This is a genomic window from Gluconobacter sp. ESL1110 (assembly GCF_058107395.1).
The window spans coordinates 507,490-565,160 of record NZ_JBYLUK010000008.1; the positions used below are offsets into that span (position 1 = coordinate 507,490).

Sequence of the window (57,671 nt, forward strand, 5' to 3'; positions counted from 1 at the left end):
AAAAGCGTCCGAGCTTCTTGTCCATTCCGAGCTTCATCGTCCCAAGCTGTTCCAGTGTCGGGTTTGTTTCGTACCAATAATGAACATTCGTTCTGGTAATGGATGGCGCATAGGAGCCGTCCGCCTGTTCCACATAGGAAATCATGCCTTTACCGGCGGCCCCTCCGTCATTGCCATGAACCGCGACCTGATAAATGTCCTGCTGCGTGTCCGAATACGATTCCGTACCCTGGATATAAACGCGCGTCGTACTGTCCGGACGCCATTCGAAACCCGCCGTGCCACCATAACGTTTACTTACACCAATACTGGCCTGAGGATCGACACCGAAAAGCTGAAGGCTTTTGACCGGATCCTGCCCCGGATAAAGTTCGCCCTGGGCGTTCATCGCACGCGACACACCCCATTCACCCCCGGAATAGGTCTGCTCCCCAGCGGCAAAATAACGCTGATTGTAGTATCCACTCATGTAAAAGCCGAATTCATCCGACTTCCCGAAAACGGACGAAATCTCCGCCGCACCGTTCCCGCCAATGGCGTTCGCACCATAATCGGCGGCTTTTTCGTTATACTGTCCACCAAGTTGAAGAGAACCGTGCGTTCCATGACCGTAATCGAACGCATTCGGCATCTCGAAATTGACGATACCGCCAATGGCGTCTCCATCCATGCCGGACGTCAGCGTCTTGTTGGCATCAATCCGGAAAAACCCGGTCGGCGGAAGCAGATCCAGCGAGACCGTACGGCTGAAAGGAGCCGCTTCCGCAACATCGATCCCGTTGATCTGGTTGATATTGTACTGTCCGTTCATGCCGCGCAAAGATACAGTGGCCCCCGTTCCACGGGCTGCCGTGTCAATACCGCCGAAATTACCCTGCATACTGGTCGGCATGACGGTCACACCCGGCAATCTGGCCAGCGCCTCCGTCACATTTTGGGCTGGTAGTCGTGCAAGATCTTTCGCACTCAGGCTCATCATTTCATTCTGCGCCTTGAGCTGCCTCCCCGAAGACGTCCCGAACCCCGTGACATGCACCTGTTCCTGATCACGGCTCACCAGATCTCTGGGCGGAACATGAGCAGCCGTGGCAGGAGGAGGAACGACAGCAGGTTTTGCCTGCGCAGCGACAGGCGCCTGATGCGTTTTCACTGCCTTGCGGGTATGGATTTTCTTGAGCGACTTCGTTTCGGCGCCGGCCGGCTGCCCAAGCTGGGCTCCCACGATCACCACAGGAATAAGACAACCGAACGCCTTCCAAGGCGACTGCTGCCGGTATGATTTGAACATCAGGACTTCTCCATGGAGCGCGCGAACAGCTTCCCCATCCGGAGATCCTGTTCACACATTGATTTCTGCTAGGGTTAAGCGCCCTCAGACGGGCGACATGCTGGCTTTTGCGACTTCGATGATCTGCCGGCACAGGCTCAGATCAGCGAGGGCATTGGAAAAGGGATCTGCAAGCGGCGCCCCCGTCACGACCGCGTCGTGAAAAGCGACCAGCTCTGCATTGAACGGATCCTGATAATAAGGACCATATTCCGTAACGCGGTTCTCGAAACCGACGGTTTCCTGAAAGATGACACACGCCGGAAGATTACGGATGTAAGGGGTGTCGTAACGGACCTTAAGGCGCTGCGTATTCGAAAGCACCTCGATGGATGATTCAAACCGCGCAACATCGTCGATCAGGCATTCATAGGAGGCAATGAAGCTTCCATAATCAAACCAGATACTAATTTCCGTTCCCGTAGCGCCAAAATGCGCCGCGAGAACACGTTCCGGGCTGCCCAGCAGGACACGCATGGCCGAAAACGCATGAATTCCCAGCCCGGTCAGGACCTCGTACCCCCGCAGAAGCGAGGGAGGAGCATCGGCCCCACAGATAGAAAGAATTGCCTCTCTTCGCGCCTGCCGCCCAGCGGTCAGCAGATCGTCCCGAATGTCACCATCCGGCACGACAACCGGCGTCACCTGCCCGAAAAACCACGGTCCCTCACAGATGACATCCCGGATACGGACATGACGGACTGGTCCGAGTTCAGGCAGAATCGCACGCGCCTTCTGGAACGCCGGAGCGTAACAGCGCATGTAACCCACCATCCCTACGCGATCCGTGCGTTCGAAATCCTCGTTCAGAGGCCTGAATTCTGCTTCTGTCAGACATGCCGGCTTTTCGAGAAAAACATGCAGCCCTGCAGCAAAGGCCGTTCGTGCATGTTCCGCATGATACTGGTCCGGACTGAGGATCATGACGGCATCGAACACCCGGTCCGCAAAAAAATTCTCAATATCCGTATGGATATGCGGCACCCCCCAGTGGCGCCCCACAGCCTGCGCCACTGAAGGGGATGGATCATAAATCGAAACGACATCAAACCGATCTGACAGCTGACGAAGAATCGGGAGGTGAATGAGTTGAGCCACTTCGCCAGCACCAATCAGCCCGAGGGTAAGCCGTCTCACCATGATGAATGATCCTTGCCGCTAATTAATTTCGTGAAATTGATTTATTTGAGAGGGCACTCGTTTAGCAATGGTAACTTGATGAAACTATCATGACACCCCAAACCCCTATTCGGGCATGCTGGGAAAATATCTTCCCTTAGAATGCAAAGAAGTAGAAAACCGTTTATCTTCAATAGATTACCATAGAATACCATATAAAATGGCAGCTTTTTCGCGAAAGTTTCACTTTACTTTTGTCCAGACAACATCAAAGCCTGATTGCGAACGGTACGTCCGCTCCAAAAACGAAAACCGCACCAGAAAACACATAAAAGGTGTCAAATTTCGGGAATAACCTTCAATTTTAACGATTAAATCTCTTTGTATGATTAAATATTTTTCAAGAATAATACTGTTTTTATCCACACATCCTCACCATTTCGGAGACAGTTTCAGCCTTCTTGTATCGTAAAAAACTTTTCCCGGATTTATTCCACTCTGAATGTCAGTTTTCACGATGAAACTACGGATGCGTCATGTCAGCCCGTTCCTCACCACGCTCTGCTCCCATAAGCTCAAGGCCTGCCCCCCCGATGGCACGCCCATGGTCTGTAATGCGTTCCTATAAACAGGCCATCAGGACCATGACTGCCCTCACAGTCTTTGTCTTGGGCTCATTTCTTCCTGCCTCCAGGGCCTACGCGCAAAATCTGGAAAAACAGCACACCGCCATTGTGTCTCTGCAAGGCCAGGCTGCCCTGACACTCCAGACCCTCATGGACCGCTATGAAGCTCCCAGCCGTTCAGACTGGCGGGATCTGCACGCATGGCAGCGTTTCGTGACGGTCAGTACGCTGTCGGATTACGAAATCATGTCGGGGAATACCCGCTTTCACGACAGCGCCCTCCATGCGCTCCAGAACCGCCAGGGTCTGGACGGAAACGACGATGACTTGTGGGTAGCGCAGGCGGATCTCGATATGGCACGCTTTACACACAGTCCGACCCAAATCCAGGATGCACGCAATATTTTCGATACCATCGCCTCAAAATACTGGGATGGGCATTGCGGTGGCGGCGTATGGTGGGACCATGCACGAACCTACAAGAATGCCATTACAAACGAACTATTCCTGAGCACGGCAGCCCGACTTTATCGCTTCACGCATGAGGCAGTCTACAGAAACTGGGCCCTGAAAAGCTGGGCATGGTTCCGCAGCAGTGGAATGATTACCCCCGACAACCTGATCAATGACGGACTGGACAACCAGTGCCGCAATAATGGTGGCCCGGCATACAGCTACAATCAGGGCGTAATCCTTGACGGATTGCTGGAAATATCGACCCTGACAGAGGCCGGCGCACCACAACAGACGGCATCGCGAATTGCATTGGCCGCCATCAGAACCTTCACGTCTTCTACCGGAACATTCCAAGAGCTCGGCGGCCTCATGAACACGGATGCAAGAATTTTCCGCGGCCTTTTTGTCCGGGCACTCGGCCACGTTGCAGTTTCAGAAATCGACAATACGACGCGTATCGTAATTGCGGACTGGCTGTCACAGCAGGCCCGGTCCGCGTGGAACACCAGAAAACCTGACGCCCTCATAAGCGACACCTGGAACAACCATCCCTTTCACGCCTCAGCGCAGGGACAGATCACCGCAGCGGCTCTCTTCATGGCCGCCGCCCTTTCCCGGGGAACAGAAACGCCATGAGCAGGAGAGGACATGTTGGACACCGCGTACGTCGGAAAAGTACACATGCATGGGCTCTCTGCGGGCTCCTTCTTGCCGGAACAGCCGCTGCATGCCCTGCCACGGCCGCCACGCTGACCGTTTTCTGCTCATCCAGCGGAACCGAACTGTCCCTGTGCCATCACGCTGTCCAAAGCTGGATGGAAAAAACGGGCCATGAAGTCCGGGTCATAGCCCTCCCCTCTGACTGGGGAACAGTCCTCCCACTCTACCGTCAACTGCTCTCAGCACATCATCCTGTCGCCGATGTCCTGATCCTTGACAGCACCTGGGTTGGAACTCTGGCCCCGCTCCTTATGGACATTCCTCCGACCGACGATGACGCAGCCACCCTGCCACCCCCGTTTCAGGTTGAGGGTCGACACGTCGCATTGCCGTGGTACCGTGACATCGGACTGCTGTTCTACCGTCGCGATCTGCTTGAGCGATACCATTTGCCCGTCCCCACACACTGGAACGATCTCGAACGAACCGCCACACTGATCCAGAATGCCGAATATCAGAGAGGGCATCCGGTCTGGGGCTATGTCTGGCAGGGCCGGACCTCGGAAAGTCTCGTCTGCAACGCCCTGGAATGGGACGGTGCGGAAAATCCCGTCGGAACCGACGGTACGGTCCGAACCAGCCTGCCCGGCCTACAGCGCGCCCTGGAGCGTGCCGCCCACTGGATCGGCACAGTCTCGCCCCCCGGAGTTCTCAACTACGACGAGGAAAATGCCCGAGGCATTTTCCAGTCCGGTCATGCAGTGTTCATGCGCAACTGGGTTTATGCCTGGACACTGGCCAACAGCCCCGACAGCCCCGTTTCCGGAAAGATCGGCGTCGCCCTCCTGCCCCACGACGCGCAGAATGCTCCGAGCGGCATAGACGGCACAGTCTATCTGGGGATCCCCCGCAATACGGCACACCCTGCCGAAGCCCTCTCCTTGCTGCATTATCTGACCAGCGAGACCGCTGAACGCAATCAGGCCCTTGCAGGAGGCTATATCCCTGCCCGGACATCCCTTCTTGATGATCCTGAAATCCGCAGCGCTATTCCCATCCTGAACACCATTCGCCCGGCCCTCGCATCCCTCGGACTCCGGCCGGTCGCACAGACGGGAATCGACTACCCCCGCGTCTCGTGGATCATGGCGAACCAATTCAAGGACGCCCTGCGCAGCACACACCCGGCGTGGCAGACGCTCACTTCTCTCGTCTCCTCACTGAAGCAGCTTGCAATGCTTGGTCAGTGGACGCTTTCCAACTCAACGATCGAGAGACACGCACCATGACCATCCGAACCGCCACGGCCCCTGATGCGTGGGGTGTCTGGTACGCCAGTGACCCGAAACAGACCCCGTGGGAGCGTTACCTCGATGAGGTCGCAGCCTCCGATTACAGCTGGACCGAACTTGGTCCGTGGGGCTACCTCCCGACTGATCCCGCACAGCTTCAGGACGCGCTTTCCAGCCGTGGCCTCGGCCTCTGCGGCTCAGCGGTCGTTCATCCCCTGACCGCACCGGATGCCCTGGAAACCCTGCGGGACAGACTGCACCCCCTGTGCCGGACCCTGGTCGCCACCAACACGCCCTGGCTTCTGCTGATGGATGATTCAGACGCCTATCTCACCCCTGAAGCCCGGATCGCCACTCCGGAGGTTTGGAGGCGCATGATTCATGTCATTACGACGATTGCCCGGGAAATTCGACATGAGCATGGTCTGCACCTCCTGTTCCATCCTCATGTCGGCACCGCTGTCGAAACCGAAACGGAAATCCTGCGGCTGCTGAACGACACCCCTGCCGATCAGGTCGAGCTCTGCTTCGACTTTGGCCACCACGCTTATACCGGAGGGGACGCACTCGCTTTCATGCGCCAGCAGGCATCACGCATCCCGTATTATCATTTCAAGAATCTGGATGGAGCCATCCATGCTCGGGCCATGGCTGCCGGAACACCTTTCATGGACGTCTTCCAGAATGGTGTGATGTGTGAACTGGACAAAGGGATTCTGGACTTTACCAAGGTCGTGGATTTCCTGAAAAAACAGGACTTCGATGGCTTCGTTGTCGTCGAGCAGGATATGTATCCCTGCCCCCCTGACAAACCCCTTCCCATCGCACGCCACAACAGAAACGTACTGAAACGGCTCGGCCTGTGACCCCTTCCCTGTCCCGATCTCCCATTCTCGGAATTGACGTTGGCGCCACCAAAATCGCTGCGGGCATGGTCAATCCGTGTACGGGAGAAATATGTTTCCTCACCCGCATTCCCACACGACGTCACGTCGCACCCGAAGAAATCGTCTCGGACATCACCGCTATCGTGGCACAGGTCATGAACGCGGCCCGGCGGGATGCCCACCGCCCCGATGCCATGCCCCAGGTCGCGGGCATTGCCGTTCCGGAACTGGTGGACATCACAGGACAAATCCGGAGCGCCTGGAACTTCCCGCTCCCCGATCTCACCCGCACCATCCACGAACAGACCGGCCTCTCCGTCCGGCTGGAAAGCGATGTCCGTGCGGGGGCTTTTGCGGAAGCACGTTTCGGGTCTGGCCAGTCCTGCGACAGCTTCGCCTATTTCTCCCTCGGCTCCGGGATCAGCTATACGCTATGCCTGAACGGGCGCCCCTACAGGGGCACACATGGTTTCGCCATTCATTTCGCCAGTTCCAGCCTTGCGGTCCCCACGGAAGACCGCTCCCGTCTCAGCATCGCCATCCCCGAGGATTTTGCATCCGGGCTGGGGATGGAGCGTCTGTGGGCCGCGCGGGGCGGCGGAAAACTGAAAGAGGGAGTCCACACGCTCGAAATCCTTGCCGCCGCCGGAGACAGCCGGGCAAAAGGCGTCATCGAGGACGCCGCCGGCATTACCGGCCGCCTCATCGCACAGGCCGTCAATATGCTTGACCCTGAGAAGATCGTGCTGGGCGGGGGTCTTGGATGCTCCGAAGGATTTTACCGCCAAAAGCTGGAGGAGCATGTCCGCGCCAATATCTGGGAACGATCCTGTGCAGATATTCCCATCCTTATCGCCGGATTAGGAGAACAGTCCGGCATCATCGGTGCGGCATTGAGCGCGCTGGCGGCGGACTGACAATCTCCCATGCTGACTGTCCCGGTTCCAAAACGGTTTAACTGGCGGCCCTGGGTTCTTGTCGCGCCGGCAATGCTCGTGCTGATGGCGGTCACCGCAATTCCCTTCGCACGAACGATCTGGCTTGCCTTCCATGATGACCCACACGGTTTCATGCCGGCACAGCAGGGATGGAGCCTGACCAATTTCCGGGTTCTGCTTCAGGACAGGGCCTGGTGGACCGCCGTCAGCACGACGCTGCTTTTCGCAGCCGGAGCGGTCATCAGCGAAACCTGCGCCGGTCTGGCGATTGCCATGCTTCTTCAGGGCTACAGTCTGAAGCTCCGGGGGATCCTGCTGGCCATTATTCTTCTACCCTGGGCCGTTCCCTCTGTCGTGGCCGCCCGTTTGTGGAACTGGATGCTCAACGACCAGTACGGCATCATTAACGCATTGCTCGTCCGGCTAGGCCTGCTGCATCAGGGTGTCGCATGGACCACCCATCCGCACAGCATGGTCGCCGTCATGATCGCCATAGATTTCTGGCAGGCGACCCCTTTCATGGCGTTGCTTTCACTTGCCGGTTTACAGTCCATCCCCACGGATGTTTTCGAAGCTGCAGAACTTGATGGCGCCTCACCCTGGCAGCGCTTCATCTCCATCACCCTGCCGCTCATTGCGCCCGTCCTGTCCGTGGCCGTGCTGTTCCGTCTGCTGGATGCCCTGCGGATGTTCGATCTGGCCAGTGTGCTGTACGGAACGGATATGAGCGGCATGACCCTCTCTGCATTCGTGCAGAGCCAGGTCGTCCAGTTCGGAGCACCGGGCTACGGCGCAGCGTCGGCGCTTGGAACCCTGGGCATCATCGCTCTTGCGACGGTGCTCTATGGTGTGTGCCTGAAGACCATGGGATGGATACGTTCATCGTGAGACTCACAACAGAGATGCTGGTCACAGGACGTCTGGTCGCGATGGCCTTCATCATCCTGCACACGCTGTTTCCACTCTACTGGGCGCTGGTTACGTCATTCCGCCACGGAACCACACTGTTTTCCACAGCCCTCTTCACGTTGCCTGACCTTGAAAACTACAGGAAAGTCCTCGGCGGCCCCGAACTGTGGCGGGAGACGCTCAACTCGCTCCTGTGCGCGGGTTCCGTTACGCTCATCTCGCTCATCCTCGGCATTCCGGCAGCCTATGCCCTCGGCCAGATGAGTTTTCCCGGGGGCCGCCTGGTGCTTGGTCTCCTGCTGCTCTGCTCGATGCTGCCTCAGATCGCCATCCTGTCCGGCCTGTTCGAACTGATATCGGCGCTGGGGCTGTATAATCATGTCGAAAGCATCATTTTCGCCGACCTGTTCTTTACCCTTCCCTTCACGATCTGGTTATTGACGGGGTTTTTCCGAGACCTCCCCCCCGAACTGGACGACGCAGCAAAACTGGACGGCTGCAGCCTGATGCGCCGGATCTTCAGCATTCACCTACCCCTGGTCTGGCCTGGAATTGCCGCCACAGGGCTGCTGAATATCATGACGTGCTGGAACGAGTTTCTTTTTGCCCTGACCTTCACACTCAACGACTCAGCCCGTACCCTTCCGGTCGGTATCGGACTGATTTCCGCTCCAGGCCGGTTTGAACTTCCTTTCGGGACCATCATGACCGCATCCCTTCTCGCAACCCTTCTCCCGATCCTGCTCGTCCTGTTCTTTCAGAACCGTATTGCCTCCGGCCTGACTGCAGGGGCTGTCAAATGAACGAAAACACCCGATCCGACGGCGCCGGACAGGCCTATTCCCGGATCTACAACCGTCGCCTGATCTTCGAACTCCTCCATCAGGCCGGACCGCTAAGCCGGGTGGATATCGCGGACCGTATCGGCCTCAAGCCGCAGACAATTTCCGGCATCACCCGCGAGCTCCTGACACAGGGCCTTATTCATGAAGTCGGCAAATCCGTTGGCCAACGCGGACAGCCCCAGACCTATCTCGCCCCCAATCCCGACGCCGGATATTCGCTGGGCATGCATGTCGATCAGGGACGGATCTCGATTGTCCTCGGCGATCTTCTGCTAAACATCCGGCAACGGATCGAATGGGTAGGAGAGACGACCGATCCCGCAACCACAACGAACGTCATGGCGCAGCTTGCAGAAGCCATGATTCTCGAAAGCAGGATCGAAAAACAGAAGATCTGGGGGATCGGCCTCGTCCTCCCAACACTCAACGCGGATACCTACGAAGCCGAGATGACCATGCCCGGATGGGATCTGTGGCGCGGTTTTGACGTGGCCGGAAAGCTCGGAGCCCTTCTGGACCTGCCCGTCCTAATGGAAAACGACGCCACCGCAGCCGCCATGGCCGAACTGTTCTCCCATTCCGGAACCCCGCCCCGCAATGCCGTTCTGGTTTATATCGGATATGGCACCGGAGCAGGCATCGTCGTGGACGGAATGCCCATGAAAGGCGCCCGCGGGAACGCAGGCGAACTCGGCCTTCTCCCTCTGCCTCTCTGCCTCCCCGACAGTGCCGGCGGCGTGATCGATGACCAGCTTTCGCTCCATGCCATTGCCCGCATGCTGCACTGTCCGGTGGCGGAACTGACCCGTGAGACGATCGGCAACATGCATGCCAGCCGTGACAGCATCCTTATGCACTGGATGGAAACAGCAACACAGACCCTTCGTTTCCTCGTGGCAATCATAGAAACCGCGTTCGATCCCGAAACGATCTTTTTGAGTGGCGGATTTCCTGAATCGGTTCTTTCGGCCCTGGTTGAACGGGCCTACCCCCTTCTGCCATCGCTGAGTGCAACCAGAGATCGCGAATTACCGCGTCTCATCACAGCGACCCTCCTCACGGACGGTCCCGTAATCGGCGGGATGACATTGCCGGTCTTCGTCAACACGAAACCGGATTTCCGCCATCTCTACATCCGCCAGGTCGGCAGCGACGAACGCCCATTCGACCATCGATAAGGATTTAGTCCCGCGTTTCGAGTTGAAGTGTTCGCGTCCGTTCGGACAGTTTTGAGTGCTTGATAAGCTATACCCGATTGTCGTTATGCCGCCATTCTGACGGAATTGCTGTTGGCCATCTGGTCCGGGGCTAACCCCAGACCAGATGGCGTCGCCCCATCATGATACGCCTCATCGGGCGTGCGTCCAGCCAGGGCCGAGTGCGGACGCTGCCCGTTATAATGGGCGATCCATCCGGCAAGCCCGGCCCGTAGCTCGAATCCGGTCTCGAACGTGTGCAGAGAGACGCATTCGTATTTCAACGACCGCCAACGATACAGCATACTGGATGTCAGACCGTTCATTTTGACATAGCGATCCAACGACATGCCTGATTGCCGGGCATCGACCAGAAGCGCCAAACTCTCCTCAGATGTCCATGTCTTACGCACTCGAAACGCCGGAAGATTATTCAACTCCCCAACGGGGATCGCAAGATCCATCTTCGACGAACCAGAGAATGCCTTAACCCGTTCTCCTGATGTCCTGTCCGGGGTCAACACCTTGATCGGGGGCGGCCAGACAAAATCGAGCAGCCGCGCCCAGAGCCGAAGAGCTTTGGCGCTGAGACCATGGCGGCTGCAAAAAGCAGTTTGCGTCAGTCAGCTCTCAGCAAACAGGACAAGCCGGTCTGGCCAAACATTCCGTGAGCGGCAAAGAAGGGCCGATAGCTGTCATGAGCGTGAAAGCCGTGAGTGGCAGCATTCAATCATTTCTTCCCGGTAACCGACATTCCGCTTCCCCCTGACCTGTGGCTTAATAAATAGTAGCGAACAGGCCTTCGTTGCCCACTTGTCGGATAAACCGGCGCTCGGAGAAAGTTCAAGCTGTGACTAGTTGTTTAGTCCCGTGGTTTGATGGGTTGGATTGATGATGAATCTTTCTGGCTCTGAAGTCCAGATTTTGCAGACGTATTCGTAAGGTGTGAGGCCGTTCAGGGTCTTGAGCCTTCGCCCGAAATTATAGGCTGCCATGAAGTCGTTGAGGTGTGTCCTCAACTGCTCATGACTGTCGTAATGGAAGCGTTTGACGGTTGCTTCCTTGATTGTCCGGTTCATCCGCTCAACCTGACCGTTCGTCCAGGGATGATTGGGTTTCGTCAGACGATGTTCGATCCCGTGGGCTTCGCAAATCATGTCAAAACGCATTGGACGCGACCACGCCGTATTGCGATTACGAGGCTGCTCGGCGAACTGGATGCCGTTATCGGTCAGAATGGTATGAACCCGATAAGGGATGATGCTCAGGAGATGTTCGAGGAATTCCCAGGCTGTCTTCCGATCGACTTTCCCGACGAGTTGTGTGACAGCGAATTTGCTTGTCCGATCGATGGCCACGAAGAGGTACAGCTTGCCTTCAGCGGTCTGGACCTCTGCGATATCGAGATGAAAGAACCCAATCGGGTAGCGTTTGAAGCGCTGGCGTTTGGGCTTGTCTCCCTCGATGTCCGGCAACCGGGATATCCCGTGACGCTGAAGGCAGCGGTGCAGGGCCGAGCGTGTCAGATGGGGAATGCTGGCCTGCAGGGCATAAAGGCAGTCATCCAGCGGCAGCAACGTATGCCGGCGAAATGCCACGATCATCGCTTCGTCCGTCTCGGACAGGACCGTTGAGCGCGGCTCTTTAGGGCCTGGCTTCTGATCTTCGACAGTCTGACGCTTGCGCCATTTCGCAACTGTTTTCGGGTTGATCCCGAATTCCTCGCTCAGCAACGCGAGCGAAGCCTGCGATCGCTGTAGTGCTGCTCGCACGGCGTGCGTGGTCGTGGCGCTCCCATGACGTATCTGTCCCATAAGGCTTCCTTCCACTCGCGTGAAAATACCACACCATCAAATCCCGGGACTAAACATCTAGTATCTTGCGCTTTGCCAGCCAATCGCGACGTATCGCTATGCCTGACGCAAGCCACACCGCTCCTGCGGCCATAAGGCCAGAGACCTCGCCGCCCATAGGTGCTCCCATCACGAAGCCGACGGTCGCGGCAACAATCAAAGCCGCTCCCAGAACATAGAACGGACGGAAGCCAGCAGCGACAGCAATGGGAAAGAAGTGACACCCGACAACCAGAGCCATCGAAGACAGGAGAAGGCCTGGCCGATGCCTTCGCCGATGCTACTCCACATAATGGCACGTTCTTCTTTCGGATTAGGTTTGATCCCCGGGTAAACGGATAACGTACATCGCCGCGAGGCCGATCAAGAGGGAGCTCAGAAAAGGAAAGGCCAACGCGATCCCGGAAAAATTCAGATGCCAATACAACGTCAATGAGGCGAAGACAGCCCCGCAGAAACTCATGATGAGCGCGCCCCAAGCCCCCACTGATATTCCCCTTATAGTTCGGTAACGGCAGAGTAGGTCTGGCACGTGAAATAGTCGAGATAGATTAGGTTCAGGCCTCATAGCCAGAACATGATTTCGATACGATTACGACGCCGGTATTGGTGCTTGTCGTAAGTGACTGGCGTCGTGCAGGATTTTTTGCTTGGAATGCAGGGGCTGATCCCTTTCTCCACCAGTCCGTCCCTGAACCAATAGGCGTCATAGCAGCGATCGGCCACGAACCACTTTGCCGCGGGAAAACTGTCCAGCAGATCATCAAACCTGCCCTCTCTCAGGTCGGATTATAGCTTACGCCCCTGTTCAAAAATCGGGGATGACCTCTTTTTCCATCAGACCATGAAATTTGTTAGAACTCCTCATTGAGAATGAATGACGCTTTGTCGAGATTTTTCTGGTATCTTAGTTTGCGCTAAAAGTTTTTATCTATGGGCCTTCTGTCTCTTCAAGCTTCTTTTGCTCGAAACGGTCTGCCGTTGTCATGAAAAAGTCTTTCTCTTTGGCCCCTGTCAGCCTTCTTGCCGTTGCTCGCGAAGCTGGCGTGTCCAGAGCGACAGCCTCGTTGGTCCTGCGCGAAAGTCCTCTGGTTGCGACCGAAACGCGCGAGCGTGTTCAGGAGGTCATGAAACGTCTTGGATATATTTACAATCGGGGTGCAGCAAACCTCAGACAGAACCGGACCCATACCATTGGCCTTGTCCTTCCCAATATTGCGAATCCCTTTTTCAGTAAGCTGACAGCGGGAGTTGATGAGATCAATGATACCAATGACGTTGTCTGTTTCATCGCCAATAGCAGTGAATCGGTCGACCGTCAGGCTCGCCAGCTACAACGGCTGCGAGAACACAACGTTGATGGGGTCATCATCTGTCCTGCTGTGGGAAGTTGCCAGACGCTTCTTGATGATCTTAAGCGCTTAAAACTGCCTTTCGTGCAGGCTCTCCGGCAAGTTTCTTCAGATGAGAGTGATTATGTGACCGCTGATTACGCTACTGGTATTGAAAAAGCCGTAACGCATCTCGTTCGGACTGGTCGCAGACGAATCATGTTCGTCGGCAATATGAACGTTCATTCTGCCGCACAGGCTCGTTGTGAAGGATTCATGCGAGCGGTGGCAATGCATCACCTCCCCCAAACACTGATTGTTTCGGGTGGAGCAGAAAATACCTATGACGAGGCGGTGTTTGATACGCTGCTAAATTCCTCCGATCCGCCTGATTCAGCTATCTGTTACAATGACATCATGGCCTTAAATGTCATGAATCGTCTTCAGGCGCATGGTATTGCCGTGGGTAAAGAATTTGCAGTTATCGGGATGGATGATTTGCCCCAAGCATCGGCGTCTTATCCCGCTTTAACGACCATCGGCACCGGTCCCCGCGATATCGGTCGAGCCGCTGCGAATCTTCTTCAGGCTCGACTTGAAAACCCCGAGCGTTCAAGGGAACATATTATTCTCTCTCCTCAGCTAATCATCCGTGCCAGTTGTGGCGAAAATGCTTACCTCGGCTGACGTCTTTACTCACCTAAACGACGATACGATCACAGAAAACGTGATGAAAAATCATATAATCACACAAGAGTGACGTTTATCTAACGTTATTTATGTGACTTTTTTTCAAAATTAGCATCCTCTGTACGAACCGCGGTCTTTTGGATCGATCTAATTGCAGTTCTGTTTCGTCATCAGCGATGAAACTCGAGGAGGGCTTATGACAACACCCGCGAAATGGGCTCTGATTGGGGCTAGTAACGTGGCGCAAGAGTGGATGATCGACGCCATTCGCTCGCAGCAGGAAGGTATAATTTGCACAGTATTCAGTCAAAATTCTGAAAGAGGAAAAGCTTACGCTCAAGTCAATGGTATTCCCCGCAATACAACGCTGCTTGATGATATTCTGCAAGATTCGGAAATTCAGGCAGTATATATCAGTTCTCGAAACGAGTTTCATAAAGAACAGGCTCTTGCTGCCGCGCGTGCCGGGAAGCACGTTCTGTGCGAAAAGCCACTCGCTTTATCGCTGGACGACGCTGAAGACATTGTTCGTGTCTGCCATGAGAGAGGTGTGGTTCTCGGCACCAACCATCATTTACGCTGTTCCGCCGTGCATATTGCTCTCAGAGAACAATTGCGTGCAGGTGCAATCGGGAACCTGAATACCGTCCGGGTTTTCCACGCCAATTGTCTTGCCAAGTCAGTGGATGGATGGCGCCTGAACGATGCCGGGGGTGGGCTCATCCTCGATAGTACTATTCACGACATTGATACTTTACGCTTTTTACTGGGGACTGAACCGCTTTCTGTGTTTGCCATGACGCAGAGCGGTCGCAAAAGTATCTCGGGCATTGAAGATGGTCTGATGGCGGTTATGCGCTTCCCTGGAGACGTTCTCGTACAAATTCACGGGTCTTACGCTGTTCCATATGCACCTGGAGGCATAGAGATTTACGGAGACAAAGCGGCTTTGATCGCGCGGGATTGCATGTCCCAGAAGCCAGTAGGAAGTGTTGCTTTACGAAATACAGAGGGAGAACAACCAATATCCCTCACTCATCATAATCTTTACCGCTACAGTGTCGCCCGTTTCCTCGGTGCCATCAATGGCAAAGGAACACCTGCCGCAACAGGCGAGGATGGGGTGGCTTCTCTCAGGATTGCACTGGCCCTCAAGGAATCCGTCCGTACAGGACAGGAGATAAAGGTCATCCCATCATGAGCGCAACGACGATGACGACGTCCCTTCCCCTTGATCAGGAGCGGTCTCTGACTATGACTGAAGCATTGTCACAGCGTCCTGAAATGACGCCCGAAGAACTACGTCGTGCTGCATGGACATGCTCTGTTGGGAGCGCCATGGAGTATTACGACTTTGCGCTCTACAGTCTCGCGTCAGCGCTGGTATTTGGGCCGCTTTTCTTCCCAAGCACCATTCCTGGCATGGGGTTGGTTGCAAGCTTCGCGACCTATTTCATCGGATTTGCAGTTCGGCCGATTGGCGGTATTTTCTTTGGTCGGCTGGGAGACCGTCATGGCCGCAAAAAAGTCCTGCTTCTGACCGTAACACTCATGGGACTGGCGAGTGCAGCCATTGGACTTATTCCATCTTATGCCACAATCGGCATTGCAGCCCCTCTTCTGCTAGTTTTCATGCGTATTCTGCAGGGGTTTGGTGCGGGTGCCGAGCAGGCTGGCGCAGCGGTCATGATGACGGAGTCTGCACCGAAAGAACGTCGCGGATACTTTGCCGCCCTCCCCTTCCTCGGGATTCAGATGGGAACGGTTGCAGCGGGACTGATCTATTTTGGCATGCTCACGGGTGTACCGAATATTGCAGAGACTTGGATATGGCGCGTACCATTTCTAGGGAGTGCGTTTCTTCTCGTCATCGCCCTCTACATGCGGCTGAGACTGAAGGAATCTCCAGCTTTTGCAAAGTTGAAGGAAGAGGAAGAGCATGAAGAAGTCATGCCAATCCGCGAAGTTCTGACCACTTCATGGCGCCCCATCACGGCTGGACTTGGTTTGCGCATGGCCGAAAATGGTGGTTCATCCATCTATCAGGTGCTGTCAATCAGTTACCTCGTGCATACCGTTGGGATGAGCAGCCAATGGGGAACCCTCGCCCTGATTGGAGCCGCGTTCGTCGGTGCTGTTACAATTCCGGGAGCCGGATGGTTGAGTGACCGCTACGGCCGCGTCCGGGTGTATCGTGCATTTGCCATCCTGCAGGCTGTGACCGCTATTCCTGTCTGGTACATTTTCAGCCAGGGAAATCCAGTTCTCTCAATGATTGCATTGTCTCTGGCTCTTGGCGTCGCAACCTGGGGAATGTTCGGTACACAAGGGGCTTTCCTGCCTGAAATGTTCGGGGTCCGACACCGTTATACAGCCGTATCGTTCACGCGTGAATTTTCCTCCGTGATTGCAGGAGGTGTATCTCCCATGGTCGGACAGTTTCTGATCACGATGTTTGCCCGGTTCAACATCGGAGGCGTCTCGAGTGGCAAGTTCGCATGGGTACCATTGGCAACCTACGTGATTTTTCTGGCCGGGCTTGCGGTTCTGGCAACTTTTTTTATCCCTGAGACCAAGGGAAGAGATCTGATGTCTCAGAACGACGTGTTCTAAAAAGTCTGCTTCCTCCCTCTAGAATTTTTCAGGGCACTTCTGACTACCGCCTGACATGCACACGCATCCTCAGACGGATCATGATCAATTCATGCCTGAGGTTTAACATGACATCTGATGTATATTCGCCGTTATCGGACGCTTTGAAACAGTATGCAGACCTCCTTCTGGACGCGCGCAAAACGGGTCATTGCCTGCAACAGATCCCAGCATCTTCTGTTCCCCAAAATACAGAAGAGGCTTACGCAATACAGGATCGGGTAGCGCATGCCTTAATGTCATCTTTTGGATCGATCCAAGGGTGGAAGGTTGGCGCTCCAACCCCAGACAGCGAACCTTTTTGTGCTCCACTACATCAGAAGACAATTTTTTCGGGAGATACCAAACTTCCAGTGGATTTCTGTCGCCTCTACGGTGTTGAAGCAGAAATCGTCTATGTTTTTGGCTCATCTCTGCCAATGCGCTCCAAGCCGTGGACAGAGGAGGATATTCGCAAATCCATTGTAAGTGTACACGCCGCAATCGAGATTTTCGACACGCGCTTTTGCACACCCGGATCCCAGTCCGGTTTGGTTCATCTGGCGGATCAGGGAAACCATGGCGCCCTTATTTACGGAGCGCCCCTGGATGACTGGCAACGCCTTGTGCCGGTTGATGAACGGGTCCGTCTCACTTTGAACGGTAAAACACTCATTGATCATACTGGAGGAAATTCCGCCGGTGATCCGATGCGACTTCTTGTCTGGCTTGCCAACCATGCTGCCAGAAGGGGTTTCCCCATACAGACAGGGACGATCGTCACGACCGGGTCCATGACGGGAACTGAATTTGTTTCCGCAGACACGATCGCTGAAGTCCAGATTGGCCCATTAGCGCCTGTTACCGTCACACTTCCTTGAAATAGAATGATGAAAAGGGTTTTTGCGGTCATGAAGACGGAAATACTTCTTGTTGAACCCATGATGCCTGAAATCGAAGCTATTCTTGATGCCACATATATTGTGCATCGTTACGATGGTTCGATTATTCCGCCAGATGTTGCCGCGCGTATTCGCGGGATTGCAACAGGCGGCGGAACTGGAGTGCCAAACCAGCTAATGCAGAGCCTTTCGAACCTTGAAGTCATTGCTATCAATGGTGTCGGAACGGATGCCGTTGACCTGAAAGAAGCAGCACGACGTAATATTGGCGTAACTACAACCTTGAATGTTCTGACGGATGATGTCGCGGATCTCGCCATGGCACTGATGCTGGCGGCAATGCGTGATCTGGTTCCGGGAGATCAGTTTGTTCGAGATCATCAATGGGGTGTCAATCAACTTCCGTTGGCTCGTAAAGTGACGGGACAGAAACTCGGAATTGTCGGCATGGGACAGGTCGGGCAGGCTATTGCCAGGCGTGCACGTGGCTTTGATATGCCTGTTTCCTATTACTCCCGCCGTGATCTGTCATTGCCAGAAGCGCCTTTTGTTCCTGACCTGCGAGCACTCGCTGACCAGAGCGATATTCTGGTTGTCTCAGCTTCTGGCGGTGTACAGTCCCGGCATCTCATCAGCCGTGATGTCATGGAAGCCCTTGGTCCGTACGGTTTGCTCGTAAATATTTCCAGAGGCAGCGTTGTGGATGAACACGCCTTGATAGAATTGCTCGAGCAAGGAAAGCTCGGGAAGGCTGCTCTGGACGTTTTCGAAAGTGAGCCGACGGTTCCAGAGGCCCTTCTCACGATGAAAAACGTTGTTCTCCAGCCTCATCGCGCCAGCGCTACTGTGGAAACACGCCTCCAGATGGGGCGTTTGGTTATTGCCAATCTGGCCGCACATTTTGCTGGCGCACCTCTCCTAACGCCAGTGCAATAACTCTGCGTGGGTCAAGCAGAGGCGTTGTTTCGTCCAGAACAATGTTTCGCTCCGAGGTAATACCATGATGTATTCCCTATTTTTTCGCCGAAGGCTCATTGCCCTTGGTGTTCTCTCGGCTGGGTGGCTATGCACCCAATCCGCCCACGCTCAGTATCGTGGGCCGATCTCCGAAACTGCCCCTCTTTTCGCTCTGGATACTCCAACGTCTTACGCCAATACGCCTTTTACGCCACCAGTGGAAAACATGGTCAACCCGTGGGGCAGACTGGTTAAACGCCTCAATAAAAAGGGAATTGGGATCGTTGTGGACTACACGAGCGAAAGTGCCATCGCCCTGAATGCTGGGCATGGCGGTGATGCAGGGTATGCCCACCAGATTGGGGTTGAACTCGATCTGGACTGGGAGAGGCTAATCGGATGGAAAGGCTTCAAGACACATGCCGTCTTCGTTAACCGTGCGGGCCATAATTTGGCATCTGATATGGGGGAACGATCCCTGAATGGCTTTCAGGAAATTTACGGTGGGGGCGGTAATGTTGGCGTGCATCTAGTGTATGTTTACGGAACGCAGGACCTTTACAAAAACCGGGTTCAGATTGCTCTAGGCAAAATGCCTGTCAATATCGATTTTGCCAACTCTCCTTTATTCTGCACTTTTATGAACAAATCGAACTGCGGTATTCCAAAATCCCTCACCCGTGGTGCGGCAGGCTATGCGACGTATCCAGGATCCACATGGGGAACGAGAGTACGATACTGGCCATTACATGGAGTTTACGCTCAGGCCGGCTTGTATGGTGTCAATCCATATCTGAATACAAACAGATACGACCGTACCGGATTCAGAATGGATACCAAGCTTTATACCGGCGTCTATATTCCGGTTGAAATTGGCCTTATTCCATCTTTCGGAAAAAATAATCTGGTGGGCCATTACAAATTTGGCGTTGCTTATGATTCTTCGAATTACAGAGACGTCTACTATGACACGTCATTACAACCTGCTGCCAGAACCGGCATGCCCTATCGCTGGACTAACGGAAAAACGCAAATTTGGCTTCAGGCAGACCAGATGCTGATCCGCAATGGGAATGGGCCCCTTCACGGCCTTTATGCAATCGCGGGTTTCACGAAAAGTCAGGGGAACAACAGCCCTTATACATATCAGGTCTATGCCGGATTTGTGGACAGAGGCGTCATTCCTAGCCGCCCACAAGATACAATGGGTGTGGAATGGTCTGAAACATTTGCCAGCCCGCAACTGGTCACATCGCAATGGATCAGGTATCGGCAAGGCCTTTCTCTGCCAGGAAATGCAGATTATCCGCAGAGTCACATCATGACGTTTGAAGCGACTTACAATATTCACGTTTTCCGTGGCCTTTCGATCCAGCCGGACTATCAACATATTTGGAGAACCAATCTTCAGAAAAACAAGCCAGAGGTTGATGCACTTGGCCTCAAAATCCATGCTGTTCTTTAGGTGTTTGGTCCCGGAATTTGATGGTGTGATATTTTCACGTGAATGGAAGGAAGCATTATGGAACAGAAACGCCATGGCGTGTCCCGGTTTAGTTCCGGACCATAGGTTATCTGTTAAGCGGCGCTGCGCTCATGATCCAGAGTGCTTTTCCATTGAATTGCGGAGCGCAGCCTCTGCGGATTATAGAAATCATTGATGTAGGATGTGAGAGCCTACTCAACTTCGGACCTGTGCTTAAGGCCTGTCGCCACAAGAGTTCTGCTTTCAAGGTCTTGAAAAAGCTTTCCACCACTGCATTATCCCAGCAGAAAGGAGGTGAAGGTAAGCCTCTGAACAATACTGACTGCCACGATCAGCATGATGGATGCAGCATGGTGATGGCTGACGCAGGGCAATAGCGTGTTGTAACGCTGTGGTGGCAAGATCTGCGGTCATACGGACATCAAGGTTCCGGCCGATGACTCTGCGCGAGAGGAGGTCCAGAATCACAGCCAGGTAAACCCAGCCTTCCCGCGTCCAGATGTATGTGATGTCCGCTGTCCATTCTGGTTAAGCGCTGTTGCGGAGAAGTCCTGTCGCAGAAGGTTGGATTCAATGGCATAACTGTGAGCGCTCTTCATGGTCACTTTAAAGCGCTGCGTTCGGACAACCCGGATGTCATTCTCCCGCATCAGCCGTCCCACACGGCGATGTCCGGCAGAAAAGCCACGAGCTCTGAGTTCCTCTGTCATGCGGGGACGTCCGTAGCTTCGCCTGCTCTGCGCGTGAATGGTGCGGATATGGACCATCAGAGCATCATACTGCCTTCTGCGGGACAGACCGGACGACGTCGCCAGGCCCTCAAACCTCGGTCGCTGATACCAAATAGCCGACAGACCCGTTCACGGGAAAGCGGACCGTGATATCGCGCAATGAACGCAAACCTCACGATCTTTGGTTCGCGAAGAACTGTGTCGCCTTTTTTAGCAGTTCCCTCTCCTCCTTCAGCAGAAGGTTCTCACGGAAGATATCTGAAACCGGAAATCTCGTCCTGTCATCCTGTCAAAGAAGAATGATCCAGGGTCCGTCTGCCTCAAATGAGCTTACAGACACCGGTATCTGGTCTAAAACTGTGGGCGAGGCTCAAGGAATGGCAGGCTGTCGCAATCCGACATGATAAGATAGCCGCATTCTGCCTCTTCGCCATCCTCATTGCTGCTACAGCAGACTATATCAAGACTTAAGAGGTCTTAGAACTCTCGAAATCGTCTCATCATTAGAGTATGAAAAACACACTTATATTTTTAGTATCCGAAAGATCTGTCAATCTCTCCGATCATATTCAGTGCATTTTCATACTGCATAATATTTTTTATAATCATTTCTCCACCCGCTGCTGCACGAGACGAACTGGCGATATGGGGTGTGAGAACAATTGACGGATGATCCCAGAGTGGGTGACCCTCAGGGAGGGGTTCGGGATCGGTCACGTCAAGAACCGCCTGACTCAATTGGCCATTATCCAGTGCCCAGAGCAGATCATCCTGTACGAGATGCCCTCCCCTGCCACAATTGATAAGACAGGCCCCTTTTGGAAGCTTTTCAAACAGTTTCCGGCTTAAGATGCCTTTTGTGGCTTCAGTCAGGGGCATCAAGCATACAAGGATATCTGTGGCCGCCAGAAAAGCATCCAGTTCTTCAGGCCCTGCATAGCTTTTGATTCCGGGAATGTCATGTCGGCTTCTGCTCCAGCCATGACAGACGTATCCAAACTGCGACAGCTTTTTTAGAACAGGCGTACCAAGCGCTCCCATGCCCATCACCCCAACCCGAAACAGGCTTGAAGATACATTTGGCGCACCTTTCCAGACATGCGCCCCTTGCTGACGCGCGTATTGGAACATATTCCGATGATAAGAAAGAACAGCCCAGAGGACGTATTCTATCATTCCCTCCGTCAAGCCTGGCTCCATCATACGGACGACCCGGACATTTTCGGGGATTGAGGCAAGGTTCAGTTGATCCACACCTGCACCAACAGAAAAAAGCACTTCAAGATTAGGAAAGTTTTCTGCCAGATTTTCCGGTGGCTGCCACGCAGCGAGATAGCGAACCTTCTGCGGATTGCCGGTCTCAGGCCAGACATGAAACGCAAGCTCAGGCAGTTCGCTGGCGAACATTGGCTTCCACAGACGTGCGCGCTCTTCAGTAGATTTCAGCACAAAAGACATTTCAATAATCCTTAACCGAGAGCCTGACTGGTCAGAGCAAAATATTGCGGAGCATTTTCAGAGATCACCACAGGCTCGGTCGACATTGTGTTGACGACATCCACGCGGATCAGCCCCATTTCATCCAGCCAGCCTGAGAGACCAGATGAAGTCGGCGTATCAATTCTGATAAATTCTCCACCATACGTTCCGATCCAATGAGAAATGAGCGCCTTTGCCTGCTCTGTCGTTTCCGCTGCGACAGGACCAATCAGCCATCCCCATCCGAACCGACGGCAGAACGAGTATCCCCTGATCCCCTCTTCCGTATCGATCACCACGCCTTTGGCGTTCTGCACCAGCTCCTCAACAAGCGCAGATCGATCCATCCCCGTAGCGGCCCTATCGAACGCTATGAGATCCTGAAGATCATATTGAACAACCGGACGCAGCCGCTGGCCCGCATCCAGAGCAATGATGGAAGAAGACACACCATTACCCTGATGCTGCTCCACAATCCCCGTCGGAACAAAACCCAGTTTTTCATAGAGCGGCTGGCCAGCCGGCGTCGCATTAAGGGATATTGAGCAGCCCGGCAGAAGCCTGCGCACGGTGGTCAGCATGTTTGTGCCGATCCCGTGCCCTTGCCACGCACCGTTGACAATAATAAGCCCGACTGTGGCGTGACGTTCCCCAAACGACCACCACATAATGGTGCCAATGATTTCTCCATTTTCCAACATCGCCACTAACCCATGACCAAGACGCAGCATGAAATCCCAGTCTTCGAGACGGTGTGGCCACCCCAATACCTTTGACAGACCCGATGCAGCCCCCAGATCTTCCTCGGTCATACTCCGGAGGTTAATGGCCGTTTGTTCACGTACATTCGCGTTTTCTAGGCTCATAACGAACGCTCCGTGTTTCTGGTAAGACTTTCAATCAAAAATGCTGGCTTTAAAATGGGGGACTTTATAACAATATAACTAAAGTACTTCTCGATACCGATATTTTGGTCCAGAAGAGACTCTATTGTTCCCTGATAATGATCAATATTTCTAACCATAAATTTCAGCAAGTAATCATAGCCACCACTGATAAGATGCGCCTCCACCAGAGATTCCACTTTCTGCATTGCAGTCTCAAAGCGAAAAAAATCATCCCGTCTGTGATCTGACAGTGTGACCTCTGTAAAGACAGTCATAACGCTTGAGATTTTTTGCAGGGCAATCTGCGCCCCATATCCCACAATGTAGCCGGCTGCTTCCAGCCGCTTGACACGAATGAGACATGGGCTGGCAGACAGCCCGACACGGTTTGCCAGTTCTACATTGGTCAGCCGACCATTCTTCTGCAGCTGAGCAAGGATTTTAAGATCAATACGATCAAGCTTGGGCGCGATTGCCATAAGTCAGGCCATTTCCTCTTCAACGGAGGTCATTGTGCAGTCGGCAGTCCAATGTGAAAGCTCTTCACTTCCAGGAATTCTTCGAGGCCCAGTGCGCCCCCTTCCCGGCCGAGCCCGGACTGCTTCACGCCCCCGAAGGGTGCTGACACAAGGGAGATGGAACCGGTGTTCAGTCCTACCATGCCGAAATCGAGAGCCTCGCCAACCCGCCAACCTCTCGCGATGTCACTCGTGAAGAAATAGCTCGCCAAACCGAAGGGGGTAGCATTAGCCTGCTGAACTGCATCCTGCTCGTTATCGAAGCGAAAAACGGGCAGGACCGGACCAAACGTTTCTTCCTGTGCAATCCGCATCTCGGACGTCACATCCGCCAGTAGCATGGGAGATGCGAACCGACCGTTAATGTCCAGTGGTTTACCCACAATGCGAGCGCCCTTAGCCAAAGCGTCTTCTACATGTTCTTTCACCTTGGCGACAGCAGCTTCGTTAATCAGCGGCCCAATCTGCGTTTGCGGATCAAATCCATCGCCTGTCTTCAGAGTCATCACCTCTGCTGCGAGTTTCTCCAGAAATGCATTATGAATTCCGGATTGAACGTAAACACGGTTCGCGCAGACACAGGTCTGTCCGGCGTTCCGGAATTTGCTCAGCATTGTTCCGGACACCGCAACAGAAAGATCGGCGTCATCAAAGACAATGAGAGGAGCGTTCCCGCCCAGTTCCAGGCTGAGCTTTTTGATCGTGTCCGCGGACTGACGCATCAGCAGCGCCCCAACTTTCGTAGAGCCCGTGAAAGACAGTTTGCGCACAACCGGACTTGAGGTTAGTTCCGGACCAATCTCCTGCGCATAGCCCGTCACAATAGACAGGAGCCCTTTTGGAAGACCTGCACGTTCTGCTAAAACGGCAAGAGCCAGAGCAGAATACGGTGTGAGTTCGGACGGTTTGATCACCATGCTGCACCCTGCGGCAAGAGCCGGGGCACATTTGCGGGTAATCATGGCAAGAGGGAAATTCCAGGGCGTAATGGCCGCCGTCACTCCCACTGGCTCTTTCAGGATGATGACCCGGCGCTCGGCGGTCGGCACCAGAGCACTGCCCTGTACGTGCTCAGCTTCAGCCGCGAACCATTTGAGGAAAGACGCAGCATAAGCAACCTCTCCTTTGGCTTCTGTTAGAGGCTTGCCTTGCTCAAGTGTCATGATCTTGGCCAGATCATCAGCATGGTCCAGCATCAGTTGGTACCATGCCATCAGCAGACCGGCACGCTCTGCGGCTGAGCTCCGACGCCATTTACCCTGCGCAATCCGCGCGCTTTCGATGGCAGCACGGGTTTCTTCAGCCGTGCAGGCCGGAATACTGCCGATGATCTCACCTGTTGAAGGGTTATCGACAGTCAGGGTCTTGCCGCTCGTGGATGCTTTCCAGTCTCCTCCGAGAAAGGCAGTCTGACGGAAAAGTTCTGGATCGTTCAGGAAAAATGTCATGTCAAAAACTCCGAACAGATTGGCGCAGGCAAATGACAAAGAACTCTGGGGCCTGCTGGAACAGAGCGAACAGGAGGAGGAACTCTGTCACAGAGGCCGCTCACACGATCAGGGCATCGCGCAAGAAAGCAGCATAGCTCTGGATCAAGAGAGAGTGAATTTAATAGGGTCGCAGGCATTGTTTCATCCGCGCGCCTTATTCGTGTACTTTCCAGCCACCCTGGCTCCATGAGAGGAACGGAATCATGCAGCAGCCGGGTGTAAGGATGATGCACGCCCTTCCCCAATGCCATAGCTGGACCAACCTCCACGGCCTGTCCCGCATACAGCACGGCAACAAGATCACAGATGGACTGAAGAGCATGCAGATCATGGGTAATAAAGATGAACGAAAGCCCCAGATCACGCTGTAATTCTTTCATCAGATCTAGGATGGCAGCCGCCACAACCGTATCCAGGGCCGCTGTAATTTCGTCGCACAATACGATCTGCGGATCAGCTGCCAGTGCCCGTGCAAAGTTGATCCTCTGCTTCTGGCCGCCAGAAAGCTCCGAAGGCAGACGGGATGCGAGTGAGGGTGAAAGGCGAACCATATCCAGCAACTCATTCACACGCCGTGTGGCGGCAGCCCCTCGCAAACCCCCATAAAAACGAACGACCCGCGCAAGGGTTTGTCCTATGGGTTTCGAAGGGTTCAGCACGCTATCTGCGTTCTGAGCCACAAGCTGCAGATGGCGTCGCTGATCAGGCGTACGCTCTCTCACGTTCCCAGTCAGCGGTTCTCCATTCAGCAAAAGCTCTCCGGCTGCCCAGGGCTGAAGGCCGGAAATCGCGCGCGCCAAGGTGCTCTTTCCACAACCGGATTCCCCAATCACGCCCAGCATACGTCCTTTCGGAACACTGAAGCTGACATGATTGACTACCACTTTCTCTGGCAGTCCAGCGGCGGTGCGTTGCCCGTACCCCACCACCAGATTACACACGTCCAGCAGGCTACGTTGCTCAGGCTGTCTGGCAAGGTCCGCTTGTCGTGAACGGGGTTCCGCAGCTGCAAGAAGGGCCCGACTATAAGGATCCTCGGGCTTAAACAGGATCTTCGAGACCGTTCCGGCTTCCCGGATGGCTCCATCTTTGAGGACGACGGCATGATCGGCAATCTGTGCCACAACCGACAGATCATGCGTCACATACACGCCCGTTATGCCGCGCTCTGCGAAAACGGCCTTGAAGGCAGAAAGCACTTCAATCTGGGTCGTGACATCCAGAGCTGTCGTCGGCTCATCGAAAACGACGACTTCTGGGTCTGTCATCAGAGCCATGGCGGCCATTAACCGCTGCAACTGGCCACCCGACAGCTCTCCCGGGTACCTTTCACCGATTGTTTCGGGGTCAGGAAGCGCTAGCGCCCGGAACAGGGAAACTGCCCTGGCTTCCAGATCCCGCCTGGGCAAAGTGCGATGAACCAAAGCTGGCTCTACGACCTGCCGCATGATGGACAATGCCGGATTGAAGGCACTTCCGGCATTCTGCGCGACATAGCTGATCACTCGCCCCCGAATGGAGCGGCATTCATGCGAGGTCAAAGCCGTCACGTCATATCCCGCAACCCGGATCGTCCCGCCGGCAATTCGGCATCCTTTCCGGATGTGGCCGAGCAGTGAAAGTGCCACCGTGGTCTTGCCGGAGCCGGATTCCCCAATCAGCGCCAACATTTCTCCGCGCTGGACCGAAAAACTGACATTACAGACGATCGGAAGTTCCGTGCCCTTTCCTCGACGCCCCACGATCTCAAGATTGTCGACCTGAATGGTGGCAGCCATGTTCAGCGCCTTCCACTGCTGGAATCTAGCGCAAGATTAATGCCTACCGTCAGTATTCCTATCACGACGACCGGTACGATCATTGCAGGCGAACCATATGCCATACCCAGCATATTCTCCCGAACCATGGAACCCAGATCAACTTTCGGCGGCTGAACACCAATCCCGAGAAAGCTAAGATTACTGAGCAGCAGCACCGAGTAGATAAATCTCAGCCCCACGTCTGTAATCATCGGGCCTGCCATGTTGGGAAGAATTTCCTGCAGGATTATATAAGACGTGCTTTCGCCTCTGGCTCGCGCCACGGTCACGAAATCGAGCCGTGCGATCCTTTGAGCCAACGCACGGCTCGTGCGATATGCTCCGGGCGTATAAATAACTCCCATCGTCACAATCAGAGCCGTCGTCGATGTTCCAAATACGGCAATGACCAACAGAGCGAAGAGCAGACTGGGAATGGACAAAAACCCGTCTGCCAGCCTTCCTGTCAGGACCTCCACCCACGGCCTGGCCGTAACCGCCGCAATCCCTAGGAATGTGCCGACAGAACATGACACTAGCGTCGATGCGAAGCACAGAAGCACTGTGTGTCGAATACCGTTCAGCAACCGCGCCAGTGTGTCTCGTCCAAGATAGTCTGTTCCCAAAAGATGAGCGACTGAAGGAGCCGAAAAGACAGACTGGCTACCAATTGCGCCCGGATCGTGAGACGAGCACAGCGGCCCGAAAAGCGCTAGAAGAAGCCAGAACACAATCAATAGAAGCGCCCTGTCATGCCTGCTGCGGAAGTTCCCGATCATGGCGATCATGCTTTTCTCCCTCTCGGCAGAGACAGGATCGTAACAATGTCGGCAAACGTTGTGAGAAAGAGATAGGTCACACAGAAAACAAGCGCACAGGCCTGTACCGTCGGAACATCGCGTGAACTGACAGCATCCACCATCAGGCCAGAAATTCCAGGGTATGTGAACACAACTTCAATCACGACAACCCCACCAAGCAGGGAAGAAAGACTCAGGGCTACAGCATTGACGATCGGTCCGATCGCATTGGGAATGGCGTGCACAAGGATCAGTCGTATCGGGCCAATACCTTTGAGAAGAGCCATTTCGATATAGGGCGCGGACAATGCATCGGCCATCGCAGCACGCGTCATACGAACCATCTGCGCGAGAGTTACGAGCGCAAGGCTGGCGACAGGCATAAAAAAGGCAGAGAGAAATTGCCTGAGCGAATGGACACTTCCGACGTCTGCCAGTGCAGGCAAAAGGTGTAACCGCACAGCAAAAACATACACCGCCATCGTAGCGATCACGAACTCAGGGACGGACACCATCCCCAGCGTCATAATCGATACGACACGATCATAGACCGTGTCTTTCCAGATGGCAGACGTGATTCCCAAAAAGAGTGAGAGAGGGACGGAAACCGCCGCAGAAGCGCCCGCAAGGAGTAGCGAGTTGTGCAGACGCGGGCCAATAGCATCCGCAACGGACAGACCATTCAGGAGGGAGTGCCCAAAATCACCATGCAGAACACCCCAAAGCCAGAACCAGAAACGAAAAAATACAGGCCGGTCGAGACCCAGATCATGCCGCATGACCGCTACCGCCTGCGGCGTCGCACCCTGACCCAAAACCGCATCTGTCGCATCGCCAGGAAGGACATTTGTGATGGCAAAAACAGTCACGATCACAAAGACAAGCGACATTGCTGCGGCAAAAAAACGCCAACCAATCGACTTCAGGGTTTGGCTGTTCAAACCTTCCTCCCCCGATTTTCATTAAGCCAGACCGAACGCGCAAAATCATAGCCCATCAACTGGCCAGCCTGACTGGGGCGAAGCCCACAGACATGCGGGGCATAAGCATCGAGACTATTCGTGAAATTCGGGATACATATCCCCGATCCAGACGACACAAGCTCCTGCATGTCCCAGTAAAGCTGACGCTTTCTGCTATCATCCCGAGTCGATTTGGCATCCCGCAGGAGGCCGTCGAAATGTGGATTACGCCAGCGGGATTCATTCCACGGAGATGTACTTGCAAAACCAAGCTCAAATGTCAGGCTGGGCGCTGGCCTCGGGTTGATATTGCCAAAGCCCAAAGGGGCCTTCATCCAGTACTGCGTCCAATAGCCATCTGCGGGAACACGATGCACCGCCATTTTCTGCCCGATTTGGGATGCTGCATATTGCAGGACAACAGCAATATCGACGGATGCTAAAGCAGCAGGAGAACAGACCAGCGGAATTGTTTCGTCCAGGAAACCACTTCGCTTGAGTAGAAACCGCGCTTTGTCCGGGTCGTAAGTGCGCTGGGGCAACTGATTATTGAAGTAAGGACTTTCCGGTGGAATGGGCTGGTCATTCCCAACCCGCGAAAAGCCGAGAAAGACGGATTTCCGGATCTGGTCCCGATTAAGAAGGAATTTGATGCCTTCGACAAATTCCGGTGAGCGTCCATACTTCTGATCCAGCCGAATAGATAAGTCCGTGTAGGTTCCGACCGGACTTTCCACAACGCCGAAACCACCTTGTTTCAGCATTTGAACAAGCCGCGGGTTGGCAGTTGCTATCATGTCCACATCCCCAGACATCAGAGCGTTATGCCGTGCCATCTCATCGGGGATAGCAATCAGTTCAACACTCTCAAGATAGGGTCTATCACCCCAGAATTCCGGACTTCTTACAGCTACCGTCCTGATACCTGGTGTAAATTCCTGGCACCGAAAAGGACCTGTACCATTTGGCACTTTGAAATCTGTTGTACCCGCTTTCAAAATAGCAAAATTACTGATCCCCAGAATAGCTGGAAAATCCGAATTCGGGGCATCTAGAACGATTTCTACCAAACCCGGCGATACGGCGCGCACAGACTGCATGGTGCGAGCTAGGGCGTATTGTTGCGATCCCACCCCAGGGTCCTGATGTCTTCGTAGAGAAAAAACAACATCATCTGCTGTCAGGGCAGTTCCATCGTGAAACTGAACATTTCGGCGCAAACGAATTTTCCAGGTTAGAAAATCGTTGCTGTCCAGCGCCTCGGCGAGTGCAAAGCGAGGATTAAGCCTGTCATCCAGCGAAATCAGGCCATCGTAGAACAAATGACCTCGGATATAGTCCGTTGCCATGGATTGACGTGCCGGATCAAGAGTCTCTGAAGACGATCCGACTGCACCTGCTACTTTCAAATGCCCCCCAGAAACAGGAGTTGCCTTCACAGAGTGAGACGTCATTCCAGCAACCAAAAGTCCTGTCGCTTTCAGAACAGATCGCCGATGAAGAACAGAGCCTACCTGCATCTTCATTCTTCAGAAAGCGAAGTGCGTAAGCAAAGAAGCATGCAAAACAACAAAGCCAAACATCTGATTGAAAGAAATCATTCAAGTCTCCGTTGCCATCATGCAAGCCTCCCAGAAGGCCGATTTCATTTCGACATAAACACGGATTAGCTAATTATTTTACTCAAAATACTTCTCATTGCAGAGAAATCTGCTGAATGGTTTTGATCATGCAGCAGATTCAACGGCGCACTCAGGCAACCATAACGAGTTCACCGCGGTCCGCAGCATCCGCTAGTTCAGCAAGGGTATGATAATGATAATCAGGTGTCGTCAGTTCCTGCACCGCCACAGTGCCTCCAAAACCGCCGCCGACCGCCTTCCGCCGCTCGATCCAGCAAACGGTATAACCTAGCTCTCGTGCAATTCCGATGTCATGGAACTGACTCTGGGCAACATGCAGCACATCTTCTTTCGTGTACCCATGTGGCGCAAGCTGTTCCAGCACATAGCTGAAGTACTGCGGATCAGGTTTTTCAAAACCGCTTTCGTCTACCGTAAACCCTTTGAAAAAAGGGTATTCGAGCGTCTTGTCCATACCATCAAATGCCCATCTCCGTGCATTCGTCATGGCGACAAGATGGAAATGTTTTTGCAATCTTTTAAGAGCTTCCACACTGTCGTTAAAGGCCGGCCATGACGTAGCGCTTTGAACAAACGCCTTTTCTTCTCCTTGCCCTGTTGGAAGGGAGAATTTTTCTGCCAAGATCAGATAGATAGGTGCCAAATCTTCTGGAAACAGCATTTTGTCTGGACGGTTCCGCAAGGCCCGGTATTCCGTTAAAAATGCTTCAAAATCCAGTGTTTTACCCTCTTTTCCCAAAATTTTCAGAAGGGCGTTTTTCATCCCATTTTCAAAATCGATCAGCGTTCCAACTACGTCGAATGTCAGAACTTTAGGTTTGCATGTCATGATCTGAATTTTCCTGAAAAAAGCTGATTAGAACCCAGTGGTGAAAGAAAGAACTCCAGCAAAGCCTCCGCCAACAAAATAGGTCGGCGAACTTCCGGCTATGGTGGTTCCGTACACACCTTTTGTAGATTTGGCGTTCGTGCTGAGGCCACTCACCCCGGAAAGGAAACCGTTGTTGCCAATGTTGATAAGGTTAAGCTGAACTTGTGGATGCTTGAGATACATATAACTATGAAAGCGATATCCGAAATTAAGATTGAACGTCTCAAAGGATGGAATGCTTTCATCATCCATAAATGTTGAGTACTGTTTACTGACATAGTTCATATTGAAGGTCCCGAAGAGGCTTCCGTCGTCATAAGACAAACCAACCGCAACTGTGACCTTCGGGCTTTTAACAGCAATTTTTCCAGCAGACCGAACGTAATCATTACCAACTTGAAGGTTGTTGTCCGTCGTCGCATGCAAATACTGCGCTGAAACATACGGGCTGAAATGATGCCAGGGGCGTAGTCCCATCTCAATCTGTGCACCACGAGCTGTCTGGCCACCACCATTGATAGACTCTGTCACAGGCGTACCGCTGGCATACGTCGTCGTATTGATCTGCCGGTTCGTGAAATTATAGTTGAAGAGTGCTAGTGCAACACTGACGAGACCAGTATGACGATACCCGATTTCCTCTCCGATCGCATATTCAGATTTTGGGTTAACAGTGTGAGACCGCGTCTGTACTCCGGTAGAGACACTATAACGATCGACATATGACATGATGGAAGCTGGAAGACGAAAGGATGTTGTCCCGTTAATATAAATTTGGTCATGAGGCGTAATTTTGTAGCTGATGGAGACCTGAGGCAGCGGCGCAGCATCACTCTGCCCATTCTGATAATTCGCCCCCGGTATATTCTGCGTCACCTTACGAGTCACCATCGTTTCTTTGAAACCGGCCGTCAGAGTCAGGCGATCATTCAGAGCCTTGTAAGTGTCGTTGATGAACAGAGAGTTTGTCTGTTGGATCAGATGAATATTATACTGGGATAGAAGTGACCCATCCTGCGTTTTAACTGCCCATTGTCCATACATACTGGACACCTGCCCATCCGGACCGAGCGCTTCGTACAGAGACGGTTCGGACTGATCAAAGTAGGAATACCAATATCCAACAGCTAGCGTGTTATTCCCCTTGGTCCAGGACAGAGTTGTATTTATTCCACTGTAATACAGGTCATACTTATCGATCGAAACCGCCGAAAAAGAACTCCCGCTACTGGTTCCTGTGTTCTGCAGAGTTCCAGCAGGCTGATTGCCGTAATAGCTGCCATTTCTCGACAGTGTCGTACCGCCGTTATCGTATCCGGTAGCGTAGGTGAAATATGGCGTTGTATTGAAACTGAGCCCATGACCGAGATTCAGATTAACCGGCGCGCCTAGGATAAGCGTGCGGTGCACATTTTCCTGAAGCTTATAGTAATCTGAACTTCCTTTTTTATACTTGTCTGCGTAATTGTAGTTCACGCCTTGCTGACGCCACAGCGACTTTGTAGGCGCGCGCAGATAATACTGAAGAGGATCATTATAGGAAAGGACGAAGGATGCTTTGTTCCCGTCTCCCCACTCCTTCACGAATTTCCCATCCACATGATAACGCCGCGTCTGACCGACACCGCGCCATTCATCAGCCGTTCTAGCCGAAAAAGATAGAAATCCACGAATTCCTGTATGACCGATATCTCCGGTATCCATACGGATAAATTCACGCTTCAGACTGAAAGAGCCGTAAGAGAAGTTCGCAAGGCCGCCAAACTTGTGTGACGGATCACGAAGGCTTTCCGTCAACTCCCCCCCCACCGCGTTGTATAGAGGCGACGTGATGTCAGGCGATCCCTGCGTCAAGGTAATGCTCTGGATGTTTTCGTTATCCGCTGTGGAAGACGTATATGGCAGAAGATAGACCGGAGCAGCAGTGGGAATACCTTCGTAAAGATATCCGATTTCCGTTTGATCCAAACCCCGAACACTCAGCCCTTGCTGATCATCATTCGTGCCCAGAGGGTCATTCCCAGAGTAAACAACCCCGGGAAGACTGGCTACCATAGAAACAGGATTTGCAGTCGGGCTCTGCTTTGCGATGAAGTCCCGCGTGATACCGCTACGTGACTTCGCCACGGTCTGTGGAGGCATCAGACCACCTCCCGGCGTTGTGTTCGTCACACCGGTAGCTGAGGCTACGCCCCTGTGTACTACAACGCTTTCCGTTGCGTGAGACTCAACATCATGATGCACAGGAGCCGCCGCGAGAGGCTTTGCCTCAAGGGGGCTTACACCATGATGTACGATTTTGCTGGAAGGGCGGGCATGACGGTGATTAGCAACGCCTGCAGCGACTGCCCCTTGCATGGACAACCAAGTTGAGAGCGTGAGGAGAACCAAGCGTCCCGGCCTCTTTGCCGCTTTTGAGAGAGTCTTGGAACCGAAACATTGAAGAACGAACATTTGCGCTGAATCTGACATGTCTGTTCCCATCGGTAGCGGGCTCTCCTCGAATTCTCAGAGAACCGTATTCGCATTCTTTCTGTCAGACAATTCGTTGCATATTCGGTTTAGTTCATTCTCCCGTTTCCCCTCTTTGGGCGGCATATGATTCCGTTATTGGAACGGTTTCCCCATGTTAATCTTCGATGCCTATCAAATGCCTGAAGTCAGCGCTTTTGCGATGGCATTCCCTACATCTGACGTTCTGGCAAGGCCTCCCATATCGGGCGTACGAGGAGCGCTCTGGGTGGAAAGAACGTCTGTCATGGCTTTCAAAATCAGAGCCGCAGCCTCGGCCTCTCCGAGATGATCCAACATCATGGAAGCTGCCCAGATCTGCCCTATCGGATTGGCAATATTCTGCCCGAAAATGTCCGGAGCAGACCCATGTACGGGCTCGAACATGGACGGATATTTTTTCTCAGGATTAATATTGGCAGACGGGGCAACAGCAATTGTTCCTGTCATTCCGGGCCCCAAATCAGAAAGAATGTCACCAAATAGATTGCTTCCCACAACAACATCAAATCGCTCTGGAGACATCACAAAACGCGCGGCAAGAATATCGATATGATATTGATCCATACGAACACCCGGGTATTCCGCACCGATTGCAGCAAAGCGTTCATCCCAATACGGCATGGAATGATACAGACCATTAGACTTGGTAGCGGATGTTACATGCGGACGGCCTAGCTTCCGCGCCAGTTCAAAGGCATAGCGCAGGATCCGGTCTGTACCGAACTTTGTAAAGACAGCACTCTGAACGACACCTTCCGCTTCCGTTCCCTCTGCAAACCGGCCTCCGACCTGGGAGTACTCGCCCTCAACATTTTCCCGAACGATCCAAAAATCCACATCTCCCGGCTTCTTGTTGGCCAGAGGGCACGGAATCCCCGGCAAAAGCCGAACAGGACGCAGGTTTACATACTGATCAAACTCTCTGCGGATCTTGAGAAGAAGGCCCCATAAGGACAGGTGATCCGGAACACCGGGATAACCTACAGCACCCAACAGGATAGCGTCATTTTGCGCCAACTGGCTCATGCCAGCTTCGGGCATCATCTGCCCGGTCTTCAACCAAGTCTCGCAACTCCAGTCAAAGTGGTTATAATCAAATCCGATCCCACAAAGACGCCCGACAGTATCGAGCACTTTGATGGCTTCCGGCATAACCTCTTTGCCAATTCCATCTCCTGGCAGAACAGCAATCTTGTAAGTTGGCATGATCAAACGTCCTGATTGATGCGCAGGCACATGTGGGCGAGTGCTACCCAATAGGCTATGCCCTGCGGAATGATTGTGTCGTCAAAATCGTAGTCTGGTGCATGCAAAGGCGCTGAAGCACCATTTCCCAGCATGACAAGCGCGCCAGGTCTTTTTTCCAGCATGAATCCGAAATCCTCAGAGGCCATGCTGGGTGTCATGTCAGGAATAACCGTGCCCTGCGCGCCAACAACCTGCGCCATAGCTGCACGCGCCAATGTCGTCTCGTTCGCAGTATTCACTGTCACAGGATATGGCTGGTGAAACTGTACTGTGATGGTCACGTCATGCGCGAGAGCCAGCCCTGCAGCCAGACGTGTCATCCCGTCTTTCAGGTCATTGAGCACCTGAACATCCAGAGCGCGGATCGTGCCGCGAAGCGTTGCGGTCTCAGGAAGAATATTGTCCGTTGTTCCCGCATGAAACGTACAGATGGAAAGAACCGCTGGCACCAAAGGGTCTGAACGGCGCGCCACCAATAATTGGGCCTCCTGAACGAATGCCGCGCCAACAGTCAGTGCATCCCGTCCCAATTGGGGCTGGGCCGCATGTGATCCCTTCCCTTTTATATCGACCAGAAACCGCCAACCACCGGCCATAATCGGCCCCGTACGGGTCGCCATGGAACCTGTTGGAAGGCCAGGCCAGTTATGCATTCCAAAAACACGCCCGGCGGGGAATTGCTCCAATAACCCCTCTTCCAGCATGATTTTGGCTCCTGCTCCCCCTTCTTCCCCGGGCTGAAAAACGAAATGCACTGTCCCGCATTCCGGCGGGTTAAGAGCCAACTCGGCAGCCGCCCCCAGAAGCATGGTCGTGTGCCCGTCATGCCCGCAAGCATGCATGCGACCCGGGTGGCGAGAGCTATGCGAATGATCTCCCTGCTCATTGATCGGCAGGGCATCCATATCTGCCCGCAAAATGATGGATGGACCAGGTTTCTTTCCTTGAAGAGAGGCCACAACTCCAGTTTTTGCCAGTCCTCTAGATGGGCAGTACCCCAGAGACGTGAGAACGTTCGCCACGATATCGGATGTTCTAAACTCCTCGAACCTCAGTTCAGGATGAGCATGAAGATCTTTTCGCAGCGCAATGAGGTCAGCAAGATCCATGGCGTCAGCCCTCAAACGCCATGAGAACACTTTTATAGCGTAGATTGGCTTCAACAGCCTGACGCCCCAGATCCTTGCCAATCCCTGAACCACCATACCCGCCAGTAGGGATCACAAAGTCTGATGAGCGACCGTACCGATTAACCCAGACGGTGCCAGCTTTCAGGTTCCGCACAGCCCGCATAGTACGCCCGAGATCCGACGTATGAACCCCGGCAGCTAGACCGTAAGTCGCATGAGACGCCAGAGAGAGTGCCTCAGCCTCGTCATCAAATGTCTGAACCGTCAGCACCGGGCCAAAGAGCTCGTCTTTTACGGCCCGCGTCTGCGGCGTGACATTGGTAAGAATGCACGGTGAGAGAAATGCCCCTCCTGAACTACTCAGACGGCTGAGAGGAAGAAACGCTGAGGCTCCCGCCTGCACACTATCCTGGACCGCAAGCTCAATGGATGTCGCCTGTCGCTCTGAGATAATCGGGGAGTACCGTGTTTCGGCTTTTTCAAGCGCACCAGCAACGAGGCCCTGCGCGCGCTCAACGATTTTCTCCACAAGGACATCATGAACCGCCCTCTGAACAATAAGACGGGATCCAGAAACACAGACCTGTCCCGCATTTCCCGTGAAAGCTCTCAGGATACGGTCAGCAACACCATCTACATTACGGATATCATCAAAAACGATCTGCGGACTTTTCCCGCCTAACTCAAGCGTAACAGGCTTGGGGCCGCTCTCCGCTGCCGCCTTCATGATTTCGATGCCAGTTCTTGTAGAACCAGTGAATGTCAGCTTTCCACAGACCGGATGTCGTGCCAGAGCATCGCCCGTGATGGGACCCGTTCCCTGCACAACGTTGAACAAGCCTGCCGGAACACCCGCTTCGACAGCCAGTTCCGCCAGACGAACAATCGAAAAAGGCGTCATTTCTGACGGCTTAAGAACGACACCATTTCCAGCCACCAACGCCGGAATCACTTTCCAGCTCCCCATGACCAGAGGGAAATTCCAAGGAGCAATGGCCCCAATGACGCCATATGGTTCAGCTAGAACAAAGCCTAACATGTCACTCTGGGTCGCAGCGACCTCCCCGCCCAACTTATCGGAATATTCGGCAAAAAAGCGGATGCCCTCTGCCGTAAAAGGCACGTCCCAGCCCGTTGTCTCTGCAATAGGGCGCGTCGAACAGACTGTCTCCAGACGCGCCAGTTCCACAGCATTGCCTTCTACAAGATCGGCCCAGCGCCTCAGCACACGCCCCCGCTCCCGCGGGGCACAGGTCGCCCAACCAGAACGCACTTGTACATCTCTCGCCAGGCAGACCGCATAATCCACCAGATCCGCACCGGCTTCCGGCAGATAACAGAGCAACCGACCATTCGAAGGCGCGCGAACAGGAATAACGCCCTCACCTTTCAGAAGCTTTCCACCCACAAAATGCGCGTTTGGTAGCGCCACCTGGGCAGGGTTAAAGGTAATGCCTGTCATCATTCATGCCTGCGAAAGACCATTGCGAGAGAGATACAATGTGCGCAGCAGGACATGTGGAGCAAACGGCAAAATACTTCCTCAGCACATTTGAATATCCCTGCTATTACGACCGCACCAACAGCATTTTATGCTCCGGATCTTGGCTTTTCTTGCATTACATATCGCAGGCTTTGCGCGATGATCACCTACAGGATCAGGACAGGAATCATCATGGATACGCCACGTCTCGTCTCGCTTGACCGCGAACACCTCATCCATCCCGTCTCGTCATGGCAGGGGCACGAAGCCAGTGGAGCGACCATTCTCGAAACTGGCAAGGGGGTCTGGCTGACGGACAGCAAAGGCCACCATCTTCTGGATGGTTTTTCTGGGCTTTGGTGCGTCAATACCGGTTACGGCTGCGAGAGCGTTATCGAGGCAGGTCGTCGCCAGCTTGAAAAGCTTCCCTATGCCACTGGATATTTCGGCTTTTCAAATGAGCCCGCTATCGAACTGGCAGCACGATTGACACAACATGCTCCAGGGCACCTCAATCACATCTATTTTGCTCTTGGTGGCTCCGATGCGGTGGACAGCACGCTTCGCTTCATTCGTTACTACCAACATGCACGGGGTACGCCCGAAAAGCGCCATGTCATCGGGCTACAGAAGGGCTATCATGGTTCATCCTTCGTCGGCGCAGGCCTGACTGCGCTTCCGGCCTTCCATCGTGATGCAGATGTCCCACTCCCGTGGCAGCATCATATTCCAAGCCCCGATCCCTACCGCCATCCTGCAGGACCGGACGCTGAAGCCATCATTCAGGCTTCGGTACAGGCGTTCCATAATGAAATCGTAAAAATTGGCGGTCCACAGCATGTTGCAGCCTTCTATTGCGAACTTGTTCAGGGGTCCGGCGGCGTCATTATCCCGCCAAAGGGCTGGGCAACGGCAATGCAGGCAGCCTGCCGCGAGTTGGATATTCTGTTCGTCGTTGATGAAGTCATCACAGGTTTCGGGCGAACCGGCCCTCTCTTTGCCTGTGCTCATGAGAACATTGAACCGGACATGATGACCGTTGCAAAGGGTCTAACGGCTGGCTACGCCCCAATGGGTGGCGTTTTCATGTCTGATACAATCTACGAGACGATCCGTGACAAGACCCCGCCAAGTGTCTCCGTCGGACATGGGCAGACCTATAGCGCCCATCCCGTCAGTGCGGCCATCGGCCTCGCAGTACTGGATCTCTATGAAGGCGGCCTGCTTGAAAATGGAACCCATGTTGGCGAGCATCTTGCTTTGCGTTTGCGCGGTCTAGACAATCATCCACTCGTCGGCACAACCCGATCTGTTGGAATGCTTGCCGGCATTGAACTTGTGACCGACAAGGCAAATAAAACCAAACCGGATGCCCAGCTTGGAATTTCCAGAAAACTCAGCCGCTATGGCTATGAGCAAGGTATTCTTTTCCGGGCCTTTGGCGACGATGTCATCGGACTTGCCCCCCCACTGTGCAGCACGATCGCCGAAATGGATCAGCTTTGTGACGGTATTGTCTCGGTACTGGACCGCGTAATGGAAGATCCAGCCGTAGCCAGCGCTCTCAAAGCCTGACCACGCCAGAGGAGGAAACAGAAGGTTGCCCCATCATGACACCTGAAGTTTCCTCCTCTGGACCGACCACTCTGGATGATCTGCCTGCTAACGGCTTTCATTCAAAACTGGCCCTGATTTCTGCCGGGGGGCCGTTTTGTGACGGCTACATCCTCGGGATCATCGGCATTGCTCTCCCATCCATCGTGCGGGAACTTCATCTCACAGGCGCGGAGACAGGCCTCGTCGGGGCGGCTGCCCTTCTTGGCGTTCTGGCAGGCGGAATGCTGGGGGGCACAGTCTCGGATCGCCTTGGGCGACGGCCTCTTTTTACCTTAAACATCGCAGCGTTCGTAGTCTTCTCCCTCTTGCAGGGAGCGTGCTCCGGTCTTGTATTACTGGTAACCCTTCGCTTCCTGCTCGGTGTAGCAGTTGGTGCAGATTATCCAATTGCGACGTCTTACGTCGCAGAATTCATGCCACGTAAACTCCGCGGTCCAGTTCTTTCCGGGTTAATTCTCGCCTGGTGGGTAGGATATACCGCAAGCTACGCCGTGGGCTATGGACTTTCCTTCTTCCCGGATATCTCGTGGCGGATCATGCTGGTCTCCAGCGCCATTCCGTCAATTGTGCTCTTCTGCCTGCGTATGGGATTGCCTGAGTCTCCCCGCTGGCTGGTTCAGCAGGGACGGACCGAAGACGCAAGAAACGTTATACGCGAGCACCTGAAGGCGGATATTCTCCCCAGTGTAGAATATCAGAGGCATCTCTCCCTGCTTCAGATCATTCGATCTCCCTATCGTGGGGCACTCGTGTTTGTCAGCGCGTTCTGGATCCTGCAAAGCGCTCCGGGATTTGCCATCCACACTCTTCAGGCTCAGCTCCTGCATCAGTATCACGTCCAGAACGCGCTTCTCGGATCTCTCTACATTACCGGACTGACCATCCTGGGAATTCTTCCCGTTACGCTTGGGCTGATCAATCTGATGGGGCGGCGCCTGTTACTGATCGGCACTTTTGCAATCAGCATGCTGGGCCTTTTGCTCCTCGGAGTTTCAACCACCCCTGCCAGCTGGATGATCTTTTCCGGGTTTATTCTGTATTCGGTATCCGAGGCAGCAGGAAGCGGCCTGCAGTTTGTCTATCCTAACGAGCTGTTTCCAACAGCAATCCGTGCCAGTGCGGTCGGTATGGCCTGCTCCTTCAGCAGACTGGGTGCAGCACTCGGAACGTTTCTGCTTCCTCTGGGATATACGCAATTTGGGATGCAACCCATGATGCTCATAGCAGCCAGCTTCATGCTGGCAGGACTGCTTATCAGTTGGATCTGGGCTCCAGAAACAAAGAATGCGTCCTTGGGAGAACCTCTTTCCCAGACCCAATCACCCTCTTCTTCCATCTGCGCCTCCTAACGGAGATCATTCCATGAAACTTGTTCCCTACTGGCTGGATAGCATTTCACCTGTATCAGGTACTGCTCTGTCGGAATTTCCTACCCGTGCAGATGTCGTGGTTGTAGGCGGCGGCTTTACTGGCCTCTCAGCCGCTCGAACCCTAGCCAAGGCCGGCAAGACTGTTGTCGTCCTCGAAGCAGACCAGATTGCATGTCATGCCTCTGGCCGAAATGGCGGACACGTCAACAACGGGACGGCTGGCAATTTTCGGGCCATGGTCGGAAAATATGGCCTCGAACAGGCCGTTGCACTGTACCGGTTCTTTGATGATGCTGTAGATACGGTCGAGCAGATCGTCACGACCGAAAACATCGACTGTGACTTCCGTCGATGCGGAAAGCTGAAAGTTGCCTGGACTGAAAAGCATCTAGCTGGTCTGCGGGCGGATCAGGACGCTGTAAAACAGCATGTTGACCCAGAAACTGATCTTCTCGACCGCGACGCCGTTGCAGCAGAAATCGGTGGCTCTACAACATTCGAAGGCGGGATGCTGTATCGCAAAAGCGCACAGATGCATGTCGGAAAATTTGGGAGTGCGCTTGCAGCGAACGCCATGTCCGTAGGTGCGAAAATCTTCGAAAACACGCCTATGACAGCACTTCGCCGTGCAGGCAACGTGTTTGAAGTTTCCTCTTCCGCGGGTGTTATTCAGGCACAAAATGTGCTGCTGGCAACCGGAACAAGCCGAAAAGCACCAAACTGGTTCCGCCGCCGCATCATGCCGGTTGGCAGCTTTATTGTTGCCACGGCGCCCATGTCGGAAGATTTGTTTTCCCGCATTCTTCCCGGGCGTCGCAATGTCGTCACGACCCGAAACATCCATAACTATTTTCGGACGACCGTAGACCGACGTCTAATATTCGGCGGACGCGCCAATTTTTCGCAATCCAGCGAGAAGTCTGACATTCAGTCAGGGCAGATTCTTCATGCCGCGCTGACAGAAATCTATCCTGAACTTGAAAGCACGAAAATCGATTATTGCTGGGGCGGCAACGTCGACATGAGCGTGGATCGCCTGCCACATGCTGGTGAGTGGAATGGCGTCACCTATGCGATGGGCCTGAGCGGACATGGCGTTCAAATGTCCGTCCATCTTGGTCACCTGTTAGGACAAAAGCTTTCCGGGGAACAGGTTGATATTCCTGTGTGGGACCGTCCATGGCAGCCTATCCCAGCTTACGGACTAGCAACGCATTTCATGCCCGTCGTGGGTGCCTATTATCGTGCTAAGGACAAATATCTTTAAGTTTTCAGATAAGCCAGCGGGAGAGTGATCCTCCTGCTGGCTTACTATCGTTAAAGGCCGAAGACGCCGGGAAGCCCACTGATATCCTTGATTTCTTCATATTCATAATAGGGATTAGCTGGTTCATGACCCCGGTTGACCCAGACTTTTGACCGGATCCCCAGATCGTAAGCGGTCATGAGATCATAGCGGAAAGACGATGATACGTGCGTGATGTCTTCTGGCCCACAACCGAGAATATCAAGCATATATTCAAAACCGTTCATCTGGGGCTTGTAAGTGCCCGTTTCCTCAGCCGTGATGACCTTGTAAAACGGTGCATCCAGCTTCTCGACATTCGACATGATCTGGCTGTTCATGGCGTTGGATAAAATGACCAAGGGGATCTCCTTGGCAACCTTGGCAAGACCCGCAGGCACATCGGGATGAGGCCCCCAGGTTGGAACCTCATTATAAATCTGCAAGGCATCTTCCTCACGGAATGTCACGCCATTCTTCTTGCACGTCCGTTCCAGAGCATTGTGCACAATCTCCGCATAGGGTTTCCATGCGCCCAGCACCTCATCGAGCCGGTAAGCGGCAAAATTTTTGATGAAGAGCTGCATCGCTGGCTCACCCAGTACTTCACCGTAGATCCTACGGGCCGCACCGGCCATATCGAAAAATGTCAACGTGCCGTAGCAGTCAAAGGTAATGAACTTGGGACGGAAGGTCATATACGATTCCTTGTGAGGCCATTACTGTCTGGCATAATCGTTATGATGCCGCCTTCAGGCCGATAGTCGTTATCAGGTTTTTATTGTTTGACGCAGGAAATTTCATATTCAAACGAGGATGTAGCACGCTCTGCTGCCCAGGTTTAAAAATCAGGATCAGAACCGGCGCAGAACGCAGCACATTAGATCTGCAAATCCCCACTGTGTGAGATCTTCCATGAGCCTGCTTCTTCCTGTTCAGACGAGCCCGGACTTTACCCCACGTGAATCCGTATCGACTCCAGAACGTCTCATTTCAGGCTCTCCAGCTTTTAAAACATGGGCGCTAGATACGTCCCGCAACGGGAATGTTCGCACAGGTGTATGGGAAGCCACTCCCGGCACAACTAAATCCATTAAGGGTGAAGCTTTCGAATTCTGTCATATCCTTGAAGGCCTTGTCAGAATCACGGAAAACGAAGGAGAGTCCTATCTCTTCAAAGCTGGAGATAGCTTCATTATGAAACCCGGCTTTGTTGGAACGTGGGAAACAATAGAAACAGTCAAAAAGATCTATGTCTTCGTGGAATGATCATATGCCGTGTCCCTACTGAGCCTGAGCTGAAGTTCGCAATACTCTGCCATTCAGGCAGGGTTTGCAGTGTCAAAACCTGTCTGAATACCCCTACACTCGTCCGCACCCAGCACGGAGACTTTCATGCCTGCCCCACTGCACCTGATTCAGACCAGTTCCAGCATTCCTGCAGAAGCAGATGTCGTTGTTATCGGTGCTGGAATTGTGGGTGTTTCAGCAGCCTACTGGCTGGCCAGGGCGGGAATGAAGGTCCTTCTCCTCGAGAAAGGCACGGTTGGAGCTGAGCAATCCAGCAGAAACTGGGGATGGTGTCGCCAGCAAAATCGCGATGCACGCGAGCTACCCCTCTCCACCCGAAGTCTTTCTCTTTGGGAAGACATGACAGCAGACATCGGTGAAAATCTTGGCTTCCGTCGCTGTGGATTACTGTATCTGACAAACAGTCAGGCTGAACTGGACGGATGGGCACGCTGGGGCGAATTTGCCAGAGGCGAAGGCGTGGACACCAGAATGCTGAATGCAACTGAAGCCGCACAGCGAGGGAACGCTACACATCGAAAATGGCTTGGGGGCGTATGGTCTCCGACTGATGGCATTGCTGACCCGTCACTCGCCGCGCCCATGATTGCCAAGGGAGTCCTCAAACACGGTGGTCATGTCGTTCAGAATTGCGCGGCTCGCGGCGTTGAAATGTCAGGCGGAGCTATCTGCAGTGTTGTGACGGAACGTGGAACCATTCGCACATCACAGGTTGTCATGGCTGGAGGCGTTTGGGCGCGATCTTTCCTGAATCAGATTGGAATTCATTTTCCACAAGCATCTGTCCGCTCGTCAATTCTTTCTGTCAAACCGGGTGCATTGGGCCTTCCAGACGCTCTTCATACTCAGGATGCATCTGTCACAAGGCGCGGCGATGGTGGCTACACACTCGCTATTTCTGGAAATGGTCGCGTCGATCCCACACCTGGGATACTGAAAAGTGCAACAGAATTTCTCCCAATGTTTGCCCGACGATGGCGCCATCTTGCGCCTGGCGATTCTCAGGGCTGGCGGTATGGTTTTGATAGCATCGCCAAATGGAAACTCGATCGGCCGACACAAATGGAAAGAACACGTATCTTGGATCCGAAGCCGGATGCTAGAACCATTCGTAAGACCCTTGAAAACGCCCAAGCACTTCTGCCTGCGCTGAAAGAGGTGTCTGTTCAGGCCGAATGGGCAGGATACATTGATAGTACACCGGACGGGGTTCCCGTTATTGATCCGGAGAGTGGCGTTCCAGGCCTCTTCATTGCGGCCGGTTTTTCGGGGCATGGCTTTGGCATCGGACCCGGTGCTGGACATCTTATCGCAGATCTATTGTTGGGGCGGAAACCAATTACCGAAGTTGAACAGTATAAGCTTGATCGCTTTAAAAAATCAGCCTGGGGTAAAGTATCGGAATTCTAGGTATTTGGTCCCGGGGTTTGATGGTTTGGATTGATGATGAATCTTTCTGGCTCTGAAGTCCAGATTTTGCAGACGTATTCGTAAGGGGTGAGGCCACTGAGGATCTTGAGCCTTCGTCCATAGTTGTAGGCTGCTATGAAGTCGTTGAGATGCGTCATCAACTGCTCATGGCTATCATAATGGAAGCGTTTGACGGTTGCTTCCTTGATTGTCCGGTCTATGGCAACAAAGAGATACAGCTTGCCTCAGCGCTCTGGACCTCTGCGATATCGAGATGAAAGAACCCAATCGGGTAGCTTTTGAAACGCTGTCGTTTGGGCTTGTCTCTCTCGATGCGCGGCAGTCGGGATATCTCGTGACGCTGCAAGCAGGTTCGGAGGGCTCAACGACTGGCGGCGGGTCGCAACCCGCTACGACAGATGCCCGACAGCCTTCTTTTCTGCCATCTGCCTCGCCGCAATCCTCATCTTCTGGCTATCAGTCCTAAACTTAAGGATTTGTTATATACACCCCGTTATTACCGGTCCCATAACTATATCTCAAGGTCAATCAAGGAACAGAACCTCGCCCGGATCCACGGTCTTCTTTACTTTGGCATACATAAAAAAAATATTGAAACAGTTACAGGAATGTGACTGAATAATAACGTTTTGTATCTATCGCAAAAAAGCGACCGCTGCGCTCAGCAGAGGCAGTCACGAATAAGAGACTCCAGGCAGACTGAATGACACATCCGCTTCCATCAGAAAGACGCCATTCCGGATGGAGGCAGCGTTTCGTTTATGTTCTGGTCATGATGATGTTCTTCTTCATTTACAAATGTCTGGACCCCCTTGGGCTTGAAACAGCCACCAAACAGACATCAGCCGTTCTGTTCAACGCCATTACCACCCCGTTTTACGGTATGGGCAGCCCTGAAACGCATAAACGCGTCGCCGTTGTGGAAATATCCGATCCTACCCTGGATCATTTCGGAACGGCCTTCCCGCTTTCCTACAGCCGCCATGCCTCCATCCTGAATCACATACTGGATGGTCAGCCCGCTGCCATTTTTGTCGATTTCCGGATGATGCGCGAACAACCCGGTGAAAGTTTCGAAACGTTTCGCCCAGTCCTAGACCGTGCCCGTAACATGAGGATCCCGATCCTTTTCGCCCGTGGCGAAGCCGGTCACGAACAGTCCGAACTGCCCCAGCAACTGCGCGCCTGGCAAGTCTACAGCAACGGGTTGGAAGCCTCGGGAGCCTATCCCCTGTTTGAGGAGGAGGGCGAAAAAGCCTCCCTGGAAAAGAAAAACGAGGCTGGAAAGAAAGAGCCAGAACCCGTTAATCCCGCCTGGGCCTTCTACTCCACTCTCTGCCACACCACCTGGACTGATCGGTGCGGGAATATCTCCCCAGCCGACTTTTCCTCACCCATGATCATTCACTGGGGCCTGCACGCCGATCCCGCTCAGTCTCTCGTGAGCGATCAGAGTGAGTTCTGGCAAAATGACTGTGCAGATCATCCGATTTTACATTGTACCCGTCTCGGCGCAGCCCTGCGCCTTGGCGTAGCCTACCTGTTTTTCCACACTATCGGCGGAGATCGTCAATTCGCGTTCTACCCGCTCGTCATCGGTGCGGAACAACTCTCTCACAGCGCTCTCAACGCCCCTCCCGGAAGCCCTGCTCTCAGCAGTCTTCTTGCTGGGCGCGCCGTGTTCTACGGCTCGGACATCCGCGACCAGCACGACGACACGAACATTCCGTTGCTTGGCAGAATGCCCGGCGTCGTCGTCCATGCCATGGCATTTGACAACCTCGTCACCTATGGACGCAGATATTTCCACGAACCGTCCGATGATCACAGCATTTTCGGCTTCCGCCCTGATCGCGCCGAACTGCTGGAAGGGGCCATCTGGTTCCTGTTCGGCATCCGTGGGGCCTTCCGCCGCAAGGATCCATCGGGACATACCCCGCACTTTCCTGTCCCGTTCCTGCAGAACTTCCGCAAAAACTGCTCGGAGAACAGCCTGTTTCAGGATTTCCTTACATCTCTGCGAGACAGCCAGCCCTTGCGCGTCACACTCTGTGCCATGGCGGCTCTCATAATGATCAGTCTTGCCGCCTCCAGAAATTTCACCATGCAGACCCTCCCTAACCTCATCGGAATCTGGCTCTGCATTTCCGCCTTGTTCATCGGAACCTGGGGACTGAAACCTCGTCAAACACCAGAACCCGGCAAGGCGGCAGAACGCAGCCTCATCAGCCAGCTTTTCTTCCTCGGCAGCCTGTCGGCCATTGGTTTCACCCTCAATCAGACCGTATTCCGCTGGCCGGACGCCGACTGGATCGGGCTGCTGCTGCTCTGGTTCGCCACGAGTGACAACGGAGAAGAAGCCGAGGAACGCAACAAATTCGTCGAACCCATCTGCAAGGCCATCAATGGCGCCGCAGATTTCTTACAGAAAAAACTGACGACGAAAAACGCCACATGAAATTTATGGAAAACGAAAGGAGGTTTTCAGAAATGAAAGCCGTATTCCACCACGCCGCCCTGACGGCAATTCTGCTTACCGCACCAGTATTCACGGCCTCACCAAGCCAAGCCGCAAGCCAGCCCCTGATCACCGGCACCTATCACACGCCGTCCATCCAGACCTATGGCAGCGATGGAAACGCACTCTCGCAGATTGATGCCAAGGCCCTGATCGGCCACCTGGTCATTTCCAAAAACCCCGATACGGACATGCTGGAAGTCAGAACCGACAAGGGTTCTGTTTTCGTTACGGAAGATTCCGTGGAAGCGGACATGAAAGCGGCGCCTCCCACTCCCACGCACTGCGTCAGGATAGGCGCTGCGTCTCAGGACGAAGTCGGCGGCGCCACCAATAACCTCGGCCGCAACTGCCACGGAAGCTGATTCATGAAAAATTTCATTCGTATCTCCACGGCATTAGGATTGTCTCTCACGCTTACTGCCTGCGTTGGGGGTAGCGATGTCCCGACGAAGGGTCGCATGATCGATCAAGTCCATCCCCACGCGTCCTACCCTCAGGTTCCAACAACACAGGCGCAGCTCTCTCCGGCCAACAACAACATCAGCGGCGTTCTCAGGGCACCGGACATCACAGCCTATCCTCAAGGCATCGTTGACAGACTACTTGCCAGTTGGACAGGCCCGCGTCCGGAAGCCCGCGTCTGGCTTGTGCCGGAAAATGCCTTCACATCCGATGTCTCGGTCGGCGGTGCGATTTTCCTTAATACCGGCCTGATACAGTATTTTCACAATAACCAGGACATCCAGAAAGAAGACGCCCTCGCCTTCGTCCTGGCGCATGAACTGTCTCATATCCTTCTTGGCCACACGGCTGCCCAGCGTTCCAACAAGGCTACGAAGAACTATGCCTTCAGCGCCATGAAATGGGGTACCGTCATCGGTCGGGCTGCTGCCGGCGCCGGTGCGGCAGGCAGCGCGGGCACGGCGCTCCTGTCTTCAATGGGCGCCAAGATCTTCACGGATACAGCGATTTTCCCATCTTGGAGCCGTGGACAGGAAGAACAGGCCGACGCCCTGGCCATCGATCTGATGGCACGCGCCGGTTACTCTATCAGCGCCGCATCCGACGTAATGGACGTCCTGGTCAGCGAGGATGAACAGGATGAGCAGAAAGCAGCCACTCAAGAAAAAACAGGCGGAAAAAGCTTTACTCAAGACAACTTCACCCTGAAAGCAAATGCTGACGACGCCATTGGCAGTGCGCTGGTCGACGGGTTGAATACCGTTGCACAGCAGCACCCTCATTCAAAAGAGCGTCGCAACGCCCTCGCCGCCTATCTGCGTCAGGCGTACCCGGTCCGCACCCATGTTACTCTCGCCCGCGCACCGCTACAGGCTTGGGTCAACAGCCGCCCGGTCATCACGCTCCTATCCCAGATCGATCTGCTCGACAAGGCAAGCGATGCTGTGACCAGCAAACAGTGGAGCAATGCGAAACAATTCCTGTCTCGCATCGGACGCCCCGTCAATAACAGCGAGTATTACGCCTTTCTGGCATATGAAACTGCGGCTGCCACGGGACAGAAACAGCTTGCCGTCAGTATCCTATCCACTGCCGCCCAGCGCGACGACGTTACCTTCCAGATTGCAACGGAATGGGGCATGCAGCTTTCCGCCGCCGGACGTACGGAGAACGCTGAAAAATATATGGCTACGGAACAGGAAGCGATGGGCAATACCGGTTTCCTGCCTTACAGGATCTCCAACGCTCTCAAGGGAAAAGACAGCATCACTGCTGCAAAGCTGATGGCACAATGCGCCGCTTCAGGGGAAGATGCACTCGAAAACCAGTGCGCAGTGGCGGGAAAAAATCAATAGATATTCAGTATCCGCTGAGCAGGCACTGCCACCCATGTTCCGAATGCATGAACAACAGGGCAATTTTGGGGAAATCTAACACAGACTGGGGCGATTACGCCCCGGTCTGTGGAGGGATCGAAGAACTGTTGATTGATGTGTCTTGGTTCTGATTTTGGGTTTTGGGCGATTTGATTGACGGTTCTTTGGATGGCGTTCGCTCTGCGTTTTGAGCAGATCGGGGGCTGTTACCCGCTGGATATGGCGGGGTATGGGCTTAAGACTAGGTCGTGTCGGCCCAGACTGTTGAGGCCGTATGTTTTTGTCCAGCAGGCCTTCGCGCAGTCTGGCGCCATCACTGGCGGCGGCATGCGTCGTCTTGTGCCGCGGAGTAGCGAGACGTTCAACATATTCCGTTGCGACCCGCGGACCACAAACCCAAACGATTACAGGCTGGATTTATGCGTTGGCGCTGATCGGGTCTTCGAAGCAGGCAATGAGGACATTGTGTCCAGCATCATTCCTGGCGGGAGGTGTGCCGTCTTGCGGGTCGTAGGTCATACCGACGATCTGGAAACTGCGGCTTTCCATCTCTACCGCGACTGGCTCCCGCAAAGCGGGGAGGAAGCCCGTGGCTTCCCCCTCTACTGCCAGCGCATCGCATTCTTTCCAGAGGTGCCTGAGCACGAGGCGGTTGCAGACCTATTTCTACCGCTGAGATAAAAGACTGGAAGGGCCGCCTGCACCTTCCAGAATTAAGCAGGAGATAAGCCAGCTTTATCACGCAAAATCCCTGTCCGTTTAGTCCCTGAGGGAAGCGAACCTCTGCTTCCGCCCTCATCTCGGACATAGAGCGCATCAATCGGAAATCCGCAAAGCGGACATTCACAGATCGTTTCTCTGGCGGATGTGGAAAGCCTATATAACGATCTCACTAAATTCCTGATGACGGGCGCTTTCACTCGAACATCAGGCAAACTGGCCCATGCTCCGCCCCTCCGAAGTCGTTCGCCCGAGAGGGAGGCCTACTCCTTCCGTTTTTAAGGAAACACAGGCTGTGTTGATTTCCCTGGTCCTTCGCATTTTGCCAGGGCGTTTAGAACAGTCTCACCGATTTCCTTATCAGACGCGGCAAAAGGAACATGAAACACCCGCCCTTCGTTCATGCCCCGTGGCCAGGCGCTGTGACTTCCACTTCGTGAACTTTTCGAGGCCCTGATGATGATGTCAGGCTCGGTCTCGTAAAACCACGAAATAAAAAGCTGATCGCGCTTCTTCCAGGCTGCCTCCCTATCCTTGTAGCCATATGTGCTCGCAATCTCGTCCCAGAACGCCAGGCGTCTCTCGGTTGAGGCATTCTCCATGGCAATGCGCTGTTCTCGATCTATTGGGACGCCCAGAGGAGGCGCGCAGTATTCACTTGTTTCAAGCGCCTGCCGCACGTGAGCGCCAATCCATTCAGGCGTGACCTCCCGGCTCGCATGAATCGCCAGCCCATCGCGGGAGAAATACATCCCGGCCCAGATTTCGTCGGAGACAATAGCAATGAATTTATCAGTTCGACCGACAAAACACGATTTGTACTTTGTACGCGGCGGACGAGAGCGTTCTTGGGGTTGTGGCTTATTCATCAGCTTACCGTAGTAATATTGAACGTGAAGATTTTGCTTTCGGCTGACATTTCAGCTAGGGCATCATGATAGGCGCGGCAAAGGGCCTTCCATTCCGCAGCGGTCTGCGGATCCATCGCCTCAGGATCCGCAATATAGGGAACAGCCAGGTTCAGCACGTAAGAGCCAATATCCCCTGCATTGAACCTCACGGTTTCATCTTTGGTTCCGTCAGTGATATAGCCAAGCATCTTGTCAACACTGGCCTCGACCCGGGCCGCGACAGCGTAAGGACTGCTCTTGTAGCTCGGAGCTGCAAGGTTAATCGTCTTGTCGCTTGTAGCAATGGCATTGTCCTTGTCCTTGTCCCAGTGATCGAAGACCTTCCAGTTCGCCTTCAGAGGCTGTAGCCAGATCACGCAGTTCGCATCCTGTGATGGATTGAGCTGGTTCTGCACCCAGGCCTTGTACGGCAAGCCCTGTTGGTTGGTAGCTGTTCCTCTAACCTTTGTTTTCCACTGGATCCCCAGATCCTTGTATCTTTGATCCCATGCGCTGCCGTTAATGTCGCCAAACGTCTGGTTGGCAGCCATAACATCACTGTTCTTGATATTTTCCACGATGGTCTATCGGAGATAGAACGCGCCAGTTGAAATTCCCAAAAGCGAACGTTCATAGATAGTTTGGCTGGCAGACATTAAGGGCCTGTATGGCGATCTCACCAAATTCCTGATCGCTGGCATTGATCGAGGCATGAAAAACCTTCCCGGCATTTTCGTTCGAATACCAGGCGGAGTGACTTGTTCCCCGCCCCTTGGATGCCGCCAGACGAACCTGATCCGTCTGCTCACATTCCCAATCGGCAAAAACCAGAGCTGATTTCGTCTGGGCATCCCGCCAGTCCTTGAAGCCGTATGTCTCCTGAACACGGCCCCAGAACTCCATGTAAAGCGGGCCGGATTTTTTTGCTTCCGCTTCAATCTTCTCACTGGGTAGGGGCAACCCTCCCCATTCCATGAAAAGATCCCGACTTGTCTGAAGGGCCTTCTTCAGATTTTTTCCGATCCACTCGGGTGTAGCCTCTTTACGATCAATAAACGTGGACCACCCGGTGACAGAGAAGAAGCTGCCCCCGCGCTTATCCATGGAAATTACTGCAACATACTTCCGGGTGCGGATCAAATGAGCACGCGCCTGACGTACATCAACGAATGGATCTCTCATGATCAGGCAATATCCTTCACTTTGAAGTCGATGGTTTTTCCATCGAGAGCGACACGGTCTTCTGCCTTCTGAAGGGCCAGGCAAATGGCTTGCCACTGCATCGTGTTCGGCTCTGCAGGGACACCAAGATCAAGAACATAATTCTTTATATCGTTCTGAGTGAGTATGAATATAAACTTATCCGAGATGTTGATGCTGTAACGATATCCAAACTTTGCACCGTAGGGTTTAACCCTGCTCAAGGATATTTAGAGTGATACTATCGCTCAAAGGTAGACCACAGCCAGCTGTTTAGAATCGAGGGGTTTGAAGAACTATGGTTTGATGCCATCCGCCTGATTTCCGGCTTTTGGCGCTCTCTTCCTCTCTCGATCCTGTCATGCCAGAAGCAATTGACGACATGACAGGCATCCGCTGCAAAAATCAGAAAGAAGTAGAAATGGTTCCAGTCATGCTAAACCGTGGAACGAGATAGAACTGAGCACCAGTTCCTGTAGCAGAGAGGTTGCCATTCATAAGTCGAACTGCGTTTATATTGGTGCCTACGCCTTCAGCGCCGCTGCGGACAATAGAGCCTGTGAGGTTCGTAAAATTCAGTCGAATTGTGGGCGTTTTGGCAAAACCCATAGGTTTGAAGTGATACCCTAACGTCAGAGAATTAGTGATGTAACCTGGAATTCTCTGGTCACCCGCCAGCGTCACAGATTGTGGGCCTGTATAATGAAGCGTGGCATTGGAGAAAAAGCCTTTGTAGGTATAGGTCACACCGAGGTTTGCCATGACATGCGGTGCCATGGGGGCCTGGCGTCCTTTAGTGCGAAAGGCGGTAAGGTTGCCGTAGACGTCAGATGCCGCGATGTTCGTGTCCATGCGAGCATTGAGGTACTCAAAGGAAACATAAGGGCTGATGCCATGATAGGACTGAGCAGCCAGCATGATATCAAAACCACGGATGGTTTGATTGCCTGCATTGACGACGCCGCTTTCGCCGTTACCGAGATAGGTAGAGAGCAGGCGATTGGTGATGTTGTAATTGAACAGATCTAGGTCAAGATTGATGTACTTATCGTTGTAGCGATATCCCAGTTCTTCTTTGATCGAATACTGGTTTTTGGGCATCGTTCCAGACGAAGCACCAACAGAAAGAGCAGATGCGCTAGGCTGACGGAAGTCCCCTTCGGCATTAATATAGATCTGGTGATGACTATTGAAATGATAGCTAATCGAAAAATGTGGCAGAGGGGCTGTGATGTTCTCTCCATGGGCGTTGCTATGAGTAGCAGCGGACATTGTCCAGATATTCGACATCACAAATTTGAAGCCCGCATCAATCTGGAGCTTGTCATTGAGGTACTTTGCTGTGTTTTGAATAAAAAGAGCGTGAGTTTCTGATCCGGAATTACTGCCATAGTTGCTACGTACACCATCAGAATACACAGCATAATTCAAGTTGTCGGGATGAGGATTGACGCCATTGGCCTTGGTCACACTGACTGGGAAATAAGCAATAGAGTTAGAATTCTGATACCAGTAACCGAACGTTAAGTGGTTATGGCGGTCGATATCATAGTTACCTTGTGCAGTGACACCGACATTCATCGACAAAGTCTGGTTGTAGTAGCTGGTCAGAGGGGTTCCCGCTGCAATAGCCGTACCATCCCTATAAGTATATTCCCCTGCGCTGGCTGTACCATTGGGGCCACCATCCCAGCCACGTCCCCAGTTATAATAAGGCTTAAGATCAAAGCTCAATTTGTCATTAACAACAGCGTGTATGGGGGCAGTGAGGAATATTTCGTTCCAGATATCGAGGTTGTTCTTCCAGTAGTCATTGTTCTTGGCATCGAATCCTGCAGTATGCCCATAACTTTGACCGGTATGCTTAAAGGTATAAAATTGCGAAGCTGTGGGGTAGTTATTAACAACGGAATCTTCATTGTTCCAGCTTAGGAAGAAGCGAGCAAAAGATCCATTTTGCCAATCTTTACGCATTCCGAAATCAAGGTGACGACGGTTGTTGATGCCCGCCCCTACCCAAGTCCGGGCATGGGTATTAGAAAAAGAAAGAAAGCTACGTACACCGGTATTACCGATATCTCCGCTCTCAAGACGCAGGAACTCGCGCGACAAGTTGTTAGTTCCGTAAGAGAAATCCGTCGTGCCGCCAAATTTGTGCGACGGGTCATGTGTTACCTCGTTCATCACGCCTCCGGCTGCTGCAGTTGCTGGCACGTCAACGGGAGTGGATCCAGGCAGAATACTAACGCTATCGAGGTTTTCGGAATCAATATCTTCGGTCAAATATGTAGCATTCTGAGCAGGTGCACCGTCAATCAGGAGACCCATATCACTATCGGTCAAGCCACGGTTTTGAATTTGCCCCCCTTGGATCCCCGAAGTATCTGTAGTCGAGACACTGATGCTCGGTAGATTTTGAATATAATCAAGGGCAGTGCCGGTTGGGCTCTTCATCTCAATATACTGTTTGGTCACGGTCTGAACGGCGTAGGGCGCGGTCTCCACGCGCATCATACCGCCACCACGTGAATGGTGTGCAGAAACGCTGACGCTCTCATCAGAAGTCGCCGAAATGGCTGTGACAGGCTGCTTGCGAACAATTGCCTTAGAGCTGTTTATAGGTGTTTGGATCTTGGATGCCACACTATGTCCCTGCATTATGCGGGGATGTGTCTGGTGTTTATGAACGGCTCTGGCCTCCGCATATCCAACGCCAGAAAGACAGGTCATAAGAACAAGAGCATTCCTTGTCGCGAAAATCTTCGTCAACAGTCTGTACCTCGCTATTGAATTCGTTCCACCGAAATAATCAATTGCATCTATCGCGCGAGGTAATAATTGTCACCATCACCAAGCCGAATTATGGAAATTAAAATTTATTTTCAATTCAATAAGTTACATTTTTCGGTCTTGTCATAGCGGGTAGCGATGCGGCTCATCTGCTTGAGACTGCTGAACATCCGCTCAATGCGATTGCGGTCTCTGTAACGTTGCCAGTCTGTTTTCTGTGGGGCGTTGCGGCCTTTGCGTGATGGAATAACCGGCAGGATACTACGGAGCAACAGATCCTGCCGGAAGCAGTCGCGTGATCGACCAAAGCCCTCCGTATGAGCCCTCCCCTTTTTGCGCCCGTTGCCTGTGAGTGGGCGCCGGACCACCGTACTGTCGACCATATGCTGTCAGTCATCACTCAGACCCAGGTACACCAGGGTTGGCAGCAAGGCATCCCATACGCCCTATTCAGCCCAACGCCGGAACCTGACATAGACTGAGTTCCATTTTCTGTAACGCTCATGCATGTCCCGCCACGGACAACCAGTGCGCAGGACATACAACATGCCGTTGAAAACCGCCGGTTGTCTCCGGATGGTCGTGCCCAACGGCCACGCTCGGGTAGCAAAAGCGGACCAATCAGCGCTCATTTACGATCCGTGAGATCCCCTCGTTCCATCCCCACTCCACCTTATCGCCTTCGTTGAAGCAACCGGTGAATCAGATCTCACGCAGATCGTATAGACCTTTTGTCAACGTGACCTAAAACAGAACCGTCATAAGAACTATGACCCATTATAAAGTCTTTGCACTAGACGGTTTATCAGGGCCATCGTGTTAGACATCGAGAGATCGTGGCATTACCGCTGATCGGATCATGTTTTGAGAAAGGCAGAGCGAATGGAGCAGGCGTCAGGAGATATCTTAGGGTTCCACCATGTGGCTATAATAGCGTCCGATTATCAGCTCTCTCGGCATTTTTATGTCGATGTGCTAGGTTTCGTGGTTATCGCTGAAAATTTTCGCGCCGAGCGCAACTCTTGGAAGTGCGACCTGAAGATTGGTGATGCGCAAATCGAACTTTTTTCCTTTCCGGAGGCGTCCCCTCGGCTATCGCGCCCAGAAGCTTGCGGCCTACGACACTTGGCTTTTCGTGTTCAGGACGTAGCCGCAAAGGTGGAACACCTTAAGAGCCATGGCGTAGTCTCAGAACCAGTCCGAACAGATCCGTATACAGGCCGGCTCTTCACTTTTTTCTCAGATCCAGACGGCCTTCCTCTAGAACTCTATCAGGTTTGAGAACTGTTTATGCGTCTGGCTGCTGTCGCTTCACTGGTTTTCGTTCTGAGTGCCTGTTCTAACGGTTCACACAGGCCTCCGAAGAACGAAACAGAGGCCTGCATGAATTACAGGGCCATGATGACCGCACCGATGCCGCCAGACGCTATGCAGCGGCTTCAGGAGAAGTGCGCGGCCTCGCGGCGATGAAGTGACGAGAACCTACCAGCCCCAACCTGGACCAAATCCGTAGCCCGGTCCGAAGCCGCCGCCCCAAGGGCCCCACTCCCCCCAGTTCCACTGAGCGTCCTGATAATCCTGTGCAGCCATTTGCTGTTCATCGGCGATATTCTGCTGTTGCTGATAGGCCTGATATCGTCCGTATGCCGTTTGATCGCCAACGTACAGGCAGCCACAGACTGTTGGATCAGCGTAAACGTAGCTCACCGTGTCACCGTGGATACGGCGGACAAAGTGGTGAGCAGGCAGCTTCTTGAGCATGGCAATTCTCTGCGGGGTCGAAGCGGGCTTTAGCTGAAACCCCGCAGCGGCAAGGTGATCTTCCTTTTGGGCCACTATCTGCTGTGGAGATTCACAAGCAGACAGAGCGGTGACGCAAATGAGAGATGCCAGCAAAGCTTTTTTCATATTGAGACCCTCCAATAAAGGCGCAATGGCAACACTTGCCTGGGAGAATACTCACACGCTTCGTCAGCTCAGTCCTATGAAAATATATTGAAAAACCTTTTATGAAAGACTGCCCTGAAGGGCGGCAATTCCTAAGTCTCAATGCTCAGCGCCGGATGCAGACAGCAGAACACCTGAACCATCCAGCATGCGCACCAGTCAATAGACGACGCCTCACGATTGATCAGAACATGCCAATCATCCACGCGTGGCACTCCGTACGCCAGAGTAGAAAACGGCTCAATTCGCGTCACCCGGCGTTTCGACACTCTAATATCTTCAAAAGGTAATTCTCTGCTTTTTTATAAAAATCGTCCCTGAAAGGACTCTCTAATGTGCTGACCTGGAGCCATCGTCATTGGACAATAGCGCCTCCTGGAAAGTTGGTTTCCATCGTCTCTGCCATCTTCGGCGAGAGAATTTTCACCCCCCTCCCCCGCACGGGCCCGCAATCCTTTATCGATGTCACGGCTACTTTTAGGGGGAGCAGGATGTCCGCTAATCTGAGAGAGGCATTTAAAACGGACGTCTCAGCTAATCGAGAGCAGTCCATGAACCATCATAAGGATCGGCCTAGCCAATATCGTCTACAACATGCACCGCTTCTTCTTGCTGGAGAAGTTGAGCGGCGCAGCATAGCAATCCAACGAATGATGATTTCCAATCGGCTCAAGACGCAGATGGGTAACCATCAATCAGTATAATAAAAGCCCAAAATAATAATTTAGGCATATCAATCAACAGCCCTTCGATCCCTCCACTTGCACTGTCACAAGGTCGGAACAACTATCCGAAGCTAGGTATGGACCCGCGCTGTGAATTTGAAGCGCCATGATCGCTGTGCTGCCAACTGACCGAGAACAAAGCGGTAGCAGTGCGCTTCCATTTGTCCAGCGCATCGCACCATTTTCAATAGTGTTCCAGCCAGACAGGTCAACGTCCTGCAAATGGGAAATTAACGTCGTCGTTGTATCAGATTCAAAAAGCTCAATATAACCGACCAGCACACCAAGCATACGACGATCATCCACAAAAGGACCGATCACATCGCAGGGACGACTGGCATTGGACAGAATACGAACAGACCTCAC

51 protein-coding genes and 4 pseudogenes (2 of these 55 only partly in view) are annotated in these 57,671 nt (G+C 53.3%); 24 read left to right on the forward strand and 31 right to left on the reverse strand.

The window, feature by feature from the left end; translation table 11 throughout:
• Positions 1-1,288: the beginning of a TonB-dependent receptor gene (locus AC3B6F_RS10845; RefSeq protein ID WP_489824364.1), read on the reverse strand. The gene continues 1,613 nt to the left of window position 1, outside the view; 1,288 of the gene's 2,901 nt are visible here — the first part of the coding sequence; the start codon lies at positions 1,286-1,288; the stop codon falls past the left edge of the window.
• Positions 1,289-1,372: 84 nt separating this feature from the next.
• Positions 1,373-2,467, reverse strand: coding sequence for a Gfo/Idh/MocA family protein (locus tag AC3B6F_RS10850; RefSeq protein WP_489824365.1), 1,095 nt, complete (start codon positions 2,465-2,467; stop codon positions 1,373-1,375).
• Positions 2,468-3,090: 623 nt separating this feature from the next.
• Between AC3B6F_RS10850 and AC3B6F_RS10855 the strand changes: the two genes are divergently transcribed.
• From AC3B6F_RS10855 to AC3B6F_RS10885, 7 genes are read left to right on the forward strand one after another with little or no spacing between them, the layout of a single operon-like run.
• On the forward strand, positions 3,091-4,164 hold the full coding sequence (locus AC3B6F_RS10855; RefSeq protein WP_489824366.1) for a glycoside hydrolase family 76 protein: 1,074 nt from the start codon (positions 3,091-3,093) through the stop codon (positions 4,162-4,164).
• Positions 4,161-5,477 carry an extracellular solute-binding protein gene (locus AC3B6F_RS10860; protein ID WP_489824367.1) on the forward strand — a complete coding sequence of 439 codons (1,317 nt, stop codon included), beginning with the start codon at positions 4,161-4,163 and terminating at the stop codon, positions 5,475-5,477. The genes AC3B6F_RS10855 and AC3B6F_RS10860 overlap by 4 nt, the downstream gene beginning before the upstream one ends.
• Positions 5,474-6,346, forward strand: a complete 873-nt coding sequence (locus tag AC3B6F_RS10865) for a sugar phosphate isomerase/epimerase family protein (protein WP_489824368.1) — start codon at positions 5,474-5,476, stop codon at positions 6,344-6,346. Before AC3B6F_RS10860 ends, AC3B6F_RS10865 begins: the two co-directional genes overlap by 4 nt.
• The gene (locus tag AC3B6F_RS10870) at positions 6,343-7,284 is read left to right on the forward strand and encodes an ROK family protein (protein ID WP_489824369.1); all 942 of its coding nucleotides are present in this window, start codon (positions 6,343-6,345) and stop codon (positions 7,282-7,284) included. The genes AC3B6F_RS10865 and AC3B6F_RS10870 overlap by 4 nt, the downstream gene beginning before the upstream one ends.
• Positions 7,285-7,293: 9 nt before the next feature.
• On the forward strand, positions 7,294-8,193 hold the full coding sequence (locus AC3B6F_RS10875; protein ID WP_489824370.1) for a carbohydrate ABC transporter permease: 900 nt from the start codon (positions 7,294-7,296) through the stop codon (positions 8,191-8,193).
• Positions 8,190-9,017 (forward strand): carbohydrate ABC transporter permease, encoded by an 828-nt coding sequence (locus AC3B6F_RS10880; RefSeq protein WP_489824371.1) that lies wholly within the window; start codon positions 8,190-8,192, stop codon positions 9,015-9,017. The genes AC3B6F_RS10875 and AC3B6F_RS10880 overlap by 4 nt, the downstream gene beginning before the upstream one ends.
• Positions 9,014-10,237: an ROK family transcriptional regulator gene (locus AC3B6F_RS10885; protein WP_489824372.1), complete on the forward strand. Its 1,224-nt coding sequence runs from the start codon at positions 9,014-9,016 to the stop codon at positions 10,235-10,237. The genes AC3B6F_RS10880 and AC3B6F_RS10885 overlap by 4 nt, the downstream gene beginning before the upstream one ends.
• Positions 10,238-10,320: 83 nt before the next feature.
• Here AC3B6F_RS10885 and AC3B6F_RS10890 read toward each other — a convergent pair.
• The 4 genes and pseudogenes from AC3B6F_RS10890 to AC3B6F_RS10905 form a co-directional block, all read right to left on the reverse strand.
• A pseudogene (locus AC3B6F_RS10890) lies at positions 10,321-10,548 on the reverse strand (integrase core domain-containing protein); the annotation flags it as partial.
• A 561-nt stretch (positions 10,549-11,109) separates the two neighbouring features.
• Positions 11,110-12,069, reverse strand: coding sequence for an IS481 family transposase (locus AC3B6F_RS10895; RefSeq protein ID WP_489824373.1), 960 nt, complete (start codon positions 12,067-12,069; stop codon positions 11,110-11,112).
• Positions 12,070-12,118: 49 nt separating this feature from the next.
• Positions 12,119-12,349: a hypothetical protein gene (locus AC3B6F_RS10900; protein WP_489824374.1), complete on the reverse strand. Its 231-nt coding sequence runs from the start codon at positions 12,347-12,349 to the stop codon at positions 12,119-12,121.
• Between the two features lie 332 nt (positions 12,350-12,681).
• A pseudogene (locus AC3B6F_RS10905) lies at positions 12,682-12,867 on the reverse strand (IS5/IS1182 family transposase); the annotation flags it as partial.
• Positions 12,868-13,094: 227 nt separating this feature from the next.
• On the opposite strand from AC3B6F_RS10905, the gene AC3B6F_RS10910 reads away from it, so the two are divergent.
• The 6 genes from AC3B6F_RS10910 to AC3B6F_RS10935 all read left to right on the forward strand — a co-directional run bounded on the left by AC3B6F_RS10910 (position 13,095) and on the right by AC3B6F_RS10935 (position 20,084).
• Entirely contained in the window at positions 13,095-14,126 is a 1,032-nt protein-coding gene (locus AC3B6F_RS10910; protein ID WP_489824375.1) for a LacI family DNA-binding transcriptional regulator, read from the forward strand.
• Positions 14,127-14,325: 199 nt separating this feature from the next.
• Positions 14,326-15,330 (forward strand): Gfo/Idh/MocA family protein, encoded by a 1,005-nt coding sequence (locus AC3B6F_RS10915; RefSeq protein WP_489824376.1) that lies wholly within the window; start codon positions 14,326-14,328, stop codon positions 15,328-15,330.
• Positions 15,327-16,742: an MFS transporter gene (locus AC3B6F_RS10920; RefSeq protein ID WP_010505434.1), complete on the forward strand. Its 1,416-nt coding sequence runs from the start codon at positions 15,327-15,329 to the stop codon at positions 16,740-16,742. The genes AC3B6F_RS10915 and AC3B6F_RS10920 overlap by 4 nt, the downstream gene beginning before the upstream one ends.
• 392 nt (positions 16,743-17,134) lie before the next feature.
• Positions 17,135-17,641: a fumarylacetoacetate hydrolase family protein gene (locus AC3B6F_RS10925; RefSeq protein ID WP_489824377.1), complete on the forward strand. Its 507-nt coding sequence runs from the start codon at positions 17,135-17,137 to the stop codon at positions 17,639-17,641.
• Positions 17,642-17,671: 30 nt separating this feature from the next.
• Complete coding sequence (locus AC3B6F_RS10930) at positions 17,672-18,598, forward strand: 2-hydroxyacid dehydrogenase (RefSeq protein ID WP_489824378.1); 927 nt, start codon at positions 17,672-17,674, stop codon at positions 18,596-18,598.
• A 64-nt stretch (positions 18,599-18,662) separates the two neighbouring features.
• Positions 18,663-20,084, forward strand: coding sequence for a carbohydrate porin (locus AC3B6F_RS10935; RefSeq protein WP_489824379.1), 1,422 nt, complete (start codon positions 18,663-18,665; stop codon positions 20,082-20,084).
• A gap of 264 nt (positions 20,085-20,348) precedes the next feature.
• Here the strand turns inward: AC3B6F_RS10935 and AC3B6F_RS10940 are convergent, their stop codons facing one another.
• The 15 genes from AC3B6F_RS10940 to AC3B6F_RS11010 all read right to left on the reverse strand — a co-directional run bounded on the left by AC3B6F_RS10940 (position 20,349) and on the right by AC3B6F_RS11010 (position 37,642).
• The gene (locus tag AC3B6F_RS10940; RefSeq protein ID WP_489824380.1) at positions 20,349-20,573 is read right to left on the reverse strand and encodes a DDE-type integrase/transposase/recombinase; all 225 of its coding nucleotides are present in this window, start codon (positions 20,571-20,573) and stop codon (positions 20,349-20,351) included.
• On the reverse strand, positions 20,570-20,872 hold the full coding sequence (locus tag AC3B6F_RS10945; protein ID WP_489824381.1) for an IS3 family transposase: 303 nt from the start codon (positions 20,870-20,872) through the stop codon (positions 20,570-20,572). Before AC3B6F_RS10945 ends, AC3B6F_RS10940 begins: the two co-directional genes overlap by 4 nt.
• 495 nt (positions 20,873-21,367) lie before the next feature.
• Positions 21,368-22,294, reverse strand: a complete 927-nt coding sequence (locus AC3B6F_RS10950; protein ID WP_023941692.1) for a 2-hydroxyacid dehydrogenase — start codon at positions 22,292-22,294, stop codon at positions 21,368-21,370.
• Between the two features lie 11 nt (positions 22,295-22,305).
• Positions 22,306-23,181, reverse strand: coding sequence for a GNAT family N-acetyltransferase (locus tag AC3B6F_RS10955; RefSeq protein ID WP_489824382.1), 876 nt, complete (start codon positions 23,179-23,181; stop codon positions 22,306-22,308).
• Positions 23,178-23,681, reverse strand: coding sequence for an Lrp/AsnC family transcriptional regulator (locus AC3B6F_RS10960; RefSeq protein WP_023941688.1), 504 nt, complete (start codon positions 23,679-23,681; stop codon positions 23,178-23,180). Before AC3B6F_RS10960 ends, AC3B6F_RS10955 begins: the two co-directional genes overlap by 4 nt.
• A gap of 29 nt (positions 23,682-23,710) precedes the next feature.
• On the reverse strand, positions 23,711-25,168 hold the full coding sequence (locus AC3B6F_RS10965; protein WP_489824383.1) for an NAD-dependent succinate-semialdehyde dehydrogenase: 1,458 nt from the start codon (positions 25,166-25,168) through the stop codon (positions 23,711-23,713).
• Positions 25,165-26,988 carry an ABC transporter ATP-binding protein gene (locus tag AC3B6F_RS10970; protein WP_489824384.1) on the reverse strand — a complete coding sequence of 608 codons (1,824 nt, stop codon included), beginning with the start codon at positions 26,986-26,988 and terminating at the stop codon, positions 25,165-25,167. The genes AC3B6F_RS10965 and AC3B6F_RS10970 overlap by 4 nt, the downstream gene beginning before the upstream one ends.
• A gap of 2 nt (positions 26,989-26,990) precedes the next feature.
• Complete coding sequence (locus tag AC3B6F_RS10975; protein WP_489824385.1) at positions 26,991-27,797, reverse strand: ABC transporter permease; 807 nt, start codon at positions 27,795-27,797, stop codon at positions 26,991-26,993.
• Positions 27,794-28,750, reverse strand: coding sequence for an ABC transporter permease (locus AC3B6F_RS10980; protein ID WP_489824386.1), 957 nt, complete (start codon positions 28,748-28,750; stop codon positions 27,794-27,796). The genes AC3B6F_RS10975 and AC3B6F_RS10980 overlap by 4 nt, the downstream gene beginning before the upstream one ends.
• Positions 28,747-30,291, reverse strand: a complete 1,545-nt coding sequence (locus tag AC3B6F_RS10985; RefSeq protein WP_489824387.1) for an ABC transporter substrate-binding protein — start codon at positions 30,289-30,291, stop codon at positions 28,747-28,749. Before AC3B6F_RS10985 ends, AC3B6F_RS10980 begins: the two co-directional genes overlap by 4 nt.
• Positions 30,292-30,523: 232 nt before the next feature.
• Complete coding sequence (locus tag AC3B6F_RS10990; protein ID WP_061928714.1) at positions 30,524-31,243, reverse strand: HAD-IA family hydrolase; 720 nt, start codon at positions 31,241-31,243, stop codon at positions 30,524-30,526.
• A gap of 27 nt (positions 31,244-31,270) precedes the next feature.
• Positions 31,271-33,676 (reverse strand): TonB-dependent receptor, encoded by a 2,406-nt coding sequence (locus AC3B6F_RS10995; RefSeq protein ID WP_489824388.1) that lies wholly within the window; start codon positions 33,674-33,676, stop codon positions 31,271-31,273.
• 255 nt (positions 33,677-33,931) lie between these two features.
• Positions 33,932-35,005 (reverse strand): tartrate dehydrogenase, encoded by a 1,074-nt coding sequence (locus AC3B6F_RS11000; RefSeq protein WP_489824389.1) that lies wholly within the window; start codon positions 35,003-35,005, stop codon positions 33,932-33,934.
• Between the two features lie 2 nt (positions 35,006-35,007).
• Positions 35,008-36,156, reverse strand: a complete 1,149-nt coding sequence (locus AC3B6F_RS11005; protein WP_426067277.1) for an amidohydrolase — start codon at positions 36,154-36,156, stop codon at positions 35,008-35,010.
• A gap of 4 nt (positions 36,157-36,160) precedes the next feature.
• Positions 36,161-37,642: an aldehyde dehydrogenase family protein gene (locus AC3B6F_RS11010; RefSeq protein WP_489824390.1), complete on the reverse strand. Its 1,482-nt coding sequence runs from the start codon at positions 37,640-37,642 to the stop codon at positions 36,161-36,163.
• A gap of 210 nt (positions 37,643-37,852) precedes the next feature.
• On the opposite strand from AC3B6F_RS11010, the gene AC3B6F_RS11015 reads away from it, so the two are divergent.
• The 3 genes from AC3B6F_RS11015 to AC3B6F_RS11025 are packed head-to-tail and all read left to right on the forward strand — an operon-like array spanning position 37,853 to position 41,914.
• Complete coding sequence (locus AC3B6F_RS11015) at positions 37,853-39,235, forward strand: aminotransferase class III-fold pyridoxal phosphate-dependent enzyme (RefSeq protein ID WP_489824391.1); 1,383 nt, start codon at positions 37,853-37,855, stop codon at positions 39,233-39,235.
• A gap of 35 nt (positions 39,236-39,270) precedes the next feature.
• Positions 39,271-40,626: an MFS transporter gene (locus AC3B6F_RS11020; protein ID WP_489824392.1), complete on the forward strand. Its 1,356-nt coding sequence runs from the start codon at positions 39,271-39,273 to the stop codon at positions 40,624-40,626.
• Positions 40,627-40,639: 13 nt separating this feature from the next.
• Positions 40,640-41,914, forward strand: coding sequence for an NAD(P)/FAD-dependent oxidoreductase (locus tag AC3B6F_RS11025; protein WP_489824393.1), 1,275 nt, complete (start codon positions 40,640-40,642; stop codon positions 41,912-41,914).
• A 50-nt stretch (positions 41,915-41,964) separates the two neighbouring features.
• Here AC3B6F_RS11025 and AC3B6F_RS11030 read toward each other — a convergent pair whose 3' ends face one another.
• On the reverse strand, positions 41,965-42,630 hold the full coding sequence (locus AC3B6F_RS11030) for a haloacid dehalogenase type II (RefSeq protein ID WP_489824394.1): 666 nt from the start codon (positions 42,628-42,630) through the stop codon (positions 41,965-41,967).
• A gap of 217 nt (positions 42,631-42,847) precedes the next feature.
• Here AC3B6F_RS11030 and AC3B6F_RS11035 point away from each other — a divergent pair, with 217 nt between their 5' ends.
• On the forward strand, positions 42,848-43,201 hold the full coding sequence (locus AC3B6F_RS11035; RefSeq protein ID WP_061928733.1) for a cupin domain-containing protein: 354 nt from the start codon (positions 42,848-42,850) through the stop codon (positions 43,199-43,201).
• Between the two features lie 126 nt (positions 43,202-43,327).
• Entirely contained in the window at positions 43,328-44,653 is a 1,326-nt protein-coding gene (locus AC3B6F_RS11040) for an NAD(P)/FAD-dependent oxidoreductase (protein ID WP_489824395.1), read from the forward strand.
• Here the strand turns inward: AC3B6F_RS11040 and AC3B6F_RS11045 are convergent.
• Positions 44,650-45,035 (reverse strand): annotated as a pseudogene (locus AC3B6F_RS11045) (IS3 family transposase); the annotation flags it as partial. The gene AC3B6F_RS11040 and the pseudogene AC3B6F_RS11045 overlap by 4 nt on opposite strands.
• Between AC3B6F_RS11045 and AC3B6F_RS11050 the strand changes: the two are divergent.
• The 5 genes and pseudogenes from AC3B6F_RS11050 to AC3B6F_RS11070 form a co-directional block, all read left to right on the forward strand.
• Positions 45,026-45,130: pseudogene (locus AC3B6F_RS11050) on the forward strand (IS5/IS1182 family transposase); the annotation flags it as partial. The pseudogenes AC3B6F_RS11045 and AC3B6F_RS11050 sit on opposite strands and share 10 nt — an antisense overlap.
• A gap of 247 nt (positions 45,131-45,377) precedes the next feature.
• Positions 45,378-47,132 carry a CHASE2 domain-containing protein gene (locus AC3B6F_RS11055; RefSeq protein WP_426067271.1) on the forward strand — a complete coding sequence of 585 codons (1,755 nt, stop codon included), beginning with the start codon at positions 45,378-45,380 and terminating at the stop codon, positions 47,130-47,132.
• A gap of 32 nt (positions 47,133-47,164) precedes the next feature.
• Positions 47,165-47,557 carry a hypothetical protein gene (locus tag AC3B6F_RS11060; RefSeq protein ID WP_489824396.1) on the forward strand — a complete coding sequence of 131 codons (393 nt, stop codon included), beginning with the start codon at positions 47,165-47,167 and terminating at the stop codon, positions 47,555-47,557.
• Between the two features lie 3 nt (positions 47,558-47,560).
• Positions 47,561-49,012 carry a M48 family metallopeptidase gene (locus tag AC3B6F_RS11065; protein WP_489824397.1) on the forward strand — a complete coding sequence of 484 codons (1,452 nt, stop codon included), beginning with the start codon at positions 47,561-47,563 and terminating at the stop codon, positions 49,010-49,012.
• Positions 49,013-49,360: 348 nt separating this feature from the next.
• A complete protein-coding gene (locus AC3B6F_RS11070; protein WP_489824516.1) occupies positions 49,361-49,714 on the forward strand; it encodes an AraC family transcriptional regulator in 354 nt (117 codons plus the stop codon).
• 317 nt (positions 49,715-50,031) lie between these two features.
• Here AC3B6F_RS11070 and AC3B6F_RS11075 read toward each other — a convergent pair whose 3' ends face one another.
• The 6 genes from AC3B6F_RS11075 to AC3B6F_RS11100 form a co-directional block, all read right to left on the reverse strand.
• A complete protein-coding gene (locus tag AC3B6F_RS11075; protein ID WP_489824398.1) occupies positions 50,032-50,622 on the reverse strand; it encodes a contact-dependent growth inhibition system immunity protein in 591 nt (196 codons plus the stop codon).
• Positions 50,622-51,194, reverse strand: coding sequence for an endonuclease toxin domain-containing protein (locus AC3B6F_RS11080; RefSeq protein ID WP_489824399.1), 573 nt, complete (start codon positions 51,192-51,194; stop codon positions 50,622-50,624). Before AC3B6F_RS11080 ends, AC3B6F_RS11075 begins: the two co-directional genes overlap by 1 nt.
• A 79-nt stretch (positions 51,195-51,273) precedes the next feature.
• Positions 51,274-51,825 (reverse strand): contact-dependent growth inhibition system immunity protein, encoded by a 552-nt coding sequence (locus AC3B6F_RS11085; protein WP_489824400.1) that lies wholly within the window; start codon positions 51,823-51,825, stop codon positions 51,274-51,276.
• A 2-nt stretch (positions 51,826-51,827) separates the two neighbouring features.
• Positions 51,828-52,067, reverse strand: a complete 240-nt coding sequence (locus AC3B6F_RS11090) for an endonuclease toxin domain-containing protein (RefSeq protein WP_489824401.1) — start codon at positions 52,065-52,067, stop codon at positions 51,828-51,830.
• A gap of 181 nt (positions 52,068-52,248) precedes the next feature.
• Complete coding sequence (locus AC3B6F_RS11095; protein WP_489824402.1) at positions 52,249-54,573, reverse strand: TonB-dependent receptor; 2,325 nt, start codon at positions 54,571-54,573, stop codon at positions 52,249-52,251.
• Positions 54,574-55,079: 506 nt separating this feature from the next.
• Complete coding sequence (locus AC3B6F_RS11100; protein ID WP_489824403.1) at positions 55,080-55,265, reverse strand: transposase; 186 nt, start codon at positions 55,263-55,265, stop codon at positions 55,080-55,082.
• A gap of 250 nt (positions 55,266-55,515) precedes the next feature.
• Here AC3B6F_RS11100 and gloA2 point away from each other — a divergent pair, with 250 nt between their 5' ends.
• Complete coding sequence (gene gloA2 / locus AC3B6F_RS11105; RefSeq protein ID WP_489824404.1) at positions 55,516-55,914, forward strand: SMU1112c/YaeR family gloxylase I-like metalloprotein; 399 nt, start codon at positions 55,516-55,518, stop codon at positions 55,912-55,914.
• 201 nt (positions 55,915-56,115) lie between these two features.
• On the opposite strand, the gene AC3B6F_RS11110 is transcribed toward gloA2, so the two are convergent.
• Both AC3B6F_RS11110 and AC3B6F_RS11115 read right to left on the reverse strand, forming a co-directional pair.
• On the reverse strand, positions 56,116-56,394 hold the full coding sequence (locus tag AC3B6F_RS11110) for a hypothetical protein (protein ID WP_489824405.1): 279 nt from the start codon (positions 56,392-56,394) through the stop codon (positions 56,116-56,118).
• Positions 56,395-57,317: 923 nt separating this feature from the next.
• Positions 57,318-57,671, reverse strand: the final stretch of a protein-coding gene (locus tag AC3B6F_RS11115) for a tail fiber protein (RefSeq protein WP_489824406.1). The gene runs 1,806 nt beyond the window's last position; 354 of the gene's 2,160 nt are visible here — the last part of the coding sequence; its start codon lies off the right edge, out of view — the gene reads right to left on this strand; it ends in the stop codon at positions 57,318-57,320.

Bases quoted from the DNA above. Each gene is read 5' to 3' on its own strand.
- AC3B6F_RS10850 (WP_489824365.1), bottom strand. From the start codon at position 2,467: ATGGTGAGACGGCTTACCCTCGGGCTGATTGGTGCTGGCGAAGTGGCT.
- AC3B6F_RS10855 (WP_489824366.1), top strand. From the start codon at position 3,091: ATGACTGCCCTCACAGTCTTTGTCTTGGGCTCATTTCTTCCTGCCTCC.
- AC3B6F_RS10860 (WP_489824367.1), top strand. From the start codon at position 4,161: ATGAGCAGGAGAGGACATGTTGGACACCGCGTACGTCGGAAAAGTACA.
- AC3B6F_RS10865 (WP_489824368.1), top strand. From the start codon at position 5,474: ATGACCATCCGAACCGCCACGGCCCCTGATGCGTGGGGTGTCTGGTAC.
- AC3B6F_RS10875 (WP_489824370.1), top strand. From the start codon at position 7,294: ATGCTGACTGTCCCGGTTCCAAAACGGTTTAACTGGCGGCCCTGGGTT.
- AC3B6F_RS10885 (WP_489824372.1), top strand. From the start codon at position 9,014: ATGAACGAAAACACCCGATCCGACGGCGCCGGACAGGCCTATTCCCGG.
- AC3B6F_RS10895 (WP_489824373.1), bottom strand. From the start codon at position 12,069: ATGGGACAGATACGTCATGGGAGCGCCACGACCACGCACGCCGTGCGA.
- AC3B6F_RS10900 (WP_489824374.1), bottom strand. From the start codon at position 12,349: ATGGCTCTGGTTGTCGGGTGTCACTTCTTTCCCATTGCTGTCGCTGCT.
- AC3B6F_RS10910 (WP_489824375.1), top strand. From the start codon at position 13,095: ATGAAAAAGTCTTTCTCTTTGGCCCCTGTCAGCCTTCTTGCCGTTGCT.
- AC3B6F_RS10915 (WP_489824376.1), top strand. From the start codon at position 14,326: ATGACAACACCCGCGAAATGGGCTCTGATTGGGGCTAGTAACGTGGCG.
- AC3B6F_RS10920 (WP_010505434.1), top strand. From the start codon at position 15,327: ATGAGCGCAACGACGATGACGACGTCCCTTCCCCTTGATCAGGAGCGG.
- AC3B6F_RS10930 (WP_489824378.1), top strand. From the start codon at position 17,672: ATGAAGACGGAAATACTTCTTGTTGAACCCATGATGCCTGAAATCGAA.
- AC3B6F_RS10935 (WP_489824379.1), top strand. From the start codon at position 18,663: ATGATGTATTCCCTATTTTTTCGCCGAAGGCTCATTGCCCTTGGTGTT.
- AC3B6F_RS10945 (WP_489824381.1), bottom strand. From the start codon at position 20,872: ATGGTCCATATCCGCACCATTCACGCGCAGAGCAGGCGAAGCTACGGA.
- AC3B6F_RS10950 (WP_023941692.1), bottom strand. From the start codon at position 22,294: ATGTCTTTTGTGCTGAAATCTACTGAAGAGCGCGCACGTCTGTGGAAG.
- AC3B6F_RS10955 (WP_489824382.1), bottom strand. From the start codon at position 23,181: ATGAGCCTAGAAAACGCGAATGTACGTGAACAAACGGCCATTAACCTC.
- AC3B6F_RS10960 (WP_023941688.1), bottom strand. From the start codon at position 23,681: ATGGCAATCGCGCCCAAGCTTGATCGTATTGATCTTAAAATCCTTGCT.
- AC3B6F_RS10965 (WP_489824383.1), bottom strand. From the start codon at position 25,168: ATGACATTTTTCCTGAACGATCCAGAACTTTTCCGTCAGACTGCCTTT.
- AC3B6F_RS10970 (WP_489824384.1), bottom strand. From the start codon at position 26,988: ATGGCTGCCACCATTCAGGTCGACAATCTTGAGATCGTGGGGCGTCGA.
- AC3B6F_RS10975 (WP_489824385.1), bottom strand. From the start codon at position 27,797: ATGATCGCCATGATCGGGAACTTCCGCAGCAGGCATGACAGGGCGCTT.
- AC3B6F_RS10985 (WP_489824387.1), bottom strand. From the start codon at position 30,291: ATGCAGGTAGGCTCTGTTCTTCATCGGCGATCTGTTCTGAAAGCGACA.
- AC3B6F_RS10990 (WP_061928714.1), bottom strand. From the start codon at position 31,243: ATGACATGCAAACCTAAAGTTCTGACATTCGACGTAGTTGGAACGCTG.
- AC3B6F_RS11000 (WP_489824389.1), bottom strand. From the start codon at position 35,005: ATGCCAACTTACAAGATTGCTGTTCTGCCAGGAGATGGAATTGGCAAA.
- AC3B6F_RS11005 (WP_426067277.1), bottom strand. From the start codon at position 36,156: ATGGATCTTGCTGACCTCATTGCGCTGCGAAAAGATCTTCATGCTCAT.
- AC3B6F_RS11010 (WP_489824390.1), bottom strand. From the start codon at position 37,642: ATGATGACAGGCATTACCTTTAACCCTGCCCAGGTGGCGCTACCAAAC.
- AC3B6F_RS11015 (WP_489824391.1), top strand. From the start codon at position 37,853: ATGGATACGCCACGTCTCGTCTCGCTTGACCGCGAACACCTCATCCAT.
- AC3B6F_RS11020 (WP_489824392.1), top strand. From the start codon at position 39,271: ATGACACCTGAAGTTTCCTCCTCTGGACCGACCACTCTGGATGATCTG.
- AC3B6F_RS11025 (WP_489824393.1), top strand. From the start codon at position 40,640: ATGAAACTTGTTCCCTACTGGCTGGATAGCATTTCACCTGTATCAGGT.
- AC3B6F_RS11030 (WP_489824394.1), bottom strand. From the start codon at position 42,630: ATGACCTTCCGTCCCAAGTTCATTACCTTTGACTGCTACGGCACGTTG.
- AC3B6F_RS11035 (WP_061928733.1), top strand. From the start codon at position 42,848: ATGAGCCTGCTTCTTCCTGTTCAGACGAGCCCGGACTTTACCCCACGT.
- AC3B6F_RS11040 (WP_489824395.1), top strand. From the start codon at position 43,328: ATGCCTGCCCCACTGCACCTGATTCAGACCAGTTCCAGCATTCCTGCA.
- AC3B6F_RS11055 (WP_426067271.1), top strand. From the start codon at position 45,378: ATGACACATCCGCTTCCATCAGAAAGACGCCATTCCGGATGGAGGCAG.
- AC3B6F_RS11060 (WP_489824396.1), top strand. From the start codon at position 47,165: ATGAAAGCCGTATTCCACCACGCCGCCCTGACGGCAATTCTGCTTACC.
- AC3B6F_RS11065 (WP_489824397.1), top strand. From the start codon at position 47,561: ATGAAAAATTTCATTCGTATCTCCACGGCATTAGGATTGTCTCTCACG.
- AC3B6F_RS11070 (WP_489824516.1), top strand. From the start codon at position 49,361: ATGCGTCGTCTTGTGCCGCGGAGTAGCGAGACGTTCAACATATTCCGT.
- AC3B6F_RS11075 (WP_489824398.1), bottom strand. From the start codon at position 50,622: ATGAATAAGCCACAACCCCAAGAACGCTCTCGTCCGCCGCGTACAAAG.
- AC3B6F_RS11080 (WP_489824399.1), bottom strand. From the start codon at position 51,194: ATGGCTGCCAACCAGACGTTTGGCGACATTAACGGCAGCGCATGGGAT.
- AC3B6F_RS11085 (WP_489824400.1), bottom strand. From the start codon at position 51,825: ATGAGAGATCCATTCGTTGATGTACGTCAGGCGCGTGCTCATTTGATC.
- AC3B6F_RS11095 (WP_489824402.1), bottom strand. From the start codon at position 54,573: ATGACCTGTCTTTCTGGCGTTGGATATGCGGAGGCCAGAGCCGTTCAT.
- AC3B6F_RS11100 (WP_489824403.1), bottom strand. From the start codon at position 55,265: ATGAGCGCTGATTGGTCCGCTTTTGCTACCCGAGCGTGGCCGTTGGGC.
- gloA2 (WP_489824404.1), top strand. From the start codon at position 55,516: ATGGAGCAGGCGTCAGGAGATATCTTAGGGTTCCACCATGTGGCTATA.
- AC3B6F_RS11110 (WP_489824405.1), bottom strand. From the start codon at position 56,394: ATGCTCAAGAAGCTGCCTGCTCACCACTTTGTCCGCCGTATCCACGGT.